A 55575-nucleotide genomic window follows, 5' to 3' on the forward strand; every position below is an offset into this window, starting at 1 on the left:
AGCGTGAAAAAGGCACTGGATGCCATCTTCACCCTGGATATCCAGTGGCCGGGTCTGCATAACCTGGTACAGAAGATGCCGCCGGTGGTGGCCAAGCCGCACCTGGAAGCTGCTGTCTACAAGCTGAACCTGCTGTCTACCACCGGTACCGGCATCCTGGTGGCTGGCATCCTGTCCGGCCTGATCATGGGCTACCGCCCGAGCGAGCTGGTCAAGATTTATGGCCAGACCTTCTGGTCGCTTCGTTACTCGCTGATCACCATCGTGGCCATGCTGGCACTGGGCTACCTGACCCGCTACTCCGGCGTGGACATCACCCTGGGTCTGGCCTTCTCCCACACTGGCGTGCTCTACCCCTTCTTCGGCACCTTGCTGGGCTGGCTGGGCGTGGCACTGACCGGTTCGGACACCGCAGCCAACGTATTGTTTGGCGGTCTGCAAAAGGCATCGGCCACCCAGTTGGGCCTGTCGCCGGTACTGATGACTGCCGCCAACTCGGCCGGTGGTGTGATGGGCAAGATGATCGATGCCCAGTCCATCGTGGTGGCCTCCACGGCCACCCAGTACTACGGCAAGGAAGGCGTGATCCTGCGCTATGTGTTCTTCCACTCGCTGGCCCTGGCCTGCCTGGTTGGCCTGGTCGTCACCGCCATGGCCTACCTGCCGCCATTCACGCTGCTGGTATTGCACTAAAGCGTCATGGCACCAGTGGGTGCCAGACAAAAAGCCCCGCCAACGATACTTGGCGGGGCTTTTTTTATCGGCGCAGCGCGCAGCGCACGCTATAGCGGACAAACCAGTCCTGAATGTGCCGCGACAGCTCCGGCACCGAGCGGCCGATCTCCTGCACATCTGCCGTCATGGCCGCTTCACCGGCGGCATCCCTTGTCTGCCAGGTGCTGACAATCTGGGTGTGCTGCTCAATCAGCAAGGCCGGCGGCGACATCGTATCCCGGCTGAGAAAACGCACGGTCGATTTTTGCGCACAAACGGGCGATGCAAGCCTTGGCGCCATGCTGCTGCAATAGCTGGACATCATGGGTCAGCACGGCCACAAACTGCGCATTACGCGGCAGATCGGTACCGAACACCTGCTCCAGTTGCAACAAAGCCTGCACTTGGGACATGGCAGAGTCACACTTTGCCAGCCGCGCAGCGATGTCCGCCGCCAGCGGATCACGCACATCAATCGGCCGGCCTTGCTCATCATTGCCCGAGACGTAGCACATCCATGCGGCCAGCCCCAATGCCAGGCAATCAAACCGGCTCCCCCGTACCAGATGGACACGGATAGGGTCCAGCATGCGCTGTGGCAGTTTTTGCGTTCCATCCATGGCGATCTGCCAGGTTCGATGCTGCAAGGCCGGGTTCTGGAAACGCTGCAACAAGCTGGCCGCATAATCCGCCGCCGGCAGCGGGCAATGCTCCAGCGTCACGGCTTGCTCATGCAGCATCAGGTGGCGTGTCAAAGCCAGCAGCGCGGCATCCTGCATGCAATCGCTGATATGGACATAGCCCGCCAGATAACCCAGATAAGCCAGAAAAGAATGGCTGCCATTCAGCATGCGCAGCTTCATTTCCTCGAATGGCCGCACATCGGCAACCAGCTGCGCCCCCACCTTTTCCCATGCCGGCCGGCCCTGCGGAAAATGATCTTCAATCACCCATTGCCGGAATGGCTCGCATGCCACCCCGGCCGGATCATCCACCCCGCCCAGCAGCGCCCGGATATGGCTGCGGGTCTGCGCGCTGACCATGGGCACAATACAATCCACCATGCTGGACGGACAGGCCAGCTGCTGTGCCACCCAGTCCGCCATCTCCCTGTCGCCTTGCAAGGCCGCCAATTGCCACAATACCTGGCGGGTAATCGCACCATTGGCCGGCATATTGTCGCAGGACAACACGGCAAATGCCGGCAAACTGCGCTGACGGCGCAGACGCAGACCCGCCAACAACAGGCCAGGGGCTGATTGTGGCTGCCATGGACAGGCCAGATCATGCAGAATGGCCGGGTGATCCGGCTGCAACTGCCCCGAGGCCGGCAGATGGCAATAGCCCTTCTCGGTAATGGTCAGCGTGACAATGGCCAGATCAGGCTGCGCCAGGGCCTCCAGCACCGCCGCCAGGCCATCGTCAGGCAAGGACAGGGCTTGACACACCACGCCGATCACGCGGCAATGCCAGCCCTGTGCATCCATGTCCGACACCGAATACAACAAGTCCTGCTGCTTGAGTGCCGCAATGCTGCCGCTGGCATCAGACAGGCTGACTTCCACATATCCCCAGTCGCTGCCGTGCTTGTTGGCCAGCTCTTCGGCATAAACCGCCTGATGGGCGCGATGAAATGCCCCACACCCCAGATGCAAAAGCCGCGGACGCAACACCTGACGCGCATAGCCAGGCTGAGGTACTGCGGCTGTCGAAATCGGCTGACTCATGACCTTACCCACGGTAAAAGAATGGTGCGACAAAACAGCCGGACAGGCTGTCAGCCCCTGCTGCCCAGCTCTGCGGCATCCGATAGCAGGTTCAAATCCCGGTCCTTTACTTCCGGCATCAGCAATGCGGCAAACAAACCGATGGCAGAATAAACCATCACCATCACCGCAATCGGCCACCAACTACCGCTGAGATGACAGAAAATGCCGGCCAGCAAGGGGCCGAAACCAACAGCCACCAGGCCACCGGTTTCCTTGGAAATGGCCATCCGGGTAAAACGCTGACGCGCTCCAAACAACTCGGCCAGCGTGATGTTTTCCAAGGCAAACAAGCCCAATACCGCAATATTATGAATCACGATAATGCACACCATGATTAGCGCAACCCCATGATCTGGCTCCATCACCACCGACAGCAAAGGGAAAGCCAGGAGAATGGCCAGCACATTCAACACAATATAAGGCAGGCGCCGACCGAATTGATCAGATAGCCACCCAAGCAGGGGAATACTGAGAAAACCGATGACCGAGCTGATCATCAAGGCATCAGTAGGAATGCTTTTATCAAATAACAATGTCTGCACCAGGTAACCGGTCAGGAAAGTCTGAATCAGGCCCGAATTACCCGCCTGACCAAAACGCAGGCCAGTTGCAATCCAGAAAGAGCGGCTACGGAACATGGCGCAGAAACTGTCATTCTCCACCACACCCTCAGCAGTCACCGCCGTAGTCAGTGACTTTGCTTTTTCTTGCACAAATACCGGACTTTCCTTCAGATTCACCCGCAACCAGATGGCAAAGATCATGACCACAACACTGCTCAGAAAGGGAAGGCGCCAACCCCACTCCATCAATTGCTGACGATCCAGACTATAAAACACCAATGCCCAGATACCGGTGGCGGCCAAGGTACCGCAATTGGTGCCCATGGCCACCAGAGAGGAAATGATTCCACGCCGTCCCGCCGGGGCAAATTCAGCCAGCATGGTCCCCGCACCGGATATTTCCGCCCCCGCACCCAGTCCTTGGATGATACGTAGCACCACCAGTAAAACCGGGGCCATGATGCCAATTTGTGCATAAGTCGGCAGTACACCAATCAGTGTGGTACACACACCCATCATGGTGATGGTGATGAACAGCACTTTCTTTCGACCAATGGCGTCCCCCATACGGCCAAACACAAAAGCACCGGCGATACGAGCCAGATAGCCAGCACCATAAGTACCCATCGCCAGAATCAACACCATGGCCTTGCTCTGGCCATAAAAGAATATTTCATGGAATACCAGTGCCGCACCAAGTGAATAGAGCTGAAAATCCATAAACTCCAGCGCCGTACCCAACCAACCCGAAATGGCGGCCTTGACCAGACCGGAGCCTTCATTACTGGCCATATCTTGTGGCAAAACCTTTGCAGTATTCATTGCACTACTCCAAAACAGCAGTTAGGCATGAGCAAACAGAATCAGGCGGGAAACTCCAGTAGAATCTTGCAACACGCAGCCGGCTCGTTTTCAAACAAATGCAGTGCAACATCCACCTGATCAAAATCAAGCTGATGGGTAATCAGGGCATCCGGATTTAATTTTCCGGCCCCCATCCAGTTAATCACCTGTGGAAAACGCGCGCTATTCAGCCGTGAAGAAAAGATGGAGAGTTCCTTGCTGGTGATCGCTTGCTGACTGATCGTGCATGCTGCATCGGAAAAACCCATGATCCCGATGCGGCCGGCAGGCGAAGCCAATTCAATCGCCTGCGGCAAAATGGCCGGATGACATGCCGCATCGACGATCAGGGTTGGAGCACGCCCGTATTCATCAAAATAATCCGACACATTAGCCGCCTGATTATTCACGCAACGATCCGCACCACATTCCGTGGCACGCTGCAGCCTGGCGGCCACGCGATCCGTCGCCACCAGATGCGCCACGCCAAACACCGTTTTCAGTACCTGAATGACCGCCAATCCCATGGGGCCTGCCCCATAAACCAAAGCCACATCGTCTGTTGTCGGCCTTAGCTGCGCAGTAATGTTGGCGGCAATGCTGAATGGTTCGACCAGGGCAGCGTGATGTGCCGGTATGGCATCAGCAACAACATAGGCATTGCTGGCTGGTACACAAGCAAACTCACTGAACCCGCCATCCCGATGCACCCCGATCACTTGCAAGTTCAGGCAGACATTGGGCCGTCCAATCGAGCAGGGATAACAATGACCGCAACTGACCACAGGATCGATAACGACACGCTGGCCAATCCTGCTCGGCATCACATTCCGGCCGACCTGATCAATCACCCCAAAAAACTCATGCCCGATCACCCGTGGATATCTGGCAAAGGGATTGTGACCATGATAAATATGCACATCGGAACCACAGACACCGGCATAAATGGTTTTTACTCTTACCTCATCAGCGGCTGGCAAGGGAATTTCCCGCTGCTGTATTTCCAGTACACCGGGCTGCGTAATAACAATGCTTTTCATCATTATTTCTCCTTACTTACCAGTTCCATAGCGTGCCGTCTTCCAGTCTTGCAATGGGCAAACATGCCGGCTCATAAGGGTATTGCTCGGCCAGCTTTTCATTAAAATCCACCCCCAAGCCAGGAGCATCTCCCGGATGCATATAACCATCGGCAAAAGACCAGCTCCGGGGAAACAATTCCAGCATGGCTTCCGAATAACCCATATACTCCTGAATGCCGAAATTCGGCACCCACATATCAAAGTGCAAGGCGGCAGCCATGCTGACTGGAGACAGGTCGCTCGCACCATGGGAACCAGTACGTATCTGATATAGCGCTGCAAAATCGGCGATACGCCGCATACCGCTGATTCCCCCGGCATGCGTCACCGTCGTGCGGATATAATCAATCAGCTGTTCTTCCATCAACTGCTTGCAATCCCAGATGCTGTTGAATACTTCACCAACCGCAATTGGGGTGACCGTGTGCTGTCTGATCAAACGAAAACAAGCCTGGTTTTCTGCCGGCGTAGGATCTTCCATCCAGAATAAATGATAGGGCTCCACACTCTTTCCAAAGCGCGCCGCTTCAATTGGCGTCAGACGATGGTGAATATCATGCAGGAGATGATCTTTCTCACCAAACCGGCTGCGAATCTTGTCAAACAGTGTCGGGATGAAATTCAGATATTTTTCTGTCGACCATATTTGTTCTTCAGGACGCTTGCCTTTGCTGGCCGGCTCATATTTGCCGCCCTGCTGCTTTGCCAAACCATAGCTGGAAGCCACGCCGGGGATGCCGCATTGCACACGAATGGCCTTGAACCCTGATGCCTGATGGCGGGCATAGTCATCGAGCACGGCATCAATCGTGCTGCCGGTGCAGTGTCCATACACCAGGACACGCTCACGCGATGCGCCACCCAGCAATTGATAAAGTGGCATTTTTGCAGCCTTGGCCTTGATATCCCACAAAGCCATATCAATGGCGGAAATGGCGGACATGGTTACTGGGCCACGCCGCCAATAGCCACCCTTGTAAAAATACTGCCAGATATCTTCAATTTGCTGCGCATCGCGCCCGACAAGCTGTGGGCATAAGTGATCGCGCAAATAGGAGACGACGGCCAGCTCCCGCCCATTAAGCGTGGCATCCCCCACTCCGCTCAAACCGCAGTCCGTGCTGATTTTCAGTGTGACAAAATTTCTTCCCGGACAACTTACAAATACATCCGCCTTGGCAATTCTCATCAATCACCCCAACATCAATCAAGTGGATTGGAGATGAAAATTAATACACAAATACCTGCCATACAAGTATTCAATACTGCCAAAAATACCAGAAATATCCACCATACCAATCAATAAAACAAAATTTAATATTTTAAATAAACTCAATGGGAAATATCAAAACAGTCGGGAGAAAATTTTTAAACTGCCGAATTATCGGTCCACATGGCAGAGACCGGAGCGCCGCAGCCAGCCAAGCACTCCGTGCATGTAAACCCTTGGCCTGACCCTGCAGCTATCGACCAGGCCGGCATTCAAGCCGGTATGGCGGAAGGTGTTTGTGATGAAATCGGGATGGAAAACGATGTGCTCAGTGCCGGTGGTAACGGCTTGGGAAAGCATCTGAAAAACGTGATGAAGGCAACTTGGCAAGATGAGCAGGCAGCGACCGGGCTTTGCCAACAAGCTGGCAACCTGGTCATCAAGACATGACAGGAATGGGGCAGCCGACAATGAAGGCAGACCGGCAGCAAGCACAAGATTCGACTCAGGAAAACACACGGCCGAAGCAAACAGGATGCGGCAATGGCTGGCGGCAAAGCCGCATCCCGTTCCCAACCGGGTTGAAGCTATTTTTTGCCTTTACTCCCTCCCGCTGCCTTGGCGGAACCCTTGGCAGCGGCTTTGGCAGCTGCCCGGTCCTTGCTCAACTGTGCGTGTGCGGTGGCAACTGACTGTGCCTGGCTCTTGAGCGTGGCATGCAAGGCTTGCACTTTGGCCAGAGCAGCCTGGGCGGCGGAAATATCACCGGCGACAACGGCGGCCTTCATGGCCTGCAGTGCCGCCACTTTCTGCTGCTGGGTTGCTTCCATGGCGGCCACGGCAGCATTCAGCGCGGCCTGATCAGCCGCAATCTGGCTATTGCTGATGGAAGTGGCTTCTGCCTTCATCTTCAGGTCGCCACTCAGATCGCGTACATCCTGATTCAGTTCGGCACGCTCCAATGCCCTTTGCAAACGATCCAGCTTCAGCTCCTGATGCAAGGCGATGGCTGCGGCTTCCGCCTGGCGGATACTGCCGGTCAAGGCGGTAATCCTGGCCAGTTCGCTTTGCGCAGCGGTCAAATCACCTGCCTGTACCGCTTGCGACAGCGCTTGTTCTTCGGCACGTCGCTGTACCCGCAGGCCGGCCACTCCAGCCAGATCCTTTTGCAAGGCGAGCCGGTCGCTCTGGATATCAGCCGTTTCCCGGCTGAGTTGCGCCGCATCTGCCGCAATATCGCGGGCATCCTGGTTGATATCCCCCGCCATGGCCGTGGCACATAGCAGCAGGCCCGACAACGACAACAGCCATTTCTTCCCTGACATGACATCCCTCCCTGTTTGACAGTTGAACCGGCGGTCCTCCTGTTGCCGGAGTGATCCAGCCGCCGTACTCAAGTGTGATTTAAGAGGGAGTTGCCGCCAGTCTCAAGCGGGAATGGATGACAGATCACGGCCTTTTCTTAACAAGTGTTAATTCTGGTGATGGCCTGCTGAAAAACCCAGCGGGAAGCGGGCCTCAGCTGGAACAACTGACGCTGATTTCCTGCGCCCAGGCTGGCGGCTCGGCGGCATAAGCCTGGTACTGTGGCTGTTCGTCAAAGGGATGACTCAGGCAATCATGCAGGCTGGCAATCTGTGAAAAATCCCCTTGCTGCGCGGCTTGTATCGCCTGCTCGGCCAGATAATTGCGCAGGATATATTTGGGATTGACCGCCAGCATGGCCAGCTTGCGCGCTGCAGCTGGCCGGGTTTCCCGCTGCAGGCGGACAGCATAGCTGGCGGCCCAGTCGTCAAACAGGCTGCGATCCACAAACAAATCGCGCAATGCACGGTTATCGGTGGTGCTGTCAAAGTCGGCCAGCCTGCGGAAAAACAGGGTGTAATCGGTATGGTGGGCATGCAGGGCCAGCAGCAGCGCTTCGATCAAGGCCTCATCGCCCTCTTGTTCCACTACCAGCCCTAGCTTGTTGCGCATCAATATCAACCAGTATTGCGAGTACTGCTCCCGGTAGCTGGAGAGCATCTCCAGCAAGCCTTCTTCGCTCACCAGCGGCAGGAATGCTGAGGCCAGACAATGCAGGTTCCACAGGCCAACCTGGGGTTGCTGATTATAGGCATAGCGTCCGGCATGATCGCTGTGGTTGCACACATGCGCGGCGTTGAAACCATCCATGAAGCCGAAAGGGCCGTAATCCAGCGTCAGCCCCAGGATGGACATATTGTCGGTATTCATCACGCCATGGCAGAAGCCCACTGCTTGCCAGTGGGCAAGCAGCTGCGCCGTTCTGGCGACAATCTCGGCGAACAGCGCGGCATACGGCTGCTCTGCCTGCGCACAGTGCGGAAAATGGTGGCGGATGACAAAATCAGCCAACAGCCGGATTTCATCATGCTGTCCACGGTGATAAAACACCTCGAAACTGCCAAAGCGGATGAAGCTTTCGGCCAGACGTGTCAATACCGCCGCGGTTTCCGGGCGCTCGCGATACACCGGATCGGCCGAACCGGTCATGGCCAGGGCGCGCGTGGTGGGAATGCCCAGTGCATGCATGGCTTCACTGCACAGATATTCGCGAATGGTGGAACGCAGCACGGCACGACCATCGCCCATGCGGGAAAACGGAGTCAGGCCGGCGCCCTTGAGCTGCCACTCCCAGCGCCGCCCTTCGCCATCCACCGTGTCGCCCAGCGACAAGGCACGACCATCCCCCAGCTGCGGAACATACACGCCAAACTGATGACCGGCGTACAGTGCGGCCAGGGCAGGTAGGCCAGGGACAAACTGTTTGCCGGACAGCAGAGCCAGCGCAGCGGGCTGGGCCAGCGCACTGGAAGGTATGCCCAATGTCTCGCACAAGCGGGCATTGCCCGCCACCAGATAGGGTTCACTCAGTGGCTGGGGCTGGATATGCCGGTAGAAAACAGGCGGCAGCTCCAGCAGGCGTTGACCAAAGGTCAGGGAAGAAAATGGGCTCATGGCCCGATTCTAGTCGCCCGTCCGGCAGATAAACACCAGCGGGTGATCAGGGTTTTTGTTGCTTCCACACCCGGCGCATGTCGCGGGCGGCATTGAGCGAGGCCGATGAAAAACTGGTGGCGGCAAAATGTCCGACCTGCCGGCTCATCTTGCTGACCGCACTGCCGGAACTCTGCCCCAGTTGCAGCGCCTGCTTCATCACGGCATAGGACGGGTGCAGGCCGGATTGTTCCAGTTGCTGCAGCAAATGCTTGTGCATTTCATTAAGCGACTTTTCCGCCGCCAGCATCAGGTCGCGCTGATTATCGGCCTGGGCCTGCAGCAGCGACACCCCGCTGAGCAGGCTGCCATCGATGCGGTTTTGCACTTCGCCCTCGGCCAGGGGATAGGCCGGCAACCAGGCAGCCGTCCAGCTCAGACAGGCATCCTGCTGGGCATCCAGCAAACGGCGCTGACTCAGCTCCATGGCACTCAGGTAACGCTGAAAAGCGCTGGCAAACCACTCGTAAGCCATGGGTATTCCTCTTAGCTCGCTGCGGGTTAGTGTGCAACATCCGGGCTGAGCGCCCAGACGCGTATCAGTTCCTGCAGCAAGGCTTCCAGAATCGGATCGCCCACCCGGTCGGACGGATAGACAAACTGCAGCTCGGCCAGTTTGCGCACTGTCGGCACAACCGTCAATCGTCCGGCGGCTTCCCACTCCAGCGCTTCCTCTTCCCGCGCCAGCGCCACGCCCACGCCACAGGCCACCAGTTCCAGCACGGCGGCCAGATTGTCGCTTTCTGTCACCTTCTTCGGCGAAATATTGAGTTCACGCCACAATTCGGCGGTAATTTTGGACAGGCTGGAGAATTGCGACAGTCCCACCCAGGGCAGTCGCCCCAGCTCCTTGGTGTTGTTCAGGTCGATGCGGTTTTTCCAGCCATTGGGCAGCACGATGCGAAAAGGCAGATTGGTCAGCAACACGGTATTGACGTTGACGTAGGGGTTTTTCCCCAGATAAAAACCGGCGTCCAGCTCCTTCTTGCGCACCAGGTTCAGCACTTCGCCGGTGACGCCGTGTTGCAGTCGCAGGTCCAGCAGCGGGTATTTTTCCACCAGAGCTGCCACCCACTCGCCGGCTTTCAGGGTGGCCGGAGTCAGTGTCAGACCGATCAGTGCCTTGCCGCCGGTCTGCCCTTTCAAGCCTTTGGCGTGATTGATGATTTCTCGTGCCGAAGCCAGGATGGACTGGGCCTGTGGCAGCAGTTCCTGCCCGGCGCGCGTCATGGTGACCCCGCCGGCTGTTCGTTCGAACAAGGGCATGCCCACTTCTTCTTCCAGCGCCTTGATCTGGGCGGTGACCGCCGGCTGGGATAAATGCAGCAATTCTGCAGCCTGTGTCAGATGGCCCTGCTGGGCCACGGTGACAAAGGTCCTCAACTGATAGATTTCCATGTACGACCTGTTCTCTCTGCCTGTAGCAAGGTGACTACATTTTCCTGTTTTCCGGATCTTATCTTTGCGAACATTTTGGCGTCATTACTGCATTTACCACAAGAATTTCACGGTATTTTTGCAAAAAAAACCGCACCATCCACAGGGTGAATGGAGTAAAAATACCACAGCAACTTATTGATTAATATTGGTTTTTGCAATGCAACATCGGCCTGACAAATTTTATTAATCAAAAAAAGCGATTAGCAGGAGCGGCCAGTCGTCCCTTATGTTTCGGACAGCGGTCAGACGATCGTTACGACAAAGGAGGATGCAATGAACGAGGACGTACTCAAGAAAGTACAGTCCAACCCGAAGTTCAAAGAGCTTGTTCACAAGAAGACAAGCCTGGGTTGGCAGCTCAGCATCGTGATGCTGGTGATTTACTATGGCTTCACCTTGGTGCTGGCCTTTTCCCCGTCTACCCTGGGCGCCCCGCTGGCCCCCGGCATGACCATGACTGTAGGCATCCCGGTAGGGATTCTGATCATTCTTTCCGCTTTCTTGCTGACCGGCCTGTATGTGCGCAAAGCCAATGGCGAGTTTGACCAGCTCAACCGCGAGATCGTTGAGGAGGCACAAAAATGAAAAAATGCACTGGCTCTCTCGCTCTTGCAGCATTATCGCTTTTCCCGGTACTGGCCTTTGCCTCCGGCGCCATCGAAGGTGATGTGAAGCAACAGGCCACCAACTGGCACGCCATCATCATGTTCGTGGTGTTCGTGGCCTTTACCATGGGCATTACCTACTGGGCAGCCCGTCGTACCCGCTCCGCCTCCGACTTCTACACCGCCGGTGGTGGCATTAGCGGTTTCCAGAATGGCCTGGCCATTGCCGGTGACTACATGTCGGCGGCGTCCTTCCTGGGCATTTCTGCCATGGTGTTCGACAAGGGTTTCGATGGCCTGATTTACTCCATCGGCTTCCTGGTCGGCTGGCCGGTGATTCTGTTCCTGGTGGCCGAGCGCCTGCGTAACCTGGGCAAATACACCTTTGCCGACGTCGCATCCTACCGCCTGCAACAGACCCCGGTTCGTTCCTTCGCCGCCACCTCCACCCTGATGGTGGTGGCGATGTACCTGATCGCGCAGATGGTCGGTGCCGGCAAGCTGATCCAGCTGCTGTTCGGCATGAGCTACTCCTCTGCCGTGATCATGGTCGGCATCCTGATGGTGTGCTACGTGCTGTTTGGCGGCATGCTGGCCACCACCTGGGTACAGATCATCAAGGCCGTGCTGCTGCTGTGTGGTGCTTCCTTCATGGCCTTCATGGTGCTGTCCACCGTGGGTTTCAGCCCGGAAATGATGTTCGAGAAGGCGGTTGCCGCCCACGCCAAGCACGCTGCCATCATGGCGCCGGGCAAGGCCGATCCGGTGGATTCCATCTCGCTGGGCATGGCGCTGATGTTTGGTACTGCCGGCCTGCCGCACATCCTGATGCGCTTCTTTACCGTGTCTGATGCCAAGGAAGCCCGCAAGTCGGTGTTCTACGCCACCGGTTTCATCGGCTACTTCTACATCCTCACCTTCATCATCGGTTTTGGCGCCATCATGCTGGTACTGAACCAGCCTGGCATGATGGAAACCGTGACCAAGAACGGCAAGGAAGTACATCAGCTGATCGGTGGCAGCAATATGGCCGCCATCCACCTGGCCAATGCCGTGGGCGGTGACATGTTCCTGGGCTTCATCTCTGCGGTTGCCTTCGCCACCATCCTGGCCGTTGTAGCAGGTCTGGCCCTGTCCGGCGCCTCTGCCGTCTCGCACGACCTGTACGCCTCCGTCATCATGAAGGGCAAGGCCAACGAGGCTGACGAAATCCGCGTATCCAAGATCACCACCGTCGTGCTTGGCATCATCGCCATCGTGCTGGGTCTGGTGTTCGAGAAGCAAAACATCGCCTTCATGGTGGGTCTGGCCTTCTCCATCGCGGCTTCCGCCAACTTCCCGATCCTGTTCCTGTCCATGTTCTGGAAGGGTCTGACCACCCGTGGTGCAGTCATCGGCGGCTTTGTCGGCCTGGTATCGGCCATCCTGCTGATTGTGGTAGGACCGACCGTGTGGGTTGACATCATGAAACACCCGACTGCCCTGTTCCCGTACAAGAATCCGGCCATCTTCTCCATCACCCTGGCTTTCGTCAGCACCTGGTTGTTCTCGGTCACTGACAAATCCAAATCGGCTGAAGATGAAAAAGCCAAATTCGATGCCCAGTTTGTCCGTTCCATGACCGGTATCGGCGCAACCGGCGCTTCCAAGCACTAATCGTTTCACCTGGGGCCGCATCCTGCGGGATGCGGCTACAGCACTACAAGACTTACAAGGAGAAGGTAATGTCCACTCTCGAATCCATTCTGAAGGAAACCCGTAGTTTTCCGCCGTCCGACGATTTCCGCCACAAGGCGACCGTGTCGGGCATGGAGGCCTACAACGCACTGTGCGAACAGGCCGACGACAGCTACCTGTCCTTCTGGGGGGATCTGGCCCGCGAGCTGATTACCTGGAAAAAGCCGTTTTCCCGGGTTCTGGACGACAGCAATGCCCCCTTCTTCAAGTGGTTTGACGATGGCGTGCTGAATGTTTCCTACAACTGCCTCGACCGTCACCTGCCGCTGAACGCCAACAAGATCGCCCTGATCTTTGAAGCGGACGATGGCGAAGTAACCCGTGTCACCTATTCCGAACTGCACCGTCGTGTCTGCCAGTTTGCCAATGGCCTGAAGAGCCTGGGCATTGCCAAGGGCGACCGTGTGGTCATCTATATGCCGATGGTGATCGAAGCCATCGTGGCCATGCAGGCTTGCGCCCGTATCGGTGCCATCCACTCCGTGGTGTTTGGCGGCTTCTCCGCTGGCGCGGTACGTGACCGCGTCCAGGATGCCGGTGCCAAGCTGGTGATTACCGCCAATGAAGGACTGCGTGGTGGCAAGACCGTCCCACTGAAAGCCACAGTGGATGAAGCACTGGCACTGGAAGGCTGCGAGTCGGTACAAAATGTGGTGGTTTACCAGCGCACCAATGGTGGCGCACAGTGGACCGAGGGCCGCGACATCTGGTGGCACAAGCTGGTGGAAGGCCAGGCCGAAGCCTGCGAACCGGAATGGATGCTGGCGGACGACCCGCTGTTCATTCTGTATACCTCCGGCTCCACCGGCAAACCCAAGGGCATCCAGCACAGCAGCGCCGGTTACCTGCTGGGCGCCATCAACAGCTTCCGCTGGGCCTTCGACTACAAACCGAATGATGTGTACTGGTGCACCGCCGATGTGGGCTGGATTACCGGTCACTCCTATATCTGCTACGGCCCGCTGGGCATCGGCGCCACCCAGGTGGTGTTCGAAGGCGTACCGACCTACCCGGATGCCAGCCGTTTCTGGCGCATGATCGAGCAACACAAGGTCAGCATTTTCTACACCGCACCGACCGCCATCCGTTCGCTGATCAAGCTGGGCAACGACCTGCCCAAGCAGTTCGACCTGTCCAGCCTGCGCCTCCTGGGCACCGTGGGCGAGCCGATCAATCCGGAAGCCTGGATGTGGTACTACGAAGTGGTGGGCGGTGGCCGCTGCCCTATCGTGGACACCTGGTGGCAAACCGAAACCGGCTCGGCGATGATTGCGCCGATTCCGGGCGCCGTGCCCACCAAGCCGGGCTCTTGCACCCTGCCGCTGCCGGGCATCATGGCCGACATCGTCGACGAATCCGGCGCACAGGTGGAACCGGGCCGCGGTGGTTTCCTGGTGATCAAGAAGCCCTTCCCGTCCCTGGTGCGCACCATCTGGAACGACCCGGAGCGCTTCAAGAAGACCTACTTCCCGGACGAGTTCAATGGCCAGTACTACCTGGCAGGCGACTCGGCCAACCGTGACGAAAACGGCTACTTCTGGATCATGGGCCGTATCGACGATGTGCTGAACGTATCCGGCCACCGTCTGGGCACCATGGAAATCGAATCGGCGCTGGTAGCCAACCCGCTGGTGGCGGAAGCCGCCGTGGTCGGCAAGCCGCATGAGGTGAAGGGCGAAGCCGTGGTGGCCTTCGTGGTACTGAAGGGCGCGCGTCCGGAAGGCGACGACGCCAAGAAGATTGCGGCCGAACTGAAGAACTGGGTAGCCCACGAAATCGGCAAGATCGCCCAGCCGGACGACATCCGCTTTGGTGAGAACCTGCCCAAGACCCGCTCCGGCAAGATCATGCGCCGCCTGCTGCGCTCGATTGCCAAGGGCGAGGAAATCACCCAGGACGTTTCCACGCTGGAAAACCCGCAGATTCTGAGCCAACTGCAGAATCCGCTGTAAACAGACTGTTTCAGGAGCACACTGACCTTGCGCCCGGTGATTTCACCGGGCTTTTTTTTGTCTGTCCCGCGGGTGGCGGCGCGAGGGTCATCCGGTTCAATACAGATAGATACCCTGTGGCTGCGGTGCGGTAACCGGCATCGGCTGCCCTTGCATCTCGCGCACTGCCAGCTCGATGGTGTGGCACAGCGCTGCCAGCGGCAGATCATTGCCCTCGCGGCCAAATGGTTCTTCCAGCTCCTCGCCGATCACCTCCAGCGCCAGATAGGTATAGGCAATGAACACGGCGATCGGCGGCGTCAGCCAGCCTATGCTGCTGACCAGACCCATTGGCAACAACAGGCTGTAAATGGTGACCGTGCGGTTGAGCAAGACCCGGTAGGTGTAGGGAATGGGCGTGCCACCGATGCGTTCGCAGCCGCCCAGCACCTCAGACATGGTATTCAGCTTTTGATCCAGCGCCTGCCATTGCCATTCGCTGATGATGCCCTCGGCCTGTAGCTGCAGGATCAGCTGGCCCAGCCGGCGCAGAATGATGGCGGGGCGGAAACGTGCGCCATCCACTTCGTCGAGCAGGTCGGCCGGCAGCAGGCGCTGCATGTGATCGCACTCCGGCTCCTCGCGCAGTTGCGCTTTCAAGGCATAGGCAAAGGCACAAATCAGGTCCAGCACCTGTGCCACCTGCGGATGCTGTGGTGCGGCCGCCAGCAGCTGGCGGGCAATGGAACGATTCACCACCAGCAGGGCACCCCACAGCTTGCGCGCTTCCCAGAAACGCTCATAGCTGACCGAGTTGCGAAAGCCCAGGAAAATCGCCAGTGATACCCCCAGCAGGGTAAAGGTGGGAATGCTCAAGGCCGAATCGGCATGGCTGCTCAGCCACCAATGCCGCGCCGCTGCCGCCAGCAGGGCGATCAGGAACACCAGCAGCAAGCGCGACAGAATACGCGGCAATACCGAGCCATTCCACACAAACAGCAAACGAAACCAGGGCACGGGAGAACGGACAATCATGGGCAAATAGCATTCAGAGGCAGAGATTCCGGCATGATAAGACATTGCCGATTTTGTTGCAGTGCAAAATAACAGCAGCATCCAGACTTGCACCCTACCCGCCATGATCTACAGTGGATGGATGGAATCCATGTCCCCCACCCTGCTGGCACTGACACTGAGCCTGGTACTGTATGCCGGCCCGGCGCAGGCCGGCGCCATCACCATCGCCTGCGAAGACAATCTGCCACCGTTTTCCAGCGGCCCCAGCGGCCAGGAACACGGCATCGTGGTCGACATCATCCGCCAGATCACCCAGGATCTCGGCCTGAGCGATGCCATCCACCTCTTCCCCTGGAGCCGGGTCTATGCCATGGGCCAAAACCAGCCCAATACCTTGGTCTGCGCCATGGCACGCACCCCGGAGCGGGAAAACCTGTTCCAGTGGGTGGGCGAAGTGATTCATTCGCCGCCGGTATTGCTGCTGCTGGCCGACAATCGTGAGCATCTGCCCAAAGATGGCCGGCTGGACGACTATCGTCGCTACACCATCGGCGTGCTGCATGGCTCCTACCAGGAAAAATACCTGCTGGCACACGGTTTTACCGCGCTGGAGCCGTTTGCCTCCTACGCCCAGGGCTACCAGATGCTGCGCGCCGGGCGGATTGATCTGTGGGCTGCCAATCAGCTGACCGCCTTTTCCACTGTGCGTCAGCTGCAGGACGACCCCGGCCGCCTGCTGCAAACCGCCTTTGTCTTCCGCGAGCTGCCACAGGGCATGTCGATGGCCTTCAGCCTTGGCACCCCGCGTGCCACGGTGGATGCCTTCCGCAAGGCGCTGGAAGCCATCAAGCGCGATGGCCGCTACCAGAAAATCCTCAACCAGAACGGCTAGACAGCCAGACCAGTTGTCCGCGCAGGCCGCTACGGTAGGCCCTGCGCGCGGATTTCCCCAATACCGTCGTTACATCCTGCTCACTATATTAAGGTTGCCATCCCGGCCCAGCCCTCTCCGGAGCCTTACATGCCAACCCCCTTTCCGGCCGACTGGCAGGCCCTGCTCCAGCACGAACCCTTTGCCGCCATGGCAGCGGAGCAACTGGCGCTGCTGGCCGGCCAGGCACGCCGCCAGCACTATCCGCGCGGAGCCAGCCTCACCAGCCCGCAAGCCGGTCCCGCCAGCCAGCTGTTCATCGTACTGGAAGGCCAGGTACTGGCCGAAGACATCTATAGTGGCCAGGCCTTTGCCCTGCTAGGCCAGGGTGAAATGTTTCCACTGGGAGCCCTGCTGGCGCAGCGGCCGGTCACCAATCACTACCGCGCCGACAGTGACTGCATGGTATTGCAGCTGCCACAGTCAGCCTTTGTGGCACTGTGCCAGCAGTCTGCCGCCTTCCAGCTGTTCTGCACCCAGCGGCTGGCCAATCTGCTGTCGCGCGCCCGCCAATTACACCCGGCGGCGCTGGGCGGACAGGGGCTCAGCCTGCACACCCCGCTTGCCGCGGTAATCCAGCGGCCGGCTGTCTGCTGCCGGCCGGAAACCACGCTGCGCCCCTTGCTGCAACTGATGCAACAGGAAGGGGTGGGCTCGGTGGTCATCACCAGTCCCGAGCAGCGCCTGCTGGGCCTGTTCACCCTGCGCGACCTGCTGGACGCCCATCTGGCCGGACATGCTGACGACACCCCGGTACAACAGCTGATGCGCCAGCCCAGCTGCCTGCTGCCGCCCAGCGCCCTGGCCAGTGAAGCCATGCTGGCGCTGGTCCAGAGTGGCGAACGCCATGTCATGGTGTGTGAAGGCATGACCCTGGTGGGCATCGTGTCCGAGCATGACCTGTACCGCCTGTCGCGGCTGGACATGAAGGAAATGCTGCAACGCCTGAGCCGCTGCGACAGCACGGCCGCCCTGTCCGGCGTGGCGGCCACCTTCCGGCGGCAGGTACTGGCGCTGTTTCAGCAGGGCATGGATGCCAATGCCACCACCCGTCTGCTCAGCCTGTTCAATGACCAGCTGCTGAACCGGCTATGCCAGCTGCACCTGGGCGCAGCCAGGCTGGAGGAGGTGGAAATCTGCTGGCTGCAACTGGGCAGCAGCGGCCGCCAGGAAAACACCCTGACCTCGGACCAGGACAGCGCACTGGTTTTCCGCTGCGACGATGCCTTGCGCCAGCAGCAACTGGCCCAGCAACTGCCGGCTATTGCCCAGCGCATCAGCTCGGCGCTCAGTGCCTGCGGCATTCCGCTGTGCCGTAACGGACTGATGGCGGGCCATCCCAGTCACTGCCTGTCCTACGCCGACTGGAAGGACAGCGTGATCCAGCAATGGCAGCATGCAAGCCAGGACAGCACGCATGGCGGCCTGTATCTGGACCTGCGCCCGGCCTGGGGTCAGCACAAACTGGGGCTGGAGCTGGCCGGACAATTGCGCCAGCTGGCCAGTCAGCCGGCGGCACTGCGTGCCCTCAGCCGCAGCGCCCGCCGCTATCAGCCACCACTGGGCTGGAGCGGACGCCTGCAAACCGACCAGGATGCACAACTGGACCTGAAAGCCGCGGTCGATTTTTTCGTCGACGCCGCACGCATCCTGGCCTTGCATGCCGGCTCGGCCGCCAGCCGAACCAGCGAACGCTTTGCCGCTGCCGCCGGCTTGCCCGGCCTGTCCGCCAGCGCCTGCCAGTCTTTTGCCGACAGTGCACAATTCCTGCAAGCGCTGCGCCTGCGCCACCAGCTGGCCTGCCAGGAGGCAGGGGCGCGGCTGGACAATATGATCCGCCCGGCCGAGCTGGGTACGCTGGATGCACGCATCCTGAAGGAAACCCTGCGCCAGGCACGCAAGCTGCACGCCTGGCTGGCACAGCAGCTGCCCTGAGCCACGACCGCAGCGCGCCGCCCTGCTGGTAGCAAGGTTGTGGTCCGGGCAGGAAACCCGGATAATTTTGCGGTTTTGCTTCCTGGATGATCCGGCCATGAATTTTGGGCTCTATCTGCCGCTGCTTGCCGGGCTGGCATTCTGCAATCATTGCCGGCGCCCCGCTGACGGCCAGGCTGATGCACTGGCACTGCCGGCCGCCATCGCCATGGGGCTGGCCACCGCCATCATGCTGCTGCTCGGCGGCGGCCTGCTGACGCTAGCCGACAGCGCCCGCCCCGGCCTGCCCTTGCCGCTGGTCGCCAGCGTGCTGCAAGCGGCCAGCGCCCTGTTGCTGGCCGGTACACTGCAGCGCCTTGCCGCTGGCACCGCTGCTGCGCTGGGACTGCACTGGCCCCTGCTGCTGCTAAACAGCCTGCTGGCCGGACTACCGCTTTACTTCCTGCCATCCGCCAGCAGCGCCGCGGCCTCCCTGTGCGCAGCCTTGCTGAGCGCCGCCCTGTTCACCTTGCTGCTGGCCCAGTTCGCCACCCTGCCACACCGCCTGCAACGCTGCGCCCTGCCCGCTCGCTTGCAGGGCCGGCCCGCCCTGCTGCTGTGTGCACTCATCATCGCGCTGGCCTTGCACGGCCTTGGAGCCCGCCTGTCATGACCCTTGTTCTTCGTTTGCTGCTGCTGTTGCTGGCCATCTGGCTGCTGGGGAAAGTCCTGCGCAGCAGCGCACAGAAATTACGCCCAGCCACCAGCACCCTGCCGCCGCTGGCCGAGCGCATCGATGCCATCCTGCCGCAAACCCAGTGCGGTCAATGCGGCCACGCCGGCTGCCTGCCTTATGCCCAGGCGCTGGCACGCGGCGAAGACAGCATCAACCGCTGCCCGCCGGGCGGCGAGGACGGCATACGCAAGCTGGCCGCCCTGCTGCATACCGACTACCTGCCCTTCGCCGCCGATGCCCCGCCGCAAAAGCCCAAGGCGGTGGCACTGATAGACGAAGCCACCTGTATCGGCTGTACCCTGTGCATCCAGGCCTGTCCGGTCGATGCCATTCTGGGTTCGGCCAAACAAATGCATACCGTGCTGGCCGATGAATGCACCGGCTGCGAATTGTGCCTGGCCCCCTGTCCGGTGGACTGCATCAGCATGCGCCCGGCCACCAGCCAGCCAGCCGACTGGCGCTGGGGCTATCCGGTCATCGCCATCAAGGCCGTCAAACCAGGTAGCAGCTCATGAGCCGCCCATCCATCCTGCCGGCCCACACCGACCCCGGCAGCCAGCCACTGCTTACCACGCCGCTGCCGGCCCAGCTCAGGCTATGGCTGCAGGGCGCCAGCTGCTGTGTCGAAGTGGGCCAGCGCGTGCTGAAACACCAGTTGCTGGCCGAGGCCGACAGCGAGTTCGGCGTGGCCGTCCATGCCCCGACCTCCGGCCACATCCGTGCCATCGGCCCGCTGCCGCAAGCCCTGCCCGATGCGCCGCTGCTGGATGGCCTGCAACTGCAGCCAGACGGGCTGGACGAAGCGCTGTCACTGCCCGCAGAAAGCAACTGGCCAGCCCTGTCAGCACTGGCGCTGGCCATGCGGCTGCAAGACATGGGCGTCATGGGGCAGCATGGCCCGTTGCTGCCGCTGGCGTGGGCTGCCAAGGCGTCACCGCTGGCGCTGCTCATCATCAATGCGGTGGAGAACGAGCCTTTTCTGCAGGCCGACAGCATGCTGCTGTGCGAACAGGCGGCCGCCGTGGCCGAAGCCATGGCCATGCTGGGCCGCATACTGCAGCCGGCGCGGCTGGTACTGGCCATCCAGCAAGAACAGGGCGCGGCCATCAATGCCCTGCGCAGCCTGGCAGCAGACCAATGCTGGCAGCTGGAAGTGATTCAAGCCCCCTACCCGGCAGGGGATGAGGCACAACTGCTGCGGGCGCTGGCGCGACCAGAAGAAAGCGGCAACAGCCTGTGCCTGCCCGTCGCCGGTGTCCATGCGGCTGGCCGGGCCATCCTGCATGGCGAGCCATGCATCAGCCGCATCGTCACCGTCAGCACGGCCCTCAAGCAGTCCCACAATATGCGCGCCTTGCTCGGCAGCCCGGTGGCCGACCTGCTGACCTGCGCCGGCCTGTCCTCGCAGCAGCATGCCCTTGTCCATGGCGGCGGATTACGCGGCTTTGCCTTGCCCGATGCCACCATCGGCATCCACCAGCACAGCCACTGCCTGCTGGTGCGGCCCAGGCAGCCTGCGCTGACTGCCCAGCCCTGCATTCGCTGCGGTGATTGCGCCAGCATCTGTCCCAGCCAGTTACAGCCGCAGGAACTGTACTGGCACTGCAGCCGACAAGAGCTGGCACAAGCACAGCACTGGCGGCTGGCCGACTGCAGCCAGTGCGGCCTGTGCAGCGCCGTCTGCCCCAGCCAGCTGCCCTTGCTCGACAGTTTCCGCCTGGCCAGCCAGCAACTGCTGCTAGCCGAGCAGCAACAATGCGCCGCCGACGCAGCGCGCCAGCGCCATCGCTTCCGCCAGTTCCGCCTGGAAAGGGACAAACAGGAAAAGGCGCAGCGTCTGGCCGAACGTGCGGCGCAACAAGCCGCCAAGCTGGCCCAGCAAGCGGCGGAGCCCACCAGCCACGCCGAGCCAACAGCCACTGCTGCAGACAAACAGGCAGCCATTGCGGCCGCCATGGCCCGTGCGGCGGAGCGGCAGCAGCAGCGGCCAGCGGTCGCGCCCTCGGTCAATAGCAGTGAGCGCGAAGCAGCCATTGCCGCCAACCGTCAGGCAGCCATCGAAGCAGCCATGGCCCGCGCCGCCGCCCGCAAGGCGGCACAAGAGGCCGCCAAGGCCGCAGCCGCGGACGCACCGGCCATGGCCAAGGACGAAGACCAGAACAAGCCGGGGCTGAACCAGCAACAGCAGGCGCTGATTCAGGCCGCCATGCACAGGGCCAATGCACAAAAAGCCGCCGCCAGCAGCAGCCCGGCCAGCCTGGACCAAGACAAGAAGGCGCTGATTGCCGCCGCCATGGCGCGCGCCGCAGCGCGCAAGGCAGCCGGCGATGAGACAGAGCAGGATAAATGATGAACACACCCGTGATCCGACTGGCCCCCACCCTGGCAAGCCGTAACCGCCAGCAACTGCTGGCCTTGTTGCCGGCCATCGCCATCCAGCTCTGGCAATGGGGACCGCCGGCCTTGCTGGCACTGGCCAGCGCCAGCGCCAGCGCCCTGCTGGCCGACAGCCTGGGCCTGGCCTGGCGCCGCCAGGCCATATGGCCCGGCTTGCGCCAGGGCGAAGCGCTGTTGACGGCCGTGCTGCTCAGCCTGCTGCTGCCCGATGCGGCAGTGCCACTGCTGTGCCTGTGCACGGGCGGCGCCATCCTGCTGCTGCGCCAGCTGTTTGGCGGCAGCGGCAGCAGCCTGTTTCACCCGGTGGCCGGCGGCCTGCTGCTGGCGGCCCCCTGGCTGCCGGCCGGCCTGCCACACGCCGATATTCCGCTATCACTCGCCTTGCTGGCCGGCGGCCTGTGGCTGCTATGGCGCGGCCTCCTGCGCTGGCAGGCGCCGCTGGGACTGCTGCTGGTGGTATTGATCGCCCTGCCGGTGGGCAGCGGCTGGCTGCTCGGCCAGAGTGCGCTGTGGCTGCTGGCCGGCTGGGTGATGAGCGATGGCAGCGCCACGCCCATCACCCCCCGTGGCCGACTGGTTTATGGTCAGGCTGCCGGCATGCTGTGCATCAGCTTTGTCACGCTGACCACCCAGCCGGACGCCGGCGTGACCCTGGCCGCCTGCCTGCTGCTGCTCAGTGCCAGCGCCCCCTTGCTGGACAGGCTGACGCTGTCACCGGGCCCTCGCACGTAGAAACCGCAACCCATACGAGACGGCGGCGGCCTGCGTTACAATGATGCAGACCGCTTAAGCCGCTGCGGTCATCCCTGTACCGAACCAGCCCCAACCGACATGCCATGAACGCCACCAAGCGCTACGAGATTTTCCGCCGCCTGCGCGAGCACACCCCCAAGCCGACCACCGAGCTGGAATATCGCACGCCCTTCGAGTTGCTGATTGCGGTCTTGCTGTCGGCCCAGGCCACGGATGTCAGCGTCAACAAGGCCACCCGCCCGCTGTATGCGGTAGCCAATACCCCGGCCGCCATGCTGGCGCTGGGCGAGGAAACCGTGGCGGATTACATCAAGACCATCGGCCTGTTCCGCACCAAGGCCAAAAACGTCATTGCCACCTGTCGGCTGCTGCTGGAAAAACACGCCGGTGAGGTCCCGGATGACCGGGCTGCGCTGGAAGCACTGCCCGGTGTGGGCCGCAAAACGGCCAATGTCGTGCTGAACACCGCCTTCGGCCATCCCACCATTGCCGTGGACACCCATATTTTCCGGGTATGCAACCGCACCCGGCTGGCTCCCGGCAAGGATGTGCGCGAGGTGGAAGACAAGCTGATGAAATACGTGCCGGCCGAATTCCGGGTGGATGCCCACCACTGGCTGATCCTGCATGGCCGCTATGTGTGCAAGGCGCGCAAACCGGACTGCCAGCACTGCGTGATTGTCGATCTCTGCGAATATCCGGCAAAACCGGTATGATTGAAAACAGTCCGTGCCTGATGACGATTCAGGCCGGATTACCTGGAAAAACAGCGGATCGCCCCTATATCCGTCTGAAAGCCTCCCCGAAAGGATAACTCTGTGACTCCGTATCTTCGCACCATCGTCGGCGCCCTTCTGGCTGCGTCGTTGCTCTCGGGTTGCGACAAGATCGAAAGCCTGTTCCACAAGCAGAACCAGCCGGCTCCGGTGGCGGTTCCTGCCCAGTCGGACGGCCGCGTCGCCATGTTGCTGCCTGATTTCACCCAACTGGTCGAACGCGACGGACCGGCCGTGGTGAACATCCAGGCCAATCGCACCGATGCGGCGCCACAGCAAAGTGAAATGCCCTTCCCGGTGCCGGAAGACGATCCGCTATTCGATTTCTTCAAGCGCTTCATCCCCAACCAGCCCAATCAGCAGGATCAGACCCCGGAAGAAAGCATCTCCTTCGGCTCGGGTTTCATCATCAGCGATGACGGCTTCATCATGACCAACGCCCATGTGGTGAATGGCGGCACCCAGATCAAGGTCATGCTGACCGACAAGCGCGAGCTGAAAGCCCGTCTGGTCGGCCTGGACAAGCGCACCGACGTGGCGCTGCTGAAAGTGGATGCCTCCAGCCTGCCGGTGGTCAAGATTGGCAGCCCGTCCCAGCTCAAGGTTGGCGAATGGGTGGCCGCCATCGGCGCGCCCTTCGGCTTTGAAAACACGGTCACCGCCGGCATTGTCTCGGCCAAGGGCCGCAGCCTGCCGGATGAAAACTACGTGCCCTTCATCCAGACCGACGTGGCCATCAATCCGGGCAACTCCGGCGGCCCGCTGTTCAACCTGAAGGGTGAAGTGGTCGGCATCAATTCGCAGATCTACAGCCGCTCCGGCGGCTTCATGGGCATTTCCTTTGCCATTCCGATCGACCTGGCCATGAATGTGGCCGAGCAGATCAAGGCCAAGGGCAAGGTCAGCCGTGGCCAGCTGGGCATCAATATCCAGGAAGTGTCGCAGGAGCTGGCGCAATCCTTCGGCCTGCCGCGTCCCAGCGGTGCACTGGTGGTGCGGGTGGATCCGCAAGGCCCGGCCGGCAAGGCCGGCCTGCAGACCGGGGACATCATCCTCAAGCTGGATGACCGTGCCATCGAAAGCTCCAAGGATCTGCCGATGATGGTGGGTTCGCTGCAGCCGGGTGCCAAGGTCAAGCTGTCGGTATGGCGCAAGGGCGAAGAAAAAACCATCCAGGCCACGCTGGGCGAACTGGCTCCGGAAACGGCGCCACAGGCCAAGCAGCAGGATGAAGCCGCCCCGCAGAACTTCCAGTTCGGCAAGCTGGGGCTGACCGTCACCGAGCTGACTGCCAAGCAGCGCAGCGAGCTGGGCATGAACGGTGGCCTGCTGGTGCAAAAGGCGCAGGGCGCGGCCGCCCGCTCCGGCCTGCAACATGGCGATATCATCATGGGCCTGAACCAGAATGAAATCACCACGGTAAAGAGCTTTGAAAAGGCACTGGCCAGTGCGCGCGGCAATATCGCCCTGCTGGTACGCCGCCAGGACAGTACATTGTTTGTACCGCTACGCCTGGATTGATGCATGCAACAAGCCGCCGCGAGGCGGCTTTTTTGCGTCCGCCATCCGGCATAACCATAAACTGCCAAGGAGAAAGAGCATGAGTTTTCTGACCACCGATCTGTGCGATGCCAACGAAGGCCGTGTGCGCGTGCTGGAGCCGCTGTTCCAGCGCTATGGCAATCACCAGCGTTTTTATGGGCAGATCGTCACCCTCAAACTGTTTGAAGACAACACCCTGGTCCGGGAAACCCTGGCGCAGGATGGCCATGGCAAGGTGCTGGTGGTGGATGGCGGCGGTTCGCTGCGCTGTGCCCTGCTGGGCGACCAGATCGGCGATCTGGCGGTGGCCAATCACTGGGATGGCGTGGTGATCTACGGCTGCATCCGCGATTCGGTGGCGCTCAACCAGCTGCCGCTGGGCATCCGTGCGCTGAATACCCACCCGCTCAAATCGGTAAAGCGCGGCGAAGGCCAGCGTGACCTGGCGGTGACCTTTGCTGGCGTCACCTTTGTGCCGGGCGAATGGCTGTATGCCGATGAAGACGGTGTGATCGTGTCCGCCACACCCTTGTTGTAACCCCAGGCTGGCAGCCGTGTTCAGTCACGGCTGCGCGCGTGTACCGGCAAGACCGCTTGCTGCTGTGGCTCGCCCCAGCTGATGTGGTCCTGCCACCAGATATGGAATTCCGGCACCAGCACATCCGGCATGTCCAGCGAAGCGGCGGTGAGGTCGATATCGTCCGGATCGGACTCGTGCTGGTAGCTGAGCGTGGCGCCGCAATGCGGGCAAAACCCGCGCAGGGCGGCGGTGGATGAGTGATAGAACAACGGTTTTTCACCCAGCCACTCCAGCTCGATCAGCCGTACGGTAAACCAGGTGACAAAGGCGGCGCCGCTGGCCTTGCGGCAGCTGACGCAATGGCAGTGGGTCACGTGAAAGGGCTGGCCATGCACGCGGTAATGCACGGCACCACACAGACAGCCGCCATGCAGAATGCTGCTCATGTCATGCTCCCGTCGTGGCTGGCAAACCAGCCGGCCGGACTGGTGCGGCAATTCATTAGAAACTATAGACAGTTATAAACGATGATGCAAAGCCCGGCCTGCACCCGGCCTTTGGCGCGTGGATGCTGCTGGAACAAGCCATGAAAAAAGCGATGCCGCAGCATCGCTTTCACCAGATTTGCCTGTGTGGGTGAGGCTCAGGCGGGCTGGGTCGGGGTCTTGTTGTCCAGCGCGGTCATCTGGTTGCGCTCGTCCACGAACACCAGCTTGGGCTGGTGATTGGCCAGCTCGGCATCTTCGTACTGGGCAAAAGAGGCGATGATCAGCAGATCGCCCGGCGCGGCGCGGCGCGCGGCCGAGCCGTTTACCGAAATCACGCCGGAACCACGCTCGGCCTTGATGGCATAGGTGGCAAAACGTTCGCCGTTGTTGACGTTCCAGATCTGCACTTCTTCGTATTCGCGAATATCCGCTGCTTCCAGCAGGTTTTCGTCGATGGCGCAGGAGCCGATGTAATGCAGTTCGGCATGCGTGGTGGTGACACGGTGCAGCTTGGATTTAAGCATGATGCGTTGCATGGTACTGGTCTTTCCTTGCCCGGCTTAGCGGGACACTTCCACATTATCGATCAGACGGGTACGGCCCAGGCGGGCAGCGGCCAGCACCACCAGGCGCTTTTCGCCGGCATGGGCCACTTCCAGGGTATCGGCCTGGCGTACTTCGACATAATCCACCACCCAGCCTGCCTGCTGCAGGTCGGCACTGGCATTGGCTTCCAGCGTGGCGTAATCGCTGTCGCCAGCCAGCAGGGCTGCACGCATGGCGGACAGGTTGCGGTACAGGCGTGGGGCTTCGGCACGCTCCTCTGCCGTCAGGTAGCCATTGCGCGAGGACAAGGCCAGGCCGTCTGCGGCACGGCCGGTATCCACCGGAATGACTTCCACCGGAATGTTCAGGTCATCGACCATGGCCTTGATCACATGCAGCTGCTGGAAGTCTTTCTTGCCGAAACAGGCCACATCCGGCTGCACGATATTGAACAGCTTGCTGACCACCGTGGCCACGCCACGGAAATGACCGGGGCGGAAGGCACCGCACAGCTCGTCCTGGATATGCGGCGGCTCGACATTGAAATCCTGCTTCACCCGCGGGTACAGCTCTTGCTCGGTGGGGAAGAACAGGGCGTCCACCCCGGCGGCTTCCAGCTTGGCACAGTCGGATTCAAAGGTGCGCGGATAAGCGTCGAAATCTTCGCCCTGACCAAATTGCAGGCGATTGACAAAAATGCTGACCACCACCTTGTCGGCGTGCTGGTGCGCCGCCTCGACCAGAGCCAGATGGCCCTCGTGCAGATTACCCATGGTGGGGACAAAAGCCAGCTTGCCGGCCTGGCGACGCCATGCTCGCATGGCGGCCACGCTGCGGATGATTTCCATTTCCTTACCCTTTTGGCTTAGAAGGTGTGCTCGGCAGCGGGGAACGTGCCTGCCTTGACTGCCTTGACATAGGCTTCGACCGCACCCTGGATGCTGCCTGCCTCATTCATGAAGTTCTTGACGAAGCGGGCTTTCTTGCCCGGATAGACGCCGAGGATGTCGTGCAATACCAGTACCTGGCCGCTCACTTCGGCACCGGCACCGATGCCGATGGTGGGTACGTCCACGGCTTCGGTGACGCGGCGGGCCAGATCGGCCGGCACGCACTCCATCAGCACCAGGCTGGCACCGGCATCGGCCAGTTGGCGGGCATCGTCCAGCAGGCGTTCGGCATCGCTCTCGCTCTTGCCCTGCACCCGGTAGCCGCCAAAAGTGTTGACGAACTGCGGGGTGAGGCCGATATGCGAACAGACCGGAATGCCGCGCTCCACCAGGAAACGGGTGGTTTCCGCCATGAAACGGCCACCTTCCAGCTTCACCATGTGCGCGCCGGCCTGCATCAGGCGGGCGGCATTGGCAAACGCCTGCTGCGGGCTTTCCTGATAGCTGCCGAAAGGCAGGTCGCTCAGCACCATGGCATCGCCGGCGCCGGCGGCGACACAGCGGGTGTGGTAAACCATTTCTTCCATGGTTACCGGCAGCGTGGAATCGCGGTTCTGGATCACCATGCCCAGTGAATCACCCACCAGCAGAATCTCCACACCCGCCTGATCGAGGAGGGTGGAAAAGCTTGCGTCATAGCTGGTGAGCATGACGATCTTCTGGCCTTCGGCGGCCATCTTCTGCAGGGTGTTGACGGTAATTTTCATACCTGTACTTCCTCGGTGTGGTCGGGAAATGCAAGGCGTCACTTGTATTCAGACGCTCTTGTTGAAATAGCTGCGCTGTCCGCGCATCTCGCTGATGCAGCGCAACAATAGCTCGAAATCCTCGTTACCATCAACCAGCTCGAGGTGGTCGGTATTGACGATGAGCAAGGGGGCTGCTTCGTATTGATGGAAGAACTCGCTGTAAGCGGCATGCACACGCTTCAGATAGCCTTCCGGAAAATCCTGTTCCAGTTCGCTGGCACGCGCCGCACTGCGATCGAGCAAGACCTGCTCGGAAGCCTGCAGGTAAATCACCAGGTCAGGCACCGGGTATTGCGGCAGCAATTGCTGCGCCAGGCGCTGATACAGGGCCAGCTCCTGCTCGTCCAGATTGACCCGGGCAAACAGGGCATCTTTCTCGAACAGGAAATCCGACACCACCGGGCTGGCCAGGCTGTCGCCCAGCAGCATGCCGCGCGCCATGTCGGCACGCTGCATGAGAAAAGTCAGCTGGGTGGCCAGGCCATGCGAGGCCACATTGCGGTAAAAACGCGGCAGGAAGGGGTTGGATGCCGGGTCTTCCGCCAGCAGTTGCACGCCCCAGTAGCCGGCCAGACGGCGGGCCAGCGCCGACTTGCCGGAGCCGATCGGCCCTTCCACCACCACATAGCGCAAATGACTCTGACTCATGCTTGTCTCCTTGGCTGAGCTGTCGACTCCAGCCGCACCACGCCGGCACTATCCAGTGCAGCGGCGATGTCGGCGGCCAGGCCGTGTTCCCCCACCTGCTGGCCGGGGGCAATTTCCGCCAACGGTACCATGACAAAGGCCCGCTGGTGCATGCGCGGATGCGGCAATAGCAGCTGCGGATCGTCCAGCACGGTGTCCTGATACAACAACACATCCAGATCCAGCACCCGCGGCGCATTGCGGAAGCTGCGCTCGCGGCCGAAACCGGCCTCGATCCGCATCAGCGCATCCAGCAGCTGATAAGGCGTGAGCGTGGTGTCCAGCAGGGCAACGGCATTGATGAAGTCGGGCTGGTCGAGATACCCCACCGGCGTGGTGAGGTAGAGCGAGGAATGGCTGAGCAGCTGGCTGCCGTCAAGAGCAGCAAGGGCCGCGAGTGCGGCCCTGATCTGGTCTGCCGGTTGCTCCAGGTTGCTGCCCAGAGCGACGTAGGCCAGGCTCACGCGGCCTCTCCCCCTCCGCCGGCCTGATCGGTGCGGCGACGGCCGGATGGACGGCGGCGACGGCGTTTTTTCGCCGGTTCTTCTTCACCGCTGTTCTTGGCTTCATTGATCAGTGCCTCACGCTCGGCCTGATCGCCACGCTGGAAGGCTTCCCACCACTCCACCAGGCTCAGCGGCAGTTCGCCCGCCTCGGCACGCAAGGCCATGAAATCGAAAGCGGCACGGAAACGCGGCTGTTCGAGGAAACGGTAAGGACGGGCACCGCTGCGGCTGTCGAAGCGGGCCTGCAGCGTCCAGATTTCGCGCATGGTCACGCTGAAGCGGCGCGGAATGGCAAAATCGTTGTCCTGTTCGTTTTCCACATCGGAAATGGCCAGCTGCAAGGCCGGCAAGGGCTTCTCGCCGGCGGCGATATGCTGTTGCCAGTGCTGCTTCACCTGCTGCCACAGCAAGGTGGCCAGCAGGAAACCAACCGATACCGGCTTGTCGGCACGAATGCGCGCATCGGTGCTTTGCAGCCCCAGTTGCAGGAACAAGTCGTCGCCATCCTCGCCCATCACCGCATCCAGCAGCGGGAAGACACCACGCGACAAGCCTTCATCGCGCAATTTTTTCAGGCAGGCATAGGCATGGCCGGACATCAGCAGCTTGAGCATTTCGTCGAACAGGCGCGCCGGCGGCTCCTTGCGCAACAGATGCGCATGGGCACGAATCGGCTTGCGGGTGTCGTCGTCGATCTCGAACCCCAGCTTGGCGGCCAGGCGCACCGCGCGCAACATGCGCACCGGATCTTCCTGATAGCGGCGTGCCGGCTGGCCTATCATCACCAGCTTCTTCGCCTTCAGGTCCTTGACCCCGTGGTGGTAGTCGATGATGGACTCGTCGGAAGGATCGAAGAACAAGGCATTGACGGTGAAGTCACGGCGATGTGCGTCCTCTTCCTGGCTGCCGAAAGTATTGTCGGCCATGATGCGGCCCGACTCATTCTGATCATCGATGCCACCGCCACGGAAGGTGGTGACCTCGATGGTTTCCGGCCCCACCATCACATGCACGATGCGGAAGCGACGGCCAATGATGCGCGAGCGGCGGAACAGATGATGCACCTGCTCCGGCGTGGCATTGGTGGCGACGTCAAAATCTTTGGGAGAAACATCCAGCAACAGGTCGCGCACGGCTCCCCCCACCACAAAGGCAGAGAAACCGGCTTCCTGCAGTCGGGAAGTCACCTTGAGCGCAGCATTGCTGAGCTGATCGCGGCGTACGCCATGCTGGGACAGCGGAATCACGCGTGGTTTGCTACGGCGTTTGCCCATGCCTGACGGCAGCTCCAATACTTTACGGATAAGCTTGCGGATCATTTAGAGGAATAAGGACGTGGAATGAAGGGATTCGCAAGAAAGGAATTCAAGCGGCAGATTATAGCCTGAATCTTCTGACAAGATACACCGCCATGGCCCATTTAATCGTGATGCCGTGATTGCCCGCCGTGTGCAGCCAGCCTAGAATCGCACACCATTGCCGCCAATTTTGTGTGAAGACACCACGTGATTCCCTTACTCGCCCTGGATATCCAGACCCTGCCCGATGTCGCCGGCATCCGTAGCCTGTATCAGCTGGATGCCGACATCAGCGATGCCGATGTCGTCTATTTTGCCCTGCAGCGCAGCCGGGCCAGCCGGGCTGATGAATTCATGCCCTATCACCTGCATCGCGTGGTCGCGGTCAATGCCGTGCTGCATAGCCGACAGGAAGTGCTGCTGCACCAGTCGGCCGCCGGCCAGGACGAAGCCGCCATGCTGCAAGCACTGGCGGCTCTGCTGAATGAACACATGCCGCAGATTGTCAGCTGGCAGGGTTCCCAGTTGCTGTTGCCGGTCTTGCGCCACCGCGCCATGTTGCACAATGTGGCCTTCCCCGGCGGCCCCACCGGCCTGTTCGGCCAGACGCTGGAACTGAGCCGCCTGCTGTGCCAGGGCGCACAGCCCGGCTGTGTGCCGCAGCAGGAAATGGCCGGCCTGTGCGGCCTGCCGCGCATTGCCGAATACGATGCGCCGCAGTCCTGGGCCGCGGCCAGCGCCGGACAGTTGCCCAGACTGCTGGAGCACAGCGCGCAACGGGCGGCCTGCCATTACCTGATGTGGCTGCGCCTGGCCGCACTGCAAGGGCAGATCTCTGCCCTCACCCGCAGTCAGCATGAACAAAAACTGGCCTTGCTGCTGAGTCAGGCCGGCGGACACTGGCAGGACTTTCTGCAACAGTGGCCGGCACACAACAGGGGTTGACAGGCCATTTGCTCAGGAATAATCTTTTCCCATGCGCCGATTTGATACAGCTTGCTGGGCGCACTATAAATGCCAGCTAAAGCGTGAGTCGGATAACCCGCTGCGCTCTTCTGGCCGGCGGGTTTTTCTTTTTCCGCTGGTTCACCTTATAGTGCGCTCGCTATGCGACATCGGGCATGTTGCTTGTTTTAAGCTGTTTTGGTTTTACCGTCTCCGGCTGCGGCCGGGACACAGGCGCCGAGTTAATCGACAACTTGCAGGGCGCCCAAAAATCCTGCTAAAGCGTCGCCTGACGGAGAGTCGGGCACGCAACAGCGCTCACTTAGACCCGATGGAGTTTCACCATGTACGATTGCCTGCAAGATAGCTGTAGCGACTTTTCCTTTGCCGTATACGATGCCGTGGGAAGAAAACGCCCCCTACAAGGCAGCCTGACTGCCACCCCCCTGTGTGCCGACACCACCCAGCCGCTGCAAGCCCTGATCGACTTTGCCAGCCAGCTTGGCTATGACAGCCAGCTGGACAACCGGCTGCTGACCATTCATGACGTGGGCCTGATGGATGCACTGACCATCAACAGCCGTTTTGGCAAGGAGCTGATCATCAGCTGTGATCTGCGCCGCGAAACACCCGTGCGTTTCTGAAGCAGAACCGGACACATTCCGGTCAGCCACTGGTCATGACTGAGCCGTAGCCAGTGCGACAGCGGTGTCGCCATTGCACAAGACAGGTCGGGCAGCCGCTCCTTATAATGGAGCGCTTGCCCACCCCGCCGAATTGACGCACCACCATGTTGCAGCAACTGAAAAGCGCCCCACCCGGTGCCATCAGCAGCGAAGCCCGCCAGATCAGCCGCCTCGCCTTGCCGATGATGATTGCCCAGATCGCCCAGGTGGCCACCGGCTTTGTCGATACCGTGATGGCCGGCCGTGTCAGCACCGACGATCTGGCCGCCGTCTCGCTGGGCGCCAGCATTTTCATTACCGTCTATGTCACGCTGATGGGCGTGGTGACCGCGCTCAATCCGGTACTGTCCCACCAGCTGGGCGCAGGCCAGACCGAGCAGCTGGGCGAAACCGGCCGCCAGGGCATCTGGTTCGGCCTGTTCGTCGGCCTGCTGGGCGCCGCAGCCATGCTGCTGGCCGAACACCCCTTGCGGCTGTGGCTGCAATTGCCCACCGATGTCGAAGACAAGGTCATGCTGTTCATCACCGGCACCGCCGTCGGCATGCCGGCGGCCATGATGCACCGCGCCCTGCACGCCTATGCCTCCAGCCTGAACCGGCCACGCGTCATCATGGTGGTCAGCCTGATTGCGCTGGCGCTGAACATTCCGCTGAATTACGCGCTGATCCACGGCCTGTTCGGCCTGCCGCGGCTGGGGGGCGCCGGCTGTGGCTGGGCCACCGGCATCGTGTTCTGGTTCAACTGCCTCACCCTGTTTGCCTATATCTGCTGGCACCGCCATTTCCGCCCCTATGGCCTGACCCGCCAGATGAGCTGGCCGGACTGGAAGCGCTACGGCGCCTTTCTCAAGCTGGGCCTGCCCATCGGCCTGTCCTTTTTTGTGGAAGTGAGCCTGTTTTCCTTTATCGCCCTGCTGATTGCCAAGCTGGGCATGACGGTGGTGGCCAGCCACCAGTCGGTGCTGAATTTCTCCAGCATCATCTACATGCTGCCGCAAAGCATCTCCACCGCCCTCACCGTGCGCGTGGGCCAGCGTGCCGGTGCCGGCGATTATCGCGGCGCCCGTTTCGTGGCCGGTGTGGGCTTGCTGGTCGGGCTGGTCACCGCCTTGTGCACCATGCTGCTGGTGCTGTGGCTGCGCCAGGACATCATGGCGGTTTACTCGCCAGACCCGCGGGTGATCGCCATGGGCTCGACCCTGCTGCTGTTCGCTGCGGTATTCCAGCTGACCGATGCCGCCCAGACCATCGCCTCCGGCGCACTGCGCGGCTACAAGCTGACCACGGTGCCGATGATCATTCACATCACCGCCTTCTGGGGCATCGGGCTGGGCCTGGGCATCACGCTGGGGCTGACCGACTGGCTGGTGCCGCCGATGGGCATCTACGGCTTCTGGCTGGCACTGGTCTTCAGCCTCAGCATTGCCGCCCTGCTGCTGGTCAGCTATCTGGCGCGTGAGAGCCACCGCCGCCTGCACCGTCAAACCCCACAAGAAAGCTGAAGATGACACTCGCCATTCAGTCGCATATCTCACTCAAGCCGCACAATACCTTTGGCATGGCCGTGCAGGCCGCCCACTTCTGCCAGCTGGATGACACGGCGCAGTTGCCGGCACTGCTGGCCAGCAGCGCCTATCAGGCCGGCCCGGTGTTGTGGCTGGGTGGTGGCAGCAACCTGCTGCTGACGCGCGATTACCCCGGACTGGTGGTCAGGATGGCGCTACGCGGCATCCGCCTGCTGGAAGAAAGCGCGGACAGCGTGCTGGTGGAGGCCGCTGCCGGCGAGAACTGGCACGACTTCGTGCGCTACAGCCTGCAACAGGGCTGGTACGGGCTGGAAAACCTCAGCCTGATTCCCGGCACCGTGGGAGCATGCCCGGTACAGAACATCGGCGCTTATGGCGTGGAAGTGAAAGACCGCATCACACAGGTCGTCTGTGCCGATCTGCATGCCCAGGGTGCCCGTGTGGTGCTGGACAATGCCGACTGCCGCTTTGCCTATCGCGACAGCATTTTCAAGCACGAGGCCGCCGGGCGGCTGCTGGTGACTGCCGTGCGCTTTCAGCTATCCCGCCAGCCGCAATTGAAAACCGGCTACGGCGACATCCGCCAGGAGCTGGAAAAGCGCGGCATCAGCCACCCCACCCCGCTCGACGTCAGCGATGTGGTGATGGCCATCCGCGCCAGCAAACTGCCCGACCCGGCGGTGCTGGGCAATGCCGGCAGCTTCTTCAAGAACCCGGTGGTTGAGCAGGGCCAGGCCGATGCCCTGTTGCAGCGCTTCCCGGCCCTGCCGCATTACCCGGCCGGACCGGGCCGGGTGAAACTGGCAGCAGGCTGGCTGATCGAACAGGCCGGTCTGAAAGGCTATCGCCAGGGCGATGCCGGCGTGCATGCGCGCCAGGCCCTGGTGCTGGTCAACCACGGCCAGGCCAGCGGCAGCCAGATGTGGGCACTGGCGCGCCATGTGCAGGATGCGGTACGCCAGCGCTATGGCGTGGAACTGGAAGCCGAACCACTGGTCTGGTAACCCCCGACCCTGACAAAGCGAACCATCATGCAGCAGACACTGACACCGCAACACGCGCCGGTACTGGTCTTCGACCTGGGCGGCGTCCTGGTGGACTGGAACGGGATCGATCCGCTGATGGCCCTGTCGCAAGGCCGTCTCAGCCGTGAACAGGCCAGGCAATTCTGGCTGCACACCCCGGAAGTGGCCTTGCTGGACACCGGCCGGGCCACGCCCGGCGAATTTGCCGCCCTGATGGCGGACAAGCTGCAATTGGGCATCAGCAGCGCGGCCATGCTGCAGGCGCTGGACGACTGGCTGCAAGGGCCGTTTGCCGGCGTCCATGCCTTGCTGCAACAGCTGGGGCAACGCTATCGGCTGGCGGTGCTGAGCAATAACAATGCCCTGCACTGGGGCAAGATCGAGCGCGAATTCGATTTGCTGCAGCACTTCGAAGCCTGCTTTGCCTCCCACCAGATCGGCCTGCGCAAGCCCGATGCCGCCGCTTATCGCCATGTGCAAGATGCACTGCAAGTGGCCGCCGGACAAATCCTGTTTTTCGATGACAACATCGAATGTGTGCAGGCGGCCCGGCAAGCCGGCTGGCAGGCATTTCACACCGTGGGCCTGCCAGCAGTGCAACAGGCTTTGCAGGCGCAGGGCCTGCTAAGCACCTGATGTCGATCTGTGCTTAAAACACCCCGGCCGCACTGACAAACAACAACAGCACCATGGCCATGCCACCCAGCCAGCACAGCGAACGCAAGGTGGCCTGATCGGCGATGTAACACAGGCCATGCCCCAGCCGCAGCAGCAGGTAGAGCCCGGCCAGCAGGTCCAGCCGGCCGGCCGGCACCTTCATCATCCAGGCCAGCAACATGGCCGCGGCATAGCTGGGGAAAGCCTCCCAGGCATTCTGCTGTGCCCAGTTGGCGCGTTGCCGCCAGCCGGTGGCCGCCGCCAGTCCGACACGCGGCTGGTGATTGTCATACGGGATGCCCGCCTTGGCCAGCAAGGTCCACAACAGCGGCAACAAGGACACCAGCAAGATACTCCACAGGGCAAAAGGCATGACTGTTTCTCCTGAATAAAGGGTGATTCATCGGCCAGCAGCCGGCTCAGATTTCCGGGCCGCGCCCCAGATAGGCCGCATCATCGAAGCTGGCAACCCACTGCGGCCGGTAGACGATCAGAATGGCCATCACCAGGCCGCTGATGAAAGCCTCGGACCAGGACAGCAAAAAATAAAACGGCAGCGCTTCTTCCAGCAGGTAATCCGCAGCGTAGCCGCCGCTCAGCCCCAGTGCCAGCATGCCGGCAGCACCGCTCAGAAACAGGCTGAGCCCGCCGGCGACAAAGGCATTGAGGAAGACATAGACAAACAGCTGGGCCGGCAGATGTCGCCGCGCCAGCTGCAACAGCAGGCTGCTGAGCGCCACCGGCAGGGCCGCGGCCAGCAACCAGTTCAGCCCCAGCGCCAGCAAGTCGCCATGGCCGCCGGCCACCAGTGCCAGCAACAGCAGCGCCATGGCCAGCAAGGCCAGCCAGGGCCCCATCAGCAAGGTGAGCACCGTGGCGCCCAGCATATGGAAGGACAAGCCGGGCTTGAGCCCGCCCTTCATCAGCCACAGCCCCAGCAGCAGCACCACCGCGCCCATCCAGGCATTGCAGGCAGCCGCATCCAGCTGACGCCAGCGCACCCGGGTGGCAGCAAAACCCAGCACCAGCCCGGCCAGCGCCGCCGCCGCCCACAGCAGCCACAGGGGAAACAACACAGCAGGCAAATCCATGAATACTCCAGCCCGACAAGGTGTTGCGCATGATACCACCACGACGATTAGCCCCACAGCACCGGCATGGCTGGGTACAATAGCGCTTTTGCCATCAGGGTTCCGACATGAAGCAGCCAGCCCACCACCTTATCGCCCAGCAGGTCAGCATTGCGCTGGCCGAGGATATTGGTCAGGCCGACTGGACCGCGCAGCTGATCGGGCAGGCCGAGGAAGGCTGTGCCACCGTCGTGCTGCGCGAAGAGGCCGTACTGTGCGGCAAGGCGTGGTTTGAAGAGTGTTTCCGCCAGGTTGACGAACGCTGCAGCGTCCTCTGGCAAGTCCGCGAAGGCCGCAAGATTGCCGCTGGCAGCGTGCTGTGCGAAATCAGCGGCCCGGCCCGCGCCCTGCTGACCGCAGAGCGTTCGGCGCTCAACTTCCTGCAAACCCTGTCGGCCGTGGCCACCCAGACCCGGCGCTATGTGGATGTGGTGGCCGGCACCCGCGCCCGCATTCTGGACACCCGCAAAACTTTGCCCGGCCTGCGTCTGGCGCAGAAATACGCGGTGACCGTGGGCGGTGGCGACAACCAGCGCATCGGCCTGTACGACGGCATCCTGATCAAGGAAAACCACATCATGGCTGCCGGCGGCATCCATCAGGCGCTGGAACAGGCTTTCCGCCTCATTCCACCGGGGGTGACACTGCAGATCGAAGTGGAAAACCTGGACGAGCTGCAACAGGCCCTGGATGGCGGTGCCCGGCTAATCCTGCTGGACAATATGTCGCTGGAAGACATGCGTGCCGCGGTGGCGCTGAGCGCCGGCCGCGCCTTGCTGGAAGCCTCCGGCGGCGTGGACATGCACAGCGTGCGTGCCATCGCCGAAACCGGGGTCGACCGCATTTCCATCGGCAAACTCACCAAGGATATCCAGGCCATCGACCTGTCCATGCGCTTTCAGCACTGAGGCCGGCACCGCACCGTGCGCAACGGAAAAGTGTCCATTTGCAGATTGACGGGGTATACCGGATAAAGCATGCCGGTCAGACGGCCATACAGGCCGCGAACAGCTAAACGGGGAAAAGCATATCTTGCGCAAGCAACAACAGGCGAAGGGCAAGCGCGCCAAATGGCTGGCGGCGATCTTTCTGGCCAGCACCTTGCTGGTGGTCGTGCTCGACCTGGCCGGAACCCGTCGTCAGGGTGAAAGCGAGGCACGCAACCAGGCAGCCGGCTTGTCCGAGCTACTGGAAGAGCGGCTATCGTCCGGCTTGCGCGAAACCAGCCTGATCCTGAAAAGCGCCAGCGACAGCACCCTGGTGCAGCTGCTGCTGAACAAGCACATGCTGTCGCAGGAACAGGAGCAGCGCATCGACCTGCAGATGCACGGCAAGCTGCGGCAAATGCCCTATCTGAAGCAGATCGACATTCTGGATAGCTCCTGCTACCTGCTGTATTCCAGCCAGAAGCACAGTCCCTCCTCCCAGCTGAAAACCGACTATTGCCGCTGGTATCACCGCAATGGTGCCCAGGACAGCAGCTTTACCTCCACCCGCAGCGAACAGGGCCAGGATGGCATCGTGCTGGTACAAAAGCTGCTGAACCAGGATGACGAGGCCATCGGCATGGTGGTGGGCGTGCTGGACCGGCATTTCTTTCAGGCTGAAGTCGCCAAGCTGCCGGTCGGCCGTTTCGGCGAAATCCTGGTGCTGGATCAGCGCCAGATGCTGCAAGCCAGCTGGCCTGCCCAGGCAGGCCGGATGGATCAGCCGCTGAACGAGCTGCAAAGCACCGAAGTGCTGGACCGCCACGATAATTACCTGCAGTTTCGCGCCCGCTCCATCCTGGACCAGGAAATGCGGCTTTACAGCTCGCGCCTGATGGAAGGCTTTCCCTTCCGCGTGGTGGTGGGCATTGCCGAACGCGATTTCACCCGCGCCTATAACGACAAGGCCACGCTGGCCGTTCTAGCCTGGCTGTTTACTGCCGGCCTGACCATGCTGACCCTGCGCAACCATCTGGCCAGCATCCGCCAGAACCGCTTGCTGTCCACCAGCGCCGCACGCATCCGCGAAAGCGAGGAGCTGGCCCGGCTCACCCTGGACACCGCGCCGGTGGCGCTGCTGCTGGTGGCGACCGACACCCTGCGCATCCTGCGGGCCAATGCCCCGGCACGCGAGATGCTGCAGCTGCCAGCCGCGCCGCAGCGTGCGGATGGCCAGACAGCGATGCTGGACCTGCCACTGCAGCTGGCCCCGGTCTGCGACTGGCTGCGCAGCGGCGAAATCGTTGCCAACCGCGAAGCCGAGCTGGAACGCGCCGACCAGAGCAAGCTGTGGGCCATCGTCTCGGTCGAGCTGATGCCGCAGCAGCAGATTCCGGCGGCACTGATTGCCCTCTACGACATTTCCGAACGCAAGGCCCTGGAAAACGAGCTGGAAGAAAAGAACCGCCTGCTGAACGAGATGGCCATTACCGACCCGCTGACCCGGCTGAGCAACCGCCGCCATGCCGACCAGACCCTCAAGGAAGAATTGCAGCGCTGCGAACGCTACAGCCAGCCGATGTCGGTGGCCGTGTTCGATATCGACCACTTCAAGCAGTTCAATGACAGCTTTGGCCACCAGGCTGGCGACAATGTGCTGCTGGCCGTGGCCAATGCCGCGGTGGACTGTACCCGCAGCACCGATGTCTGCGCCCGCATCGGTGGCGAAGAATTCCTGGTGATCTTCCCCTGCACCCGCCTGCGCGATGCGGAAAAAGTCATGGCACGGGTACAGCAGGTGCTGGCCGGCACGGTCTTTCCGTTTACCGACGAGAAAGTGACCTTCAGCGGCGGCATTACCGCCTGGCGCCCCGGCGACACGCCGTCCGGCATGCTCAGCCGCGCCGACAAATTGCTTTATCAGGCCAAGATGGCCGGGCGCGACCTGATGCTGAGCGACGGCAACCCCGACTGAGTTTCAGCCGGTCGTCTCCAGCGCCTGTGACAGCAGGCGCAGCATGGCGGCCGTGGCCCCCCAGATGGTGAACTGCTGCCACTGCATGGCCAGATAATGCCCGGCCACCCCGTCGCGCACATAGCTGTGCTTTTCATACTGCCGGCCATCCAGCGCCAGTTGCAGCGGCAGTTCGAACACCTCGGCCACCTCGCCCGGTTCCGGACGCAGCTGCAAGGGCGGCTGCAGCATGGCCACCACCGGCGTCACCACAAAGCCGGTGATGGTCACGTACTGCGGCAAAGTGCCCAGCACCACCACCTGCTCTTCCGCCAGACCGATCTCCTCGCGCGCTTCGCGCAGGGCGGCGGCGATGACCGAACGGTCCTCGGCATCCACCTTGCCCCCCGGAAAACTCACCTGGCCGGCATGGGTCGACAAGGACTCGGTACGCCGGGTCAGCAGCACGGTGGGGCCGCTATCGTGCCAGACCAGCGGCACCAGCACGGCTGCCGGTCGCTGGCCCTCCTGCACGCCACGCCAGGGAATGTCACCGGCCTGTCCATCGAAGACAAAACCGGCCAGGCGCTGGCGTATCCAGTCCTGGGCTTGTTCTCTGTCCGCCGGCCACATGGCTGTCATCCTTCTTATTTGGTGTGCGGGCCTATCTTGGGCAGCGCCAGTTCGCTCCAGTGTGCAAACAGGCGCAGCGCCAGTCCACCCAGAAACAACAGCTGCAACAGCAAGGTGCTGACCCAGGTCAGCTGGTCCAGCACAAACAGTCCACCTGCTACCAGTATGGACACCGTTCCGTAAAAATCCTTGTGCAGGATGAAGGGAATGTCATTCACCATCATGTCGCGCACCACGCCGCCACCGACGGCGGTGATGAAACCCAGCAACACCACGCCGAAAGCGTTCAGGTCATACATCAGCCCGACCTGGGCACCGGTGATGCTGAAGGCCACCAGGCCCAGCGAATCGGCAATGATGAACAGCCGCTCCAGCGTGCGGCTTTGCCGCCGGTGCAGGCGCAGCAGCGCCGAAACCAGCAAGGTGGCGGCGATGATGGCCAGACTGGTGTAATCGAAAAACACCAGCGGCACCCTGGCCACCAGCACGTCGCGGATGATGCCGCCGCCGATGGCGGTGAGCAGGGCCACCACCACGATGCCCAGCAGGTCCAGTTGCTTGCGCACGCCGATCAGATAACCGGAAAAGGCAAAGGCAACGGTGCCCAGGGCGGAAAACACTTCCATCTGAAAAAAGCGGCTACTGATTTCCATCACAGACCATCATCAACAAAAACGCCAGACCTTGTCAGGCCCGGCGTCGGGTTTTGCTTATGCATTCCGCGGAATGCCGTTCTTGCCGCCTTAGCGGCGCATGGAATCGAAGAAGGCCAGATTGGACTTGGTGGCCTTGATCTTGTCCTGCAGGAATTCCATCGCCTCGATGTCATCCATCGGGTACAGCAGCTTGCGCAGTACCCAGATGCGTTGCAGCTGGTCTTGCGGCACCAGCAGTTCTTCGCGACGGGTACCGGAGCGATTGATGTTCAGTGCCGGGAATATGCGTTTTTCCGCCATGCGACGATCCAGATGGATTTCGCAGTTGCCGGTACCCTTGAATTCTTCGTAGATCACATCGTCCATGCGGCTGCCGGTATCGATCAGCGCGGTGGCGATGATGGTCAGGCTGCCGCCCTCTTCCACATTACGCGCGGCACCGAAGAAGCGCTTGGGGCGCTGCAGGGCGTTGGCATCCACACCACCGGTCAGCACCTTGCCCGAAGCCGGTACCACGGTGTTGTAGGCACGCGCCAGACGGGTGATGGAGTCCAGCAGAATGACGACATCCTTCTTGTGCTCGACCAGACGCTTGGCTTTTTCAATCACCATTTCAGCCACTTGCACGTGGCGGGTGGCCGGCTCGTCGAAGGTGGAGGATACAACCTCGCCCTTTACCGAACGCTGCATTTCGGTCACTTCTTCCGGACGCTCGTCGATCAGCAGCACAATCATCACCGCTTCCGGGTGGTTGGTGGTGATGGCGTGCGCGATGTGTTGCAGCATGACCGTTTTACCGGACTTGGGCGGCGCCACCAACAAGGCACGCTGACCTTTGCCAATGGGGGCAATCAGATCGATGATGCGGCTGGTGATGTTTTCCTCGCTACGGATGTCGCGCTCGAGCTTGAACTGCTCGGTCGGGAACAGCGGCGTGAGGTTTTCAAACAGGATCTTGTGCTTGGAGTTTTCCGGCGGCTCGCCGTTGACCTTGTCCACCTTCACCAGGGCGAAGTAGCGCTCGCCATCCTTGGGCGTGCGGATCTCGCCTTCGATGGAGTCCCCGGTGTGCAGATTGAAGCGGCGAATCTGCGACGGGCTGACATAGATGTCATCCGGGCCAGCCAGATACGAGGTATCCGGGCTGCGCAGGAAACCGAAACCGTCCGGCAGCACTTCCAGGGTGCCCTCGCCGAAGATGCTTTCGCCTTTTTTGGCCTGGTTTTTCAGAAGCGCAAAAATGAGGTCTTGTTTGCGCAGGCGGTTCGCGCCCTCGATCTCGTTGGAAATAGCCATTTCCACGAGCTGGGATACATGAAGGTGTTTGAGATCAGATAAATGCATAGCGGCCGTTGGTCGACTCGTAAAGATTGAGCAGAACGCTGTTTGTGGGGTGTAGATGCGGATACGAAACAGGCGGCTGATGTGCCGCCTGCTTGAAGAATGTTCAGATGAGAATAGACGCTTTAGATGTGGCTGTCAATGAAGGCGGCGAGCTGGCTCTTGGCCAGTGCGCCCACCTTGGTGGCGGCAACCTGGCCGTCCTTGAAAATCATCAGCGTCGGGATGCCGCGAATGCCGAATTTCGGCGGGGTCAGCTCGTTCTGGTCGATGTTGAGCTTGGCCACTTTCAGGCGACCGGCGTATTCCTTGGCCACTTCGTCCAGGATGGGGGCGATCATCTTGCACGGACCGCACCATTCCGCCCAGTAGTCGACCAGTACCGGCACATCGGCCTTCAGGACGTCTTGTTCAAAGGAGTCGTCGGTTACGTGCAGGATAAGATCGCTCATGGCTTCCTCTAGTATTCGGGGTGGTTTGCAGTGTCGTTGACCGCTGATGTTAACAATTGGCTGCCTGCGGGGCAACCGCGGCTTTGCCGCCCTGCCGGCCGGCGCGGTGCTCTGCAGCCACGGCCATCTTCAGACAATGGGAGCGGCAACGGCGCTTTTCAAGAGTCCGCCAAGGCCGCTGCCAGCAATTGGCGGGTATAGGCCTGCCGTGGCGCCGCGAACAACTGGCCGGCAGCCCCCTGCTCCACCACCCGTCCGCCCTGCAATACCAGCACCTGATGCGCCACCGCGCGGATCACCGCCAGATCATGACTGATGAACAGATAACTGAGGCCGTATTTGCGCTGCAGGCTGCGCAACAGCTGCAGCACCTGTTTTTGCAAGGTGGCATCCAGCGCACTGGTCGGTTCGTCCAGCAGCAGGAGCTTGGGCTTGAGAATCAATGCCCGGGCGATGGCAATACGCTGGCGCTGACCACCGGAGAATTCATGCGGATAGCGCTCCATGCATTCATGATGCAGGCCCACTTCGGCCAGGGTGGCCACCACCTGCTGGCGGATTTCGGCGTGGCTGAGCTGCGGCTGGTGCCGTTCCAGCCCTTCGGCCACGATCTGCCCCACCGTCATGCGTGGCGACAGCGCGGCGAACGGGTCCTGGAATACCACCTGGAAATCCTTGCGTGCCCGGCGCAGTGCGCCGCCGCGCAAGCCCTGCAGATCGACATCATCCAGGCTGATCTCGCCGCGGCACGGCAACAGCCGCAGCAGGGCCAGGCCCAGCGTGGTCTTACCCGAGCCCGATTCCCCGACAATGCCCAGTGTCCGCCCGGCGGGCACGCTGAGTGACACATCCTGCAACACCGTCTGCTCGCGCCGGCGCAGCAGGCCGCTTTTCTGGACATAGCTGACCGCCAGATTGCGCGCCAGCAGACGCGGCGGCATGACTGGGGCGGCTTCCTCGTCCAGCACATCCGGCCGGCTGGCCAGCAATTCGGCGGTATACGGGTGGGCGGGCTGGCGGAACACCTGTGCCACCTTGCCACTTTCCACCACCAGGCCGCCGCGCATCACCACCACCTTGTCGGCAAAGCGCCGCACCAGGTTGAGGTCGTGGGTGATGAACAGCACCGCCATGCCCAGTTCCTGCTGCAATTCGTCCAGCAGTTGCAGGATTTGCGCCTGCACCGTCACATCCAGTGCCGTGGTGGGCTCATCGGCAATCAACAGGCGCGGCTGGCAGGCCAGCGCCATGGCGATCATCGCGCGCTGGCGCTGGCCGCCGGACAGCTGGAAGGGGTAGCTGTCTATCTTGTCAGCCGCCTCGCTGATGCCGGTACGCAGCAACAGGCGGATGGCCTCGGCCCGCGCTTCACGGGCATTCAGTCCCAGATGCAGGGTCAGGGTTTCGCCGATTTGCCGGCCAATGGTGAACAGCGGGTTGAGCGCATGCATGGGTTCCTGAAAAATCATCGCGATATCGCGGCCACGTATCTGGCGCAGGCGCTTTTCGCCGGCTCCCAGCAGCTCCTCACCGGCCAGGCGGATGGAGCCGCTGAGCCGGACATCGGGATTGAGCTGCAGCAGGGCCTGGGCGGTCACGGTTTTGCCGGAGCCGGATTCACCCACCAGCGCCACCTTTTCGCCGGCGGCCACGCTGAAGCCCACCGAGGACAACACTTGCTGGCGGCCAAAGTGGGCATTGAGCGCGGCAACGGTCAACAGGGTTTCCATCTCAGCCTTTCCGGGTATCCATGGCGGCACGCAGCCCTTCGCCGATGAAGATCAGCAATAGCAGGGTGGTGGTGAGAACGGCGAAGGTGGGCAGGGCAATCCACCAGGCGTCCAGATTGTCCTTGCCCTGTGCCAGCAGCTCGCCCAGGCTGGGCGTGCTGGATGGCACCCCCAGACCGAGAAAATCCAGGCTGGTGAGTGCCAGAATCGCCCCGCTCACCCGGAAGGGCAGAAAGGCCAGCACCGGTGTCAGGCTGTTGGGCAGCAAATGCCGCCACATGATCTGCAGGCTGTTCAGCCCCAGCGCGCGCGCCGCCAGCACATATTCCAGCTGGCGGTTACGCAGGAACTCGGCACGCACATAATCGGCCAGCCCCATCCAGCCGAATACCGTCAGCAGCAATAACAGCAGCAGCAGGCTGGGCTTGAACAGCGAGGCCAGGATGATCAGCAGGTAAAGCTCGGGCAGGCTGCCCCAGATTTCCAGCAGTCTTTGCAGCACAAGATCGAACTTGCCGCCGAAAAAACCCTGCAGCGAGCCGAACAGCACCCCCAGCAGCGTGCCGGACACGGTCAGTGCCAGTGCAAACAGCACCGACACCCGAAAGCCGTAGATCAGCCGTGCCAGCACGTCCCGCCCGCGATCATCGGTGCCCAGCACATTGTCAGCCGACGGCGCCGCCGGGTTGGGGTTGTCGGCAAAATAATTCACCGTGTTGTAGCTGTAGGGATTGGGCGCATAGACGGCAAAGTTGCCCGGCCGGGCAAACTGGTCCTGGATGAAGGGGTCGAGATAATCGGTGGCGGTGTCAAAATCGCCGCCGAATGTGGTTTCCTGGTAATCGAACAGCAGGGGGAAATACAGCTGGTCGTGATAGCGCACCACCAGCGGGCGGTCGTTGGAGAGCAGCTCGGCCCCCAGCGACAGTGCAAACAGCAGCAGGAACAGCCACAGGCTGTAAAAGCCGCGCTTGTGCTGGCAAAAACGCCGCCAGGCGCGCTGACCGGGAGTGAGACCGGGCACATGGCTCATCGCTCACCTCCCTCGAAGCTGACACGCGGGTCCACCAGCACATAGCTCAGATCGGACAACAGCTTGGCCAGCAAGCCCAGCAGGGTGAACACATACAGGCTGCCCATCACCACCGGGTAATCGCGGCGCATCACCGACTCGTAGGACAGCAGGCCCAGCCCGTCCAGCGAGAACAGGGTTTCGATCAGCAGGCTGCCGGTAAAGAAGGCGCCGATAAAGGCCGCCGGAAAGCCGGTAATCAGCGGGATCAGCGCATTGCGGAAGACATGGCGGTACAGGATGGCGCGTTCCGACAAACCCTTGGCGCGCGCGGTGTAGACATACTGGCGGCGGATTTCTTCCAGAAACACATTCTTGGTGAGCATGGTCATCACCGCCAGATTCCCCACCACCGAGGCGGTCACTGGCAGCACGATGTGCCACAGGTAATCCAGCAGCTTGTCGATGAAACTGAGGCTGGACCAGTTGTCGCTGACCAGGCCGCGCAGCGGGAACAGCTGCCAGAAACTGCCGCCACCGAACAGCACCAGCAAGGCCACCCCCAGCACAAAACCGGGAATGGCATAGCCGACCAGAATCAGCGTGCTGCTGGCCAGATCGAACAGGCTGCCGTCACGCACCGCCTTGGCAATGCCCAGCGGAATGCACAGCAGATAGGTGATGAAAAAGGTCCACAGGCCGATGCTCATCGACACCGGCAGCTTGGACAGGATCAGCTGCGCCACCGACTGGTGATGGAAAAAGCTCTCGCCCAGATCAAAGCGGGCAAAACCGGCCAGCATGTGGCCAAAGCGCTGCAAGGGCGGCTGGTCAAAGCCATACAGCTTGCGCAGTGCCTGCAACTCTTCCGGTTGCAGCCCGCCGCGGCTCTGATACGGGCTGCCGCTGCTGACCGTCTCGCCGGCCACACCGCTGTGGCCCAGTTGCTGCACCATCTGCTCCACCGGTCCGCCCGGCACCAGCTGGATGATGGCAAAGGTGAGCGCCAGCACGCCGATCAGGGTGGGAATCATCAGTAACAGGCGTTTGAGGATATAGCGCCACATGCTCATTTTTTCTCCCACCAGGTTTCGATGGCCCACATGGTCGGGCTGTAATACAAAGGTAGCTTGGCCGGCTGGCCAAAGCGGTTCCACCAGGCCATGCGGTAATAAGGCAGATACCAGTTGGGCAGCAGGTAGTAGCCGGCACGCAAGACCCGGTCCAGCGCCCGGCTGGCCGCCTGCAACTGGCGGCGGTCGGCAAACTGCTGGAAATCGGGCAGCAGGGCCTCTACCGCCGGATCGCACAGCCCGGCCCAGTTTTGCGAACCGGGGGTCTGCGCCGCCTGACAGCTGTGGTAGTCCAGTTGCTCGTTGCCCGGGCTATTGCTGGCGCCATACACCACCACCGTCATGTCGTAGTCGAAATCATTCAGCCGGCGCTGGTAGATGGCCGGGTCCACCAGCCGCACCGTCAGGGTGATGCCCAGCTTGGCCAGATTCTGCTGCCAGCCGCTGGCCACCCGGTCGTATACCTTGGAATAGGTCAGAAACTCGATGCGTAGCGGGCGGCCGCGATGGTCGACCAGCAAACCGCCCTCGTAGCGCCAGCCCGCCTCGAACAACAGCTGGCGCGCCTGGCGCAGATTACGGCGGATGCCATAGCGGCCATCGGTAAACGGTGGTTCCACCGGCAGGCCGAACACCACCGGGTCCAGCTTGTCCTTGATCGGATTGAGCAGCTTCAGCTCGTCCGGCCCCGGCAGACCGCTGGCGGCCAGATCGCTATTGGTAAAAAAGCTGTTGCTGCGCCGGTACTGGCCATAAAACAGGTTACGGTTGGCCCATTCGAAATCAAAGGCCAGGCTGATGGCCTGGCGCAAGCGCTTGTCGGCAAACTGCTGCCGCCGCAGATTGAACACAAAGCCCTGCATGCCGGCACTGAGCTGGTGCGGCAGGGCTTTCTTGATGATGCGGCCATCGTCAAACTTGGGGCCGACATAGCCGCGCGCCCATTGCTTGGCCATGTTCTCGGCCGACACATCGAACTCGCCGGCCTTGAAGGCTTCCAGCCGGGCGGTTTCGTCCTGGTAATAGCGGTAGCGGATGCGGTCGAAATTGAACATGCCCCGGCGAACCGGCAGCCTGGCTGCCCAGTATTGCGGATTGCGCTTGAAGCTGATGTTCTTGCCCAGGTCATAGCGCTCCAGCACATAGGGGCCGGAGCCGACCGGTGGCTGCAGGGCCACATCGGCCAGCGATTTGCCGGCAGCAATCCATTGCCGGGAAAACACCGGCAGCTGGCACAGCGTCATGTGCAGCTCGGAATTCCGGCGCTTGAAGTCAAAGCGCACGGTGGCGGCATCCACCGCTACCGCCTGTTGCACATCGGCCCAGTAGACGCGGTATAGCGGCGTGGCCGCCGGGTCGCGCGTCAGGGTATTGAAGGAGGCCACTACATCGGCAGCCTGCACCGGGCGGCCATTGGCAAAGCGCGCCAGCGGGTTCAGGTGAAAGCGTACCGACAACTTGTCGGCAGCCAGCTGCATGTCGTCGGCCAGCAGGCCATAGCAGCTATAGGGTTCGTCCTCGCTGGACACGCCCAGCGTATCCAGCAACAGCGCCTGTACGCCATCGGCCTTGTCCCCTTTCAGGGTGAAAGGATTCAGCGTGTCGAAACTGCCCTGCGCCGGCAATACCAGTTGCCCGCCCTTGGGCGCTTGCGGCTCGACATAGTCAAAATGTGTAAAACCGGCGGCGTATTTCGGGGTATAGCCCATGGCCTGAGCCGGAGCAGCCATCCCCCTGGCAGCCCACAGCAGCAGCAAAACCCCTAGCCAATGTTGTTGTTTCATATTGTTGTGACTGCTTACGCATTAATCATGACTAGCTTATCATTGCGGTTTTCCGTTTTGCGGCTGCCGGCGACAGTCTGCCGCCCAGCCCGGGCAGAACGGGATAATCATGCATTGTGGACAGGATAGCCTGTTTCCGGCTGGCGGCGGAACGCTCCAGCCCGTGGCGCACGGCCTGTTACCACGATATAAACCTTTTTCCGACCGTCTGCCGGACGCGCGATTCGCGGCCTTGCCGCCTCGTGCACGACGGCTGTCGGACAATCCCCACGACAGCGTAGTGCAGGCTTGGGTATAATGCCCCCCTGTTTCTACCAAGAAGGACTCCAAATGGGCTTTCTGCAAGGCAAAAAAATTCTGATTACCGGCATGATCTCCAACCGCTCCATCGCCTATGGCATCGCCCAGGCGTGCCACAAGCAAGGCGCGGAGCTGGCTTTCACCTATGTGGTGGACAAGCTGGAAGACCGTGTACGTGAAATGGCCAAGGATTTCGGCAGCGAGCTGGTTTTCCGCTGCGATGTGCAGAGCGATGATGAAATCAACCAGCTGTTTGTCGATCTGGGCAAGCAGTGGGATGGTCTGGACGGCCTGGTGCATGCCATTGCCTTCGCCCCGCGCGAATCGCTGGAAGGCGACTTCCTGGATGCGCTGACCCGCGAAGCCTTCCACACCGCGCACGATGTTTCCGCTTACAGCTTCCCGGCGCTGGCCAAGGCAGCACGCCCGATGATGCAAGGCCGCAATGCCGCCCTGCTGACCCTGTCCTATCTGGGTGCCATCCGCGCCATCCCGAACTACAACGTGATGGGTCTGGCCAAGGCCAGCCTGGAATCGTCGGTACGCTTCATGGCCGCCAGCCTGGGCAAGGACAATATCCGTGTCAACGGCCTGTCCGCCGGTCCGATCAAGACCCTGGCCGCTGCCGGCATTTCCGGCTTCTCCAAGCTGCTGTCGATTGCTGCCGGCCAGTCCTGTCTGCGCCGCAACGTCACCACCGAGGAAGTGGGCAACACCGCAGCCTTCCTGCTGTCGGACCTGGCCTCCGGCATTACCGGTGAAATCACCTATGTTGATGCCGGCTTCAGCATCAACTCGATGAACGTACCGGACGCCTGAGTCATCCCGGCCTAGCCGGCTGCACTGCTGACAGGTCTGCCACGGGGCGGCTTCCTTGACCGGAAACCGCCCCGTTTTGCTGTGCGCGCCCCGCCGGGTTCAACCAAATGGTGGATGGTGCCGCCAGCGCCGCTCTCGCACACTGACCGGGCCATTACCCAATCAGGAGAACAGCATGAGCAGCCAACCCGTATTCATTCCCGTCGGCGATCTGGCCGATGGTTTCGCGCCGGACAGCCACATCCTTCCCGGCACAGCAGTCCTGCAAGGGCGAAAGTTTGTGCTGCACTTTGCCGATGGCAGCAGCGCCAGCCTGCAGGTGGGCGAGCAGGAGTGCCAGCTGACAAGCCTGGGCCAGGGCAGCGCCGAGGGCTTTGTCGGTCAGGGCGCTTACCGCGCCAGCAGCCTGCGCCCCGGCATCGTGCTGCTGGACTTCATCCCGCGCCAGGCACATGGCCATTCGCTCAGCCTGGTACTGGATCTGAGCGCTGCGCTGTTTACCGCGGTGGCCGGCCAGCTGCCCAGCGCACAGGAAGTGGCGCAGTCCGCCTTCAGCCGCGTCAATCAGGGCCAGGAACTCACCGCAGTGCGCTGCCAGTTTGCCCATGGCAGCCTCGATCAGCCACTTGCGGCCAATACCCCCCTGCACCATGTCACCGATGAGTTGCTCGGCCTGCGCAACCTGTACCGCTACAGCCCCACCGAGTGTTACGAGCATATCTATCTGAACAGCCACTTTTATACCTGGCAGTGCCTGCAAGGGGTGGAACAGGGGCTGGCCGATGTAGACCGCTGCCACTACTTCAAGCTGGACCACGAGCTCTACCTGTTTGTCTGGCGCGAGAAAATCATCCCCACACTGGGCGTGGTGCTGATCGACCTGCAGCAACTGAAAACCGATGGCAAGATTTTCGGCTATCAGGGCAATGACTTCAGCGCCATTGCCAATTTCCCGGTGGGTGCCAGGACACAGATCCTCAACCGCACCAGCCACCCGCTGCACGACTGAGGAGCGGCCATGCCCAACCCAGACTTTGCCGGCAAGGTGGTGCTGGTGACCGGCGGCGCGCAAGGCATAGGCGCCGCCATCTGCCAGCTGTTTGCCCGCCATGCCGCCACGGTGGTGGTGGCGGACTTGCAGGGCGAACTAGCCCAGGCCACGGCCGCAGCCTTGCGGGCGCAAGGGCTGCAGGCCAGCGCCTGCCAGTGCGATCTGGCCGAACCAGAACAGGCCGCCGCACTGGTAGGCCGCGTGCTGGCACAACACGGCCGGCTGGATGTGCTGATCCACAATGCCGCCTATTTCCCGCTGACGGCGTTTGCCGACATCCGCCCGCCCCTGCTGCAACGCACCCTGGCCGTCAACCTGCAGGCACTGTTCTGGCTGAGTCAGGCCGCACAAGCGGCCATGCGTCGCCAGGGGGGCGGACGCATCATCGCCACCTCATCGGTAACCGGCCCGCGGGTTGCCTATCCGGGGCTGGCGCATTACGCGGCGTCCAAGGCCGGGGTCAACGGCTTTATCCGTGCCGCCGCACTGGAACTGGCGGCGGATCGCATCACCGTCAACGGGGTGGAGCCGGGGATGATACGCACACCAGCCATGGATAATCTGGGCGATGCCGACGTGAATGCGGCCATTGCCCGCGGCATCCCGCTGGGCCGGCTGGGCGAGCCGGGCGATATCGCGGCAGCCATGCTGTTTCTCGCCTCCGACGCGGCTGCCTACATCACCGGCCAGACCATCGTGGTGGATGGCGGTGCCACCTTGCCGGAGAGCAGCGCCGTCATGCCCTGATCGGCTATGGCGCAGCCAGTTGGCAGCAGTTAACAGCGCGGCCAGGCGCGCAGCTGCCGACAGCACCTGCAGTCGAGCCAGGAGGCTCAAGGCCGCAGCAGCGGTTTTATTCCCGGCACGCAACAAGACCGCCACCCGGCGGTCTTGTTGCTGGCATGCTGTCACAGCTGACTGTAAGCCAGCGTCGGTACATCGACGATGCTGGAGCCGCCATCCGCCACAATGGCGGCGCCGGTGATGATGCTGGCCTGCTCCGACAGCAAAAAGCGGCATACCGCGGCGATTTCCTCTGCGGCCGCGGCGCGGCGCAAGGGCACGTCGGCCGTCACCCGGGCATAGGCTTGCTGCAGGCTGTCGCCATAGTGCTGCATCAGCGGCTGCATTTCCTCGTCGGCCATCGGCGTCTTTACCCAGCCGGGGCAGACCGCATTCACCCTCACCCCTTGCGGGCCATAATCGCGCGCCAGCGAACGGGTCAGGCCGATCAGCGCATGCTTGGCCGTGGTATAGCCACAGACTTCCGGGCCGGCGGCCAGCGAGGCAATCGAGGCCAGCAACACCACGGCCCCCCGGCTGTTGATCAGGGCCGGCAGGCAGGCGCGCGTGCTGACAAAGGCCGAATCCAGATTGGCACGCATGGCCGCCTGCCATGCCGCATCGTCGGTAGCCAGCGCACTGCCCATGCCCAGACCACCGGCGCAGCACAACAGGCCGTCAATCCGCCCGTAACGCTGCATGATCCGGGCCAGCAATGCCTGCCAGTCGGCACTGCTGGCGGCATCGCCCACCAGGGCCAGCGCGCCGCAGTCCTGTGCCACTGCCTGCAAGGGCGCAGCGCGGCGGCCGATCAATACCAGGGTGTGGCCATCGGCAGCCAGCAGCCGGGCGCAGGCGGCCCCGATGCCGCTGCCGGCTCCGGTAATGACGATGGTTCTGGCGTGTTCGCTCATGTCTTGCTCCTGTTGGTGGACAAGGGCCCAGTCTAGGCCGCGGCACGACTGCCCCCCATCCATCAAATGGTGGACAGCCACCTGCACAAACAGCGAGGTACTTGGGTTGCAGGAAACTGAATGTTAAGATGTTAAAAACATTGCCCATCCTGTGCCCCATGTCCAAACAGAGTCCCCAAAACCAGCACCGCCTCCCCCAGCATTTGTTGCGCGCCCGCGAAGCGGTGATGGCCTACTTCCGTCCCCTGCTCAACAGCGTGGGTCTGACCGAGCAGCAATGGCGCATCTTGCGGCTGCTGGATGATCGCGGCGAAATGGAAGCCGGCATGATTGCCGACCTGGCCTGCATCCTGTCGCCCAGCCTGACCGGCATTCTGGTACGCATGGAAAAGGCCGGCCTGGTGCAGCGCAGCCGCGACAAGGTGGACAGCCGCCGGCTGATCGTGTCCTTGTCCAAGGAAGGTCGCCGCCTCACCCGGCAGGTGGCGCCGCTGTCCACCGCCTGCTACGAGCAGATCGAAGCCCATTTCGGCGAGGAAAAACTGGAGCTGCTGATCAGCCTGCTGAACGAGCTGGAACAGCTGCCCGCCCCCCAGCCCGGCGTACTGCTGGGCAGCACGCTGGAGGAAGCTTAAGGTCCTGCCGGGCCGGGTGCGTACGCTACGGTACGAAAACCGATATGGCTGCTGCCCAGGCTCAATTCCTGGGCATGACGGGCACTGGGCCGGTAACGCTGGCAATACAGCGGCGAACACAGGAAGGAACCCCCCTTGATGGTGCCCAGCTTGCTGCCACGCGCCTGCAATGACAGGGCAGCTTCCAGATTCAGCGCCGGCTGCGCCGTGGCAGCGGGCAGCGGCGTACTCCAGTCATCTGCCGTCCATTCCCACACATTGCCGATCAGGTCGAACAGGCCATAGCCATTGGCGGCAAAACAGCCCACCGGGGCGGTAGCGGCAAAGCCATCTTCAGTATTGTTCTTGAAGGGGAAAGGCCCCTGCCAGGTATTGGCCATCTGCCTGCCCTGTCGCTGCAGGCTGTCTCCCCAGGGAAAACGGCTGGCGACAGCGCCACGCGCGGCATATTCGAACTCGGCCTCGGTAGGCAGGCTGCGCCCGGCCCAGCGCGCATAGGCCATGGCATCCTCGCGGGCGATATGCACCACCGGGTGGTTTTCCCGGCCGCGCCAGCTGCTGCCCGGCCCTTCCGGCTGCCGCCAGTTGGCGCCGGGAACAAAGTGCCACCAGTTGACTTGGTCCGGGTCCAGCCGGCTGGGCATGATGAACACCATGGAGCCGGGCTGGCGCAGCCTGGCTGGCACATCAGGGTAGTGCCGGCCATCCAGCCCGCGCTCGGCCAGGGTGCGATAGCCGGTGGCGCGCACAAAGCGGGCAAACTGGGCATTGCTCACTTCGTGTCTATCCATCCAGAAGCCTTTGAGCTGGACCTCGCGCGCCGGTGCTTCTTCCGGATAGGCATCATCCGCCCCCATGATGAAGCGCCCGCCCGGCACCCAGCCTTGTGCCGCCGCCTGCGTGCCGGGCAGCCCGTCGTAGCGGCGACAGGCTGCGGCACTGCCCAGCAGCGGGGCCGCTGCTGCCGCCAGGCTGAGGCATAGCCATCCCCCAGCGATCAAGCCACGCAGCATGTCATTCGTCTCCCGTCAGCGGATAGCTGGTATCACTCGTGCCGAGGCGCACATTATTGCGCTGCACATACTGCGCCCATTCCGTCAGCAATTCGTCGAGCTTGGCCGGATGGCGGCTGGCAACATCATGCTGTTCGCCCGGATCCTGTTGCAGATCGTACAGTGCCCAGCGGCCGTGGCTACGCCCCTGGTACTGGTAGACGATTTTCCAGTGCCCCTTGCGCAATGCCTGCCGCCCCATCAGCTCGGTGGCCCATACATAATCGGGATTGTGCACGGCGGCACGGCCTTGCAGATAGGGCAGCATCGACATGCCCTGCATGGGTAATACCGTGTGGCCCTGCCACAGCAGGCCCGGATGCCGTGCACCCGCCAGTTCGAGCAGGGTGGGCATCACGTCCATGGCGGTCAGCAGTTGCGTGCTGCGCCCTGCGGGAATGCTGGCGGGAAAGCGGATGAAGGAAGCCGAGCGCACCCCGCCCTCATAGGTGTAAGCCTTGAAATAGCGGAAAGGCTGGGCGCTGACCTGGCCCCAGGCCGGTCCCTGGAAGGCAAAGGAATCGGGACGGCCGATATTCTCCAGCCGGTTGTCAAAATTGGCCGGTATCCAGCTTTTGTTCCCGGCATCGGCGGCCCAGTCATTGCCTTCCGGGCCGTTGTCGGACACAAAGAGGATGACGGTCTGCTCAAACTGGCCGCGCTGCTTCAGATACGCCACCAGCCGGCCCACTTCGGCATCCAGCGCACTCAGCATGGCGGCATAGGCTTCCATATCGCGGGCGGAACGGGCCTGCTCGGCCGGGCTGAGGCTGGCCCAGGGCCGGACGCCGGGCGGCATGGGTACAGGCTTAAGCTGCGGACCGATCAGCCCCAGCCGCTGCATGCGGGCAATGCGCTGGCGGGCGACTTCCTCGTAGCCGGCGGCATAGCGGCCACGATATTGCTGCAAGAAGCGGTCGGGCGCCTGCAAGGGCAGATGCGGTGCGGTGTAAGCCAGATAGGCGAAGAAAGGCTGGCCATCGGCAGGCTGCTGATCCAGATAGCTGATCAGCTTGTCGGTAAAGAATGTGCTGGAGTAGAAATCGGCGGGCAAGGCAACAATGCGGCCATCTTCGCGATAGGTCGGCGCTGGCGTGCCAGCCACGATCTGTTGCGGGGCCGACTGGTTGAAATGCGCCGCTCCGCCATTCATCAGGGCAAAGGAGCGTTCGAAGCCGCGGCTCTCCGGCCGTTGACCATCCGCCATGCCCAGATGCCACTTGCCACTCAGATAAGTGTGATAGCCGGCCTCGCGCAGCAGCTGCGGCAGCGCCACCACCCGGCTGGCCAGATAACCTTCGTAACCGGCCTGCCCCAGCTGATGCGGCGTCAGCGTGGGCGTCATCATCTCGGCCATATTGCCAACGCCAGCCAGATGATTGTCCATGCCGGATAGCAGCATGGCGCGGGTGGGTGAACAGGTGGGTGCCACCAGCATGCTGGACAGCAGCCGGCCTTCACGCAGCAAGGCATCGAGGTGGGGGGTGTCGATTTCGCCCCCCATGGCACCCAGATCGGAATAGCCCATGTCGTCCACCACCAGCAGCACGATATTGGGCCGTGCTGCCGGCCCGGCGGCCTGCACCGCCGTGGCCAGCCAGAGAAGCGCGCTGCCAAGTGCCAGTCTGCTGTGCCGCATGTCCATCCTCCCGGGCAGGCTGGCGTCGCAGCTGCCCTCAGTCTTGTGTCAGGGGAGGGCCATCTTGCGCCAAAAGCAGGCGGCGCAATGCTGCCATAGCGGCCAGCACTGCCAGTTTCTGGGTGTTGAT

56 protein-coding genes (2 of these 56 running past the window's edge) are annotated in these 55575 nt (G+C 61.7%); 25 read left to right on the plus strand and 31 right to left on the minus strand.

Annotation, left to right across the window (positions count from 1 at the left end; genetic code table 11):
• Positions 1-693: the 3' portion of an L-lactate permease gene (locus tag DFR38_RS07230; RefSeq protein WP_082693480.1), read on the plus strand. The gene continues 972 nt to the left of window position 1, outside the view; 693 of the gene's 1665 nt are visible here — the last part of the coding sequence; the start codon falls outside the window, past its left edge; its stop codon occupies positions 691-693.
• A 64-nt stretch (positions 694-757) separates the two neighbouring features.
• On the opposite strand, the gene DFR38_RS07235 is transcribed toward DFR38_RS07230, so the two are convergent.
• From DFR38_RS07235 to manD, 5 genes are read right to left on the minus strand one after another with little or no spacing between them, the layout of a single operon-like run.
• Positions 758-946 (minus strand): hypothetical protein, encoded by a 189-nt coding sequence (locus DFR38_RS07235; protein ID WP_059286318.1) that lies wholly within the window; start codon positions 944-946, stop codon positions 758-760.
• Positions 921-2441, minus strand: a complete 1521-nt coding sequence (locus tag DFR38_RS07240; protein ID WP_059286325.1) for a mannitol dehydrogenase family protein — start codon at positions 2439-2441, stop codon at positions 921-923. Before DFR38_RS07240 ends, DFR38_RS07235 begins: the two co-directional genes overlap by 26 nt.
• Before the next feature lie 50 nt (positions 2442-2491).
• Complete coding sequence (locus DFR38_RS07245; RefSeq protein ID WP_082693479.1) at positions 2492-3868, minus strand: MFS transporter; 1377 nt, start codon at positions 3866-3868, stop codon at positions 2492-2494.
• A 41-nt stretch (positions 3869-3909) separates the two neighbouring features.
• On the minus strand, positions 3910-4932 hold the full coding sequence (locus tag DFR38_RS07250) for a Zn-dependent oxidoreductase (protein WP_204377488.1): 1023 nt from the start codon (positions 4930-4932) through the stop codon (positions 3910-3912).
• Positions 4933-4945: 13 nt separating this feature from the next.
• A complete protein-coding gene (gene manD / locus DFR38_RS07255; protein ID WP_059286316.1) occupies positions 4946-6160 on the minus strand; it encodes a D-mannonate dehydratase ManD in 1215 nt (404 codons plus the stop codon).
• A 204-nt stretch (positions 6161-6364) separates the two neighbouring features.
• Here manD and DFR38_RS07260 point away from each other — a divergent pair, with 204 nt between their 5' ends.
• Positions 6365-6631, plus strand: a complete 267-nt coding sequence (locus tag DFR38_RS07260) for a hypothetical protein (protein WP_059286315.1) — start codon at positions 6365-6367, stop codon at positions 6629-6631.
• Positions 6632-6768: 137 nt separating this feature from the next.
• Here the strand turns inward: DFR38_RS07260 and DFR38_RS07265 are convergent, their stop codons facing one another.
• The 4 genes from DFR38_RS07265 to DFR38_RS07280 form a co-directional block, all read right to left on the minus strand.
• On the minus strand, positions 6769-7506 hold the full coding sequence (locus DFR38_RS07265) for a coiled-coil domain-containing protein (RefSeq protein ID WP_110313205.1): 738 nt from the start codon (positions 7504-7506) through the stop codon (positions 6769-6771).
• Positions 7507-7699: 193 nt separating this feature from the next.
• A complete protein-coding gene (locus DFR38_RS07270) occupies positions 7700-9160 on the minus strand; it encodes a protein adenylyltransferase SelO (protein ID WP_110313206.1) in 1461 nt (486 codons plus the stop codon).
• Between the two features lie 46 nt (positions 9161-9206).
• Complete coding sequence (locus DFR38_RS07275) at positions 9207-9674, minus strand: hypothetical protein (RefSeq protein ID WP_059287270.1); 468 nt, start codon at positions 9672-9674, stop codon at positions 9207-9209.
• Between the two features lie 26 nt (positions 9675-9700).
• Positions 9701-10597 (minus strand): LysR family transcriptional regulator, encoded by an 897-nt coding sequence (locus DFR38_RS07280; protein WP_059287271.1) that lies wholly within the window; start codon positions 10595-10597, stop codon positions 9701-9703.
• A 315-nt stretch (positions 10598-10912) separates the two neighbouring features.
• Here DFR38_RS07280 and DFR38_RS07285 point away from each other — a divergent pair, with 315 nt between their 5' ends.
• From DFR38_RS07285 to acs, 3 genes are all read left to right on the plus strand, one after another.
• A complete protein-coding gene (locus DFR38_RS07285; protein ID WP_110313207.1) occupies positions 10913-11224 on the plus strand; it encodes a DUF485 domain-containing protein in 312 nt (103 codons plus the stop codon).
• Positions 11221-12900 (plus strand): cation acetate symporter, encoded by a 1680-nt coding sequence (locus DFR38_RS07290; protein WP_059287272.1) that lies wholly within the window; start codon positions 11221-11223, stop codon positions 12898-12900. Before DFR38_RS07285 ends, DFR38_RS07290 begins: the two co-directional genes overlap by 4 nt.
• Before the next feature lie 68 nt (positions 12901-12968).
• A complete protein-coding gene (gene acs, locus DFR38_RS07295) occupies positions 12969-14933 on the plus strand; it encodes an acetate--CoA ligase (protein ID WP_110313208.1) in 1965 nt (654 codons plus the stop codon).
• A 96-nt stretch (positions 14934-15029) separates the two neighbouring features.
• On the opposite strand, the gene DFR38_RS07300 is transcribed toward acs, so the two are convergent.
• Positions 15030-15947 (minus strand): bestrophin family protein, encoded by a 918-nt coding sequence (locus DFR38_RS07300; RefSeq protein WP_059287438.1) that lies wholly within the window; start codon positions 15945-15947, stop codon positions 15030-15032.
• Between the two features lie 130 nt (positions 15948-16077).
• Between DFR38_RS07300 and DFR38_RS07305 the strand changes: the two genes are divergently transcribed.
• From DFR38_RS07305 to rraA, 9 genes are all read left to right on the plus strand, one after another.
• Positions 16078-16821 carry a substrate-binding periplasmic protein gene (locus DFR38_RS07305; RefSeq protein WP_158527707.1) on the plus strand — a complete coding sequence of 248 codons (744 nt, stop codon included), beginning with the start codon at positions 16078-16080 and terminating at the stop codon, positions 16819-16821.
• 129 nt (positions 16822-16950) lie between these two features.
• On the plus strand, positions 16951-18795 hold the full coding sequence (locus tag DFR38_RS07310; protein ID WP_110313209.1) for a DUF294 nucleotidyltransferase-like domain-containing protein: 1845 nt from the start codon (positions 16951-16953) through the stop codon (positions 18793-18795).
• A 97-nt stretch (positions 18796-18892) separates the two neighbouring features.
• Positions 18893-19447 (plus strand): Rnf-Nqr domain containing protein, encoded by a 555-nt coding sequence (locus DFR38_RS07315; protein WP_146215944.1) that lies wholly within the window; start codon positions 18893-18895, stop codon positions 19445-19447.
• On the plus strand, positions 19444-20025 hold the full coding sequence (rsxB, locus tag DFR38_RS07320) for an electron transport complex subunit RsxB (protein WP_110313211.1): 582 nt from the start codon (positions 19444-19446) through the stop codon (positions 20023-20025). Before DFR38_RS07315 ends, rsxB begins: the two co-directional genes overlap by 4 nt.
• On the plus strand, positions 20022-21860 hold the full coding sequence (rsxC, locus tag DFR38_RS07325) for an electron transport complex subunit RsxC (RefSeq protein WP_110313212.1): 1839 nt from the start codon (positions 20022-20024) through the stop codon (positions 21858-21860). The genes rsxB and rsxC overlap by 4 nt, the downstream gene beginning before the upstream one ends.
• Positions 21857-22639, plus strand: coding sequence for an RnfABCDGE type electron transport complex subunit D (locus DFR38_RS07330; protein WP_110313213.1), 783 nt, complete (start codon positions 21857-21859; stop codon positions 22637-22639). The genes rsxC and DFR38_RS07330 overlap by 4 nt, the downstream gene beginning before the upstream one ends.
• Positions 22640-22743: 104 nt before the next feature.
• On the plus strand, positions 22744-23376 hold the full coding sequence (gene nth, locus DFR38_RS07335) for an endonuclease III (protein ID WP_059286558.1): 633 nt from the start codon (positions 22744-22746) through the stop codon (positions 23374-23376).
• Positions 23377-23478: 102 nt separating this feature from the next.
• Positions 23479-24957 carry a DegQ family serine endoprotease gene (locus tag DFR38_RS07340; protein WP_059286559.1) on the plus strand — a complete coding sequence of 493 codons (1479 nt, stop codon included), beginning with the start codon at positions 23479-23481 and terminating at the stop codon, positions 24955-24957.
• Between the two features lie 79 nt (positions 24958-25036).
• Positions 25037-25516, plus strand: coding sequence for a ribonuclease E activity regulator RraA (gene rraA / locus DFR38_RS07345; RefSeq protein WP_059286560.1), 480 nt, complete (start codon positions 25037-25039; stop codon positions 25514-25516).
• 20 nt (positions 25517-25536) lie between these two features.
• On the opposite strand, the gene DFR38_RS07350 is transcribed toward rraA, so the two are convergent.
• The 7 genes from DFR38_RS07350 to pcnB all read right to left on the minus strand — a co-directional run bounded on the left by DFR38_RS07350 (position 25537) and on the right by pcnB (position 30743).
• The gene (locus tag DFR38_RS07350) at positions 25537-25944 is read right to left on the minus strand and encodes a GFA family protein (RefSeq protein ID WP_233170636.1); all 408 of its coding nucleotides are present in this window, start codon (positions 25942-25944) and stop codon (positions 25537-25539) included.
• 197 nt (positions 25945-26141) lie between these two features.
• The gene (panD, locus tag DFR38_RS07355) at positions 26142-26522 is read right to left on the minus strand and encodes an aspartate 1-decarboxylase (RefSeq protein WP_059286561.1); all 381 of its coding nucleotides are present in this window, start codon (positions 26520-26522) and stop codon (positions 26142-26144) included.
• Between the two features lie 24 nt (positions 26523-26546).
• Positions 26547-27380 (minus strand): pantoate--beta-alanine ligase, encoded by an 834-nt coding sequence (gene panC / locus DFR38_RS07360; protein WP_059286562.1) that lies wholly within the window; start codon positions 27378-27380, stop codon positions 26547-26549.
• Between the two features lie 17 nt (positions 27381-27397).
• Complete coding sequence (gene panB, locus DFR38_RS07365; RefSeq protein ID WP_059286563.1) at positions 27398-28189, minus strand: 3-methyl-2-oxobutanoate hydroxymethyltransferase; 792 nt, start codon at positions 28187-28189, stop codon at positions 27398-27400.
• 48 nt (positions 28190-28237) lie between these two features.
• Positions 28238-28879 (minus strand): deoxynucleoside kinase, encoded by a 642-nt coding sequence (locus DFR38_RS07370; protein WP_059286564.1) that lies wholly within the window; start codon positions 28877-28879, stop codon positions 28238-28240.
• Entirely contained in the window at positions 28876-29382 is a 507-nt protein-coding gene (gene folK, locus DFR38_RS07375; RefSeq protein WP_059286565.1) for a 2-amino-4-hydroxy-6-hydroxymethyldihydropteridine diphosphokinase, read from the minus strand. The genes DFR38_RS07370 and folK overlap by 4 nt, the downstream gene beginning before the upstream one ends.
• On the minus strand, positions 29379-30743 hold the full coding sequence (pcnB, locus tag DFR38_RS07380) for a polynucleotide adenylyltransferase PcnB (protein ID WP_110313214.1): 1365 nt from the start codon (positions 30741-30743) through the stop codon (positions 29379-29381). The genes folK and pcnB overlap by 4 nt, the downstream gene beginning before the upstream one ends.
• Positions 30744-30929: 186 nt before the next feature.
• On the opposite strand from pcnB, the gene DFR38_RS07385 reads away from it, so the two are divergent.
• The 5 genes from DFR38_RS07385 (at position 30930) to DFR38_RS07405 (ending at position 35540) form a co-directional block, all read left to right on the plus strand.
• Positions 30930-31667 carry a hypothetical protein gene (locus DFR38_RS07385; RefSeq protein WP_110313215.1) on the plus strand — a complete coding sequence of 246 codons (738 nt, stop codon included), beginning with the start codon at positions 30930-30932 and terminating at the stop codon, positions 31665-31667.
• Positions 31668-32011: 344 nt separating this feature from the next.
• Positions 32012-32311 carry a hypothetical protein gene (locus DFR38_RS07390; RefSeq protein WP_059286568.1) on the plus strand — a complete coding sequence of 100 codons (300 nt, stop codon included), beginning with the start codon at positions 32012-32014 and terminating at the stop codon, positions 32309-32311.
• A gap of 146 nt (positions 32312-32457) precedes the next feature.
• The gene (locus tag DFR38_RS07395; protein WP_059286569.1) at positions 32458-33855 is read left to right on the plus strand and encodes an MATE family efflux transporter; all 1398 of its coding nucleotides are present in this window, start codon (positions 32458-32460) and stop codon (positions 33853-33855) included.
• Between the two features lie 2 nt (positions 33856-33857).
• A complete protein-coding gene (gene murB, locus DFR38_RS07400; protein ID WP_059286570.1) occupies positions 33858-34883 on the plus strand; it encodes a UDP-N-acetylmuramate dehydrogenase in 1026 nt (341 codons plus the stop codon).
• 27 nt (positions 34884-34910) lie between these two features.
• Positions 34911-35540: an HAD family hydrolase gene (locus DFR38_RS07405; RefSeq protein ID WP_110313216.1), complete on the plus strand. Its 630-nt coding sequence runs from the start codon at positions 34911-34913 to the stop codon at positions 35538-35540.
• Between the two features lie 13 nt (positions 35541-35553).
• Here the strand turns inward: DFR38_RS07405 and DFR38_RS07410 are convergent, their stop codons facing one another.
• Together DFR38_RS07410 and DFR38_RS07415 are read right to left on the minus strand one after the other, a co-directional pair.
• Complete coding sequence (locus tag DFR38_RS07410) at positions 35554-35934, minus strand: MAPEG family protein (RefSeq protein ID WP_059286572.1); 381 nt, start codon at positions 35932-35934, stop codon at positions 35554-35556.
• Between the two features lie 46 nt (positions 35935-35980).
• Positions 35981-36652: an energy-coupling factor ABC transporter permease gene (locus tag DFR38_RS07415; protein WP_110313217.1), complete on the minus strand. Its 672-nt coding sequence runs from the start codon at positions 36650-36652 to the stop codon at positions 35981-35983.
• 107 nt (positions 36653-36759) lie between these two features.
• On the opposite strand from DFR38_RS07415, the gene nadC reads away from it, so the two are divergent.
• Together nadC and DFR38_RS07425 are read left to right on the plus strand one after the other, a co-directional pair.
• Complete coding sequence (gene nadC, locus DFR38_RS07420; RefSeq protein ID WP_059287612.1) at positions 36760-37599, plus strand: carboxylating nicotinate-nucleotide diphosphorylase; 840 nt, start codon at positions 36760-36762, stop codon at positions 37597-37599.
• A gap of 124 nt (positions 37600-37723) precedes the next feature.
• Positions 37724-39592: a sensor domain-containing diguanylate cyclase gene (locus DFR38_RS07425; RefSeq protein WP_110313218.1), complete on the plus strand. Its 1869-nt coding sequence runs from the start codon at positions 37724-37726 to the stop codon at positions 39590-39592.
• Between the two features lie 3 nt (positions 39593-39595).
• Here the strand turns inward: DFR38_RS07425 and DFR38_RS07430 are convergent, their stop codons facing one another.
• From DFR38_RS07430 to DFR38_RS07465, 8 genes are all read right to left on the minus strand, one after another.
• Positions 39596-40204 (minus strand): CoA pyrophosphatase, encoded by a 609-nt coding sequence (locus DFR38_RS07430; protein ID WP_059287587.1) that lies wholly within the window; start codon positions 40202-40204, stop codon positions 39596-39598.
• A 14-nt stretch (positions 40205-40218) separates the two neighbouring features.
• Positions 40219-40857 (minus strand): trimeric intracellular cation channel family protein, encoded by a 639-nt coding sequence (locus DFR38_RS07435; RefSeq protein ID WP_059287586.1) that lies wholly within the window; start codon positions 40855-40857, stop codon positions 40219-40221.
• 90 nt (positions 40858-40947) lie between these two features.
• Positions 40948-42204 (minus strand): transcription termination factor Rho, encoded by a 1257-nt coding sequence (gene rho, locus DFR38_RS07440; protein ID WP_110313219.1) that lies wholly within the window; start codon positions 42202-42204, stop codon positions 40948-40950.
• 122 nt (positions 42205-42326) lie between these two features.
• Positions 42327-42653, minus strand: coding sequence for a thioredoxin TrxA (trxA, locus tag DFR38_RS07445; protein WP_045847065.1), 327 nt, complete (start codon positions 42651-42653; stop codon positions 42327-42329).
• Between the two features lie 158 nt (positions 42654-42811).
• A complete protein-coding gene (locus DFR38_RS07450) occupies positions 42812-44383 on the minus strand; it encodes an ABC transporter ATP-binding protein (protein ID WP_110313220.1) in 1572 nt (523 codons plus the stop codon).
• A gap of 1 nt (position 44384) precedes the next feature.
• Entirely contained in the window at positions 44385-45416 is a 1032-nt protein-coding gene (locus tag DFR38_RS07455; RefSeq protein ID WP_110313221.1) for an ABC transporter permease, read from the minus strand.
• A complete protein-coding gene (locus DFR38_RS07460) occupies positions 45413-46462 on the minus strand; it encodes a microcin C ABC transporter permease YejB (RefSeq protein WP_059284731.1) in 1050 nt (349 codons plus the stop codon). The genes DFR38_RS07455 and DFR38_RS07460 overlap by 4 nt, the downstream gene beginning before the upstream one ends.
• Before the next feature lie 2 nt (positions 46463-46464).
• Positions 46465-48252 carry an extracellular solute-binding protein gene (locus DFR38_RS07465; RefSeq protein ID WP_059284730.1) on the minus strand — a complete coding sequence of 596 codons (1788 nt, stop codon included), beginning with the start codon at positions 48250-48252 and terminating at the stop codon, positions 46465-46467.
• Between the two features lie 330 nt (positions 48253-48582).
• Between DFR38_RS07465 and fabI the strand changes: the two genes are divergently transcribed.
• From fabI to DFR38_RS07480, 3 genes are all read left to right on the plus strand, one after another.
• Positions 48583-49371 (plus strand): enoyl-ACP reductase FabI, encoded by a 789-nt coding sequence (gene fabI, locus DFR38_RS07470; protein ID WP_059284729.1) that lies wholly within the window; start codon positions 48583-48585, stop codon positions 49369-49371.
• 175 nt (positions 49372-49546) lie between these two features.
• Entirely contained in the window at positions 49547-50380 is an 834-nt protein-coding gene (locus DFR38_RS07475; protein WP_059284728.1) for a MoaF C-terminal domain-containing protein, read from the plus strand.
• Between the two features lie 9 nt (positions 50381-50389).
• Entirely contained in the window at positions 50390-51169 is a 780-nt protein-coding gene (locus DFR38_RS07480) for an SDR family oxidoreductase (RefSeq protein ID WP_110313222.1), read from the plus strand.
• Between the two features lie 161 nt (positions 51170-51330).
• Here DFR38_RS07480 and DFR38_RS07485 read toward each other — a convergent pair whose 3' ends face one another.
• A complete protein-coding gene (locus DFR38_RS07485) occupies positions 51331-52119 on the minus strand; it encodes an SDR family NAD(P)-dependent oxidoreductase (protein ID WP_059285030.1) in 789 nt (262 codons plus the stop codon).
• A 158-nt stretch (positions 52120-52277) separates the two neighbouring features.
• On the opposite strand from DFR38_RS07485, the gene hpaR reads away from it, so the two are divergent.
• Positions 52278-52754, plus strand: coding sequence for a homoprotocatechuate degradation operon regulator HpaR (hpaR, locus tag DFR38_RS07490; RefSeq protein ID WP_059285031.1), 477 nt, complete (start codon positions 52278-52280; stop codon positions 52752-52754).
• Here the strand turns inward: hpaR and DFR38_RS07495 are convergent.
• The 3 genes in view from DFR38_RS07495 to DFR38_RS07505 are tightly spaced (at most 37 nt apart) and all read right to left on the minus strand, a layout consistent with a single transcriptional unit that may run on beyond the window.
• A complete protein-coding gene (locus DFR38_RS07495; protein WP_110313223.1) occupies positions 52751-53767 on the minus strand; it encodes a formylglycine-generating enzyme family protein in 1017 nt (338 codons plus the stop codon). The genes hpaR and DFR38_RS07495 overlap by 4 nt on opposite strands.
• A gap of 1 nt (position 53768) precedes the next feature.
• Complete coding sequence (locus tag DFR38_RS07500; RefSeq protein ID WP_059285055.1) at positions 53769-55445, minus strand: arylsulfatase; 1677 nt, start codon at positions 55443-55445, stop codon at positions 53769-53771.
• Positions 55446-55482: 37 nt separating this feature from the next.
• Positions 55483-55575, minus strand: partial view of a DUF3156 family protein gene (locus tag DFR38_RS07505; protein WP_059285033.1) — the 3' portion only. Its footprint extends 519 nt past the window's final position; 93 of the gene's 612 nt are visible here — the last part of the coding sequence; its start codon lies off the right edge, out of view; it ends in the stop codon at positions 55483-55485.

This window comes from Aquitalea magnusonii, assembly GCF_003202035.1.
Taxonomy (GTDB): domain Bacteria; phylum Pseudomonadota; class Gammaproteobacteria; order Burkholderiales; family Chromobacteriaceae; genus Aquitalea; species Aquitalea magnusonii.

What these genes read in the sequence shown, in the direction of transcription:
- DFR38_RS07235 (WP_059286318.1), bottom strand. Translation starts at nt 946, where the DNA reads ATGTCGCCGCCGGCCTTGCTGATTGAGCAGCACACCCAGATTGTCAGC.
- DFR38_RS07240 (WP_059286325.1), bottom strand. Translation starts at nt 2,441, where the DNA reads ATGAGTCAGCCGATTTCGACAGCCGCAGTACCTCAGCCTGGCTATGCG.
- DFR38_RS07245 (WP_082693479.1), bottom strand. Translation starts at nt 3,868, where the DNA reads ATGAATACTGCAAAGGTTTTGCCACAAGATATGGCCAGTAATGAAGGC.
- DFR38_RS07250 (WP_204377488.1), bottom strand. Translation starts at nt 4,932, where the DNA reads ATGATGAAAAGCATTGTTATTACGCAGCCCGGTGTACTGGAAATACAG.
- manD (WP_059286316.1), bottom strand. Translation starts at nt 6,160, where the DNA reads ATGAGAATTGCCAAGGCGGATGTATTTGTAAGTTGTCCGGGAAGAAAT.
- DFR38_RS07260 (WP_059286315.1), top strand. Translation starts at nt 6,365, where the DNA reads ATGGCAGAGACCGGAGCGCCGCAGCCAGCCAAGCACTCCGTGCATGTA.
- DFR38_RS07265 (WP_110313205.1), bottom strand. Translation starts at nt 7,506, where the DNA reads ATGTCAGGGAAGAAATGGCTGTTGTCGTTGTCGGGCCTGCTGCTATGT.
- DFR38_RS07270 (WP_110313206.1), bottom strand. Translation starts at nt 9,160, where the DNA reads ATGAGCCCATTTTCTTCCCTGACCTTTGGTCAACGCCTGCTGGAGCTG.
- DFR38_RS07275 (WP_059287270.1), bottom strand. Translation starts at nt 9,674, where the DNA reads ATGGCTTACGAGTGGTTTGCCAGCGCTTTTCAGCGTTACCTGAGTGCC.
- DFR38_RS07280 (WP_059287271.1), bottom strand. Translation starts at nt 10,597, where the DNA reads ATGGAAATCTATCAGTTGAGGACCTTTGTCACCGTGGCCCAGCAGGGC.
- DFR38_RS07285 (WP_110313207.1), top strand. Translation starts at nt 10,913, where the DNA reads ATGAACGAGGACGTACTCAAGAAAGTACAGTCCAACCCGAAGTTCAAA.
- DFR38_RS07290 (WP_059287272.1), top strand. Translation starts at nt 11,221, where the DNA reads ATGAAAAAATGCACTGGCTCTCTCGCTCTTGCAGCATTATCGCTTTTC.
- acs (WP_110313208.1), top strand. Translation starts at nt 12,969, where the DNA reads ATGTCCACTCTCGAATCCATTCTGAAGGAAACCCGTAGTTTTCCGCCG.
- DFR38_RS07300 (WP_059287438.1), bottom strand. Translation starts at nt 15,947, where the DNA reads ATGATTGTCCGTTCTCCCGTGCCCTGGTTTCGTTTGCTGTTTGTGTGG.
- DFR38_RS07305 (WP_158527707.1), top strand. Translation starts at nt 16,078, where the DNA reads ATGTCCCCCACCCTGCTGGCACTGACACTGAGCCTGGTACTGTATGCC.
- DFR38_RS07310 (WP_110313209.1), top strand. Translation starts at nt 16,951, where the DNA reads ATGCCAACCCCCTTTCCGGCCGACTGGCAGGCCCTGCTCCAGCACGAA.
- DFR38_RS07315 (WP_146215944.1), top strand. Translation starts at nt 18,893, where the DNA reads ATGAATTTTGGGCTCTATCTGCCGCTGCTTGCCGGGCTGGCATTCTGC.
- rsxB (WP_110313211.1), top strand. Translation starts at nt 19,444, where the DNA reads ATGACCCTTGTTCTTCGTTTGCTGCTGCTGTTGCTGGCCATCTGGCTG.
- rsxC (WP_110313212.1), top strand. Translation starts at nt 20,022, where the DNA reads ATGAGCCGCCCATCCATCCTGCCGGCCCACACCGACCCCGGCAGCCAG.
- DFR38_RS07330 (WP_110313213.1), top strand. Translation starts at nt 21,857, where the DNA reads ATGATGAACACACCCGTGATCCGACTGGCCCCCACCCTGGCAAGCCGT.
- nth (WP_059286558.1), top strand. Translation starts at nt 22,744, where the DNA reads ATGAACGCCACCAAGCGCTACGAGATTTTCCGCCGCCTGCGCGAGCAC.
- rraA (WP_059286560.1), top strand. Translation starts at nt 25,037, where the DNA reads ATGAGTTTTCTGACCACCGATCTGTGCGATGCCAACGAAGGCCGTGTG.
- DFR38_RS07350 (WP_233170636.1), bottom strand. Translation starts at nt 25,944, where the DNA reads ATGAGCAGCATTCTGCATGGCGGCTGTCTGTGTGGTGCCGTGCATTAC.
- panD (WP_059286561.1), bottom strand. Translation starts at nt 26,522, where the DNA reads ATGCAACGCATCATGCTTAAATCCAAGCTGCACCGTGTCACCACCACG.
- panC (WP_059286562.1), bottom strand. Translation starts at nt 27,380, where the DNA reads ATGGAAATCATCCGCAGCGTGGCCGCCATGCGAGCATGGCGTCGCCAG.
- panB (WP_059286563.1), bottom strand. Translation starts at nt 28,189, where the DNA reads ATGAAAATTACCGTCAACACCCTGCAGAAGATGGCCGCCGAAGGCCAG.
- DFR38_RS07370 (WP_059286564.1), bottom strand. Translation starts at nt 28,879, where the DNA reads ATGAGTCAGAGTCATTTGCGCTATGTGGTGGTGGAAGGGCCGATCGGC.
- pcnB (WP_110313214.1), bottom strand. Translation starts at nt 30,743, where the DNA reads ATGATCCGCAAGCTTATCCGTAAAGTATTGGAGCTGCCGTCAGGCATG.
- DFR38_RS07390 (WP_059286568.1), top strand. Translation starts at nt 32,012, where the DNA reads ATGTACGATTGCCTGCAAGATAGCTGTAGCGACTTTTCCTTTGCCGTA.
- DFR38_RS07395 (WP_059286569.1), top strand. Translation starts at nt 32,458, where the DNA reads ATGTTGCAGCAACTGAAAAGCGCCCCACCCGGTGCCATCAGCAGCGAA.
- murB (WP_059286570.1), top strand. Translation starts at nt 33,858, where the DNA reads ATGACACTCGCCATTCAGTCGCATATCTCACTCAAGCCGCACAATACC.
- DFR38_RS07405 (WP_110313216.1), top strand. Translation starts at nt 34,911, where the DNA reads ATGCAGCAGACACTGACACCGCAACACGCGCCGGTACTGGTCTTCGAC.
- DFR38_RS07410 (WP_059286572.1), bottom strand. Translation starts at nt 35,934, where the DNA reads ATGCCTTTTGCCCTGTGGAGTATCTTGCTGGTGTCCTTGTTGCCGCTG.
- DFR38_RS07415 (WP_110313217.1), bottom strand. Translation starts at nt 36,652, where the DNA reads ATGGATTTGCCTGCTGTGTTGTTTCCCCTGTGGCTGCTGTGGGCGGCG.
- nadC (WP_059287612.1), top strand. Translation starts at nt 36,760, where the DNA reads ATGAAGCAGCCAGCCCACCACCTTATCGCCCAGCAGGTCAGCATTGCG.
- DFR38_RS07430 (WP_059287587.1), bottom strand. Translation starts at nt 40,204, where the DNA reads ATGTGGCCGGCGGACAGAGAACAAGCCCAGGACTGGATACGCCAGCGC.
- DFR38_RS07435 (WP_059287586.1), bottom strand. Translation starts at nt 40,857, where the DNA reads ATGGAAATCAGTAGCCGCTTTTTTCAGATGGAAGTGTTTTCCGCCCTG.
- rho (WP_110313219.1), bottom strand. Translation starts at nt 42,204, where the DNA reads ATGCATTTATCTGATCTCAAACACCTTCATGTATCCCAGCTCGTGGAA.
- trxA (WP_045847065.1), bottom strand. Translation starts at nt 42,653, where the DNA reads ATGAGCGATCTTATCCTGCACGTAACCGACGACTCCTTTGAACAAGAC.
- DFR38_RS07450 (WP_110313220.1), bottom strand. Translation starts at nt 44,383, where the DNA reads ATGGAAACCCTGTTGACCGTTGCCGCGCTCAATGCCCACTTTGGCCGC.
- DFR38_RS07455 (WP_110313221.1), bottom strand. Translation starts at nt 45,416, where the DNA reads ATGAGCCATGTGCCCGGTCTCACTCCCGGTCAGCGCGCCTGGCGGCGT.
- DFR38_RS07460 (WP_059284731.1), bottom strand. Translation starts at nt 46,462, where the DNA reads ATGTGGCGCTATATCCTCAAACGCCTGTTACTGATGATTCCCACCCTG.
- DFR38_RS07465 (WP_059284730.1), bottom strand. Translation starts at nt 48,252, where the DNA reads ATGAAACAACAACATTGGCTAGGGGTTTTGCTGCTGCTGTGGGCTGCC.
- fabI (WP_059284729.1), top strand. Translation starts at nt 48,583, where the DNA reads ATGGGCTTTCTGCAAGGCAAAAAAATTCTGATTACCGGCATGATCTCC.
- DFR38_RS07475 (WP_059284728.1), top strand. Translation starts at nt 49,547, where the DNA reads ATGAGCAGCCAACCCGTATTCATTCCCGTCGGCGATCTGGCCGATGGT.
- DFR38_RS07480 (WP_110313222.1), top strand. Translation starts at nt 50,390, where the DNA reads ATGCCCAACCCAGACTTTGCCGGCAAGGTGGTGCTGGTGACCGGCGGC.
- DFR38_RS07485 (WP_059285030.1), bottom strand. Translation starts at nt 52,119, where the DNA reads ATGAGCGAACACGCCAGAACCATCGTCATTACCGGAGCCGGCAGCGGC.
- hpaR (WP_059285031.1), top strand. Translation starts at nt 52,278, where the DNA reads ATGTCCAAACAGAGTCCCCAAAACCAGCACCGCCTCCCCCAGCATTTG.
- DFR38_RS07495 (WP_110313223.1), bottom strand. Translation starts at nt 53,767, where the DNA reads ATGCTGCGTGGCTTGATCGCTGGGGGATGGCTATGCCTCAGCCTGGCG.
- DFR38_RS07500 (WP_059285055.1), bottom strand. Translation starts at nt 55,445, where the DNA reads ATGCGGCACAGCAGACTGGCACTTGGCAGCGCGCTTCTCTGGCTGGCC.